General features: G+C 63.1%; 54 protein-coding genes and 1 pseudogene (2 of these 55 running past the window's edge). 22 read left to right on the top strand and 33 right to left on the bottom strand.

Annotated elements, in window-relative coordinates:
• From ACLBKS_RS07265 to ACLBKS_RS07235, 7 genes are all read right to left on the bottom strand, one after another.
• A protein-coding gene (locus ACLBKS_RS07265; RefSeq protein ID WP_410192129.1) for a phospholipid-binding protein MlaC crosses the window boundary here: on the bottom strand, positions 1 to 585 show its 5' portion. The gene continues 87 nt to the left of window position 1, outside the view; the window shows 585 of its 672 coding nt (coding positions 1–585); its start codon is at positions 583 to 585; the stop codon falls past the left edge of the window.
• Positions 586 to 680: 95 nt separating this feature from the next.
• Positions 681 to 1730, bottom strand: coding sequence for a VacJ family lipoprotein (locus tag ACLBKS_RS07260; RefSeq protein ID WP_410192128.1), 1050 nt, complete (start codon positions 1728 to 1730; stop codon positions 681 to 683).
• Complete coding sequence (gene mlaD, locus ACLBKS_RS07255) at positions 1727 to 2197, bottom strand: outer membrane lipid asymmetry maintenance protein MlaD (RefSeq protein WP_410192127.1); 471 nt, start codon at positions 2195 to 2197, stop codon at positions 1727 to 1729. Before mlaD ends, ACLBKS_RS07260 begins: the two co-directional genes overlap by 4 nt.
• An 11-nt stretch (positions 2198 to 2208) precedes the next feature.
• Positions 2209 to 2991 (bottom strand): lipid asymmetry maintenance ABC transporter permease subunit MlaE, encoded by a 783-nt coding sequence (gene mlaE / locus ACLBKS_RS07250; protein WP_410192126.1) that lies wholly within the window; start codon positions 2989 to 2991, stop codon positions 2209 to 2211.
• 61 nt (positions 2992 to 3052) lie between these two features.
• Positions 3053 to 3883 (bottom strand): ABC transporter ATP-binding protein, encoded by an 831-nt coding sequence (locus ACLBKS_RS07245; RefSeq protein WP_410192125.1) that lies wholly within the window; start codon positions 3881 to 3883, stop codon positions 3053 to 3055.
• Positions 3884 to 4060: 177 nt separating this feature from the next.
• Positions 4061 to 5539 (bottom strand): glutamate synthase subunit beta, encoded by a 1479-nt coding sequence (locus ACLBKS_RS07240; RefSeq protein ID WP_410192124.1) that lies wholly within the window; start codon positions 5537 to 5539, stop codon positions 4061 to 4063.
• A gap of 9 nt (positions 5540 to 5548) precedes the next feature.
• Complete coding sequence (locus ACLBKS_RS07235; protein ID WP_410192123.1) at positions 5549 to 10264, bottom strand: glutamate synthase-related protein; 4716 nt, start codon at positions 10262 to 10264, stop codon at positions 5549 to 5551.
• A 368-nt stretch (positions 10265 to 10632) separates the two neighbouring features.
• On the opposite strand from ACLBKS_RS07235, the gene ACLBKS_RS07230 reads away from it, so the two are divergent.
• The 5 genes from ACLBKS_RS07230 to ACLBKS_RS07210 all read left to right on the top strand — a co-directional run bounded on the left by ACLBKS_RS07230 (position 10633) and on the right by ACLBKS_RS07210 (position 13313).
• Positions 10633 to 11163 carry an NUDIX domain-containing protein gene (locus ACLBKS_RS07230; RefSeq protein ID WP_410192122.1) on the top strand — a complete coding sequence of 177 codons (531 nt, stop codon included), beginning with the start codon at positions 10633 to 10635 and terminating at the stop codon, positions 11161 to 11163.
• A 178-nt stretch (positions 11164 to 11341) separates the two neighbouring features.
• Positions 11342 to 11680 carry an NIPSNAP family protein gene (locus ACLBKS_RS07225; protein ID WP_410192121.1) on the top strand — a complete coding sequence of 113 codons (339 nt, stop codon included), beginning with the start codon at positions 11342 to 11344 and terminating at the stop codon, positions 11678 to 11680.
• Positions 11677 to 12021 carry an antibiotic biosynthesis monooxygenase family protein gene (locus ACLBKS_RS07220; protein ID WP_410192120.1) on the top strand — a complete coding sequence of 115 codons (345 nt, stop codon included), beginning with the start codon at positions 11677 to 11679 and terminating at the stop codon, positions 12019 to 12021. Before ACLBKS_RS07225 ends, ACLBKS_RS07220 begins: the two co-directional genes overlap by 4 nt.
• A gap of 26 nt (positions 12022 to 12047) precedes the next feature.
• Positions 12048 to 12752 carry an ArsR/SmtB family transcription factor gene (locus tag ACLBKS_RS07215; RefSeq protein ID WP_410192119.1) on the top strand — a complete coding sequence of 235 codons (705 nt, stop codon included), beginning with the start codon at positions 12048 to 12050 and terminating at the stop codon, positions 12750 to 12752.
• A gap of 27 nt (positions 12753 to 12779) precedes the next feature.
• Entirely contained in the window at positions 12780 to 13313 is a 534-nt protein-coding gene (locus tag ACLBKS_RS07210) for a DinB family protein (RefSeq protein WP_410192118.1), read from the top strand.
• 80 nt (positions 13314 to 13393) lie between these two features.
• On the opposite strand, the gene ACLBKS_RS07205 is transcribed toward ACLBKS_RS07210, so the two are convergent.
• Complete coding sequence (locus tag ACLBKS_RS07205) at positions 13394 to 13669, bottom strand: DUF2277 domain-containing protein (protein ID WP_410192117.1); 276 nt, start codon at positions 13667 to 13669, stop codon at positions 13394 to 13396.
• 110 nt (positions 13670 to 13779) lie between these two features.
• Between ACLBKS_RS07205 and ACLBKS_RS07200 the strand changes: the two are divergent.
• A pseudogene (locus ACLBKS_RS07200) lies at positions 13780 to 14517 on the top strand (PAS domain-containing protein); the annotation flags it as partial.
• The gene (locus tag ACLBKS_RS07195; RefSeq protein WP_410192355.1) at positions 14494 to 15063 is read left to right on the top strand and encodes a methyl-accepting chemotaxis protein; all 570 of its coding nucleotides are present in this window, start codon (positions 14494 to 14496) and stop codon (positions 15061 to 15063) included. The pseudogene ACLBKS_RS07200 and the gene ACLBKS_RS07195, both read left to right, overlap by 24 nt.
• A gap of 154 nt (positions 15064 to 15217) precedes the next feature.
• On the opposite strand, the gene ACLBKS_RS07190 is transcribed toward ACLBKS_RS07195, so the two are convergent.
• Positions 15218 to 15505 (bottom strand): DUF2277 domain-containing protein, encoded by a 288-nt coding sequence (locus ACLBKS_RS07190; RefSeq protein ID WP_410192116.1) that lies wholly within the window; start codon positions 15503 to 15505, stop codon positions 15218 to 15220.
• A 124-nt stretch (positions 15506 to 15629) separates the two neighbouring features.
• Between ACLBKS_RS07190 and ACLBKS_RS07185 the strand changes: the two genes are divergently transcribed.
• The 3 genes from ACLBKS_RS07185 to ACLBKS_RS07175 all read left to right on the top strand — a co-directional run bounded on the left by ACLBKS_RS07185 (position 15630) and on the right by ACLBKS_RS07175 (position 17351).
• Positions 15630 to 16076, top strand: a complete 447-nt coding sequence (locus ACLBKS_RS07185; protein ID WP_410192115.1) for a GNAT family acetyltransferase — start codon at positions 15630 to 15632, stop codon at positions 16074 to 16076.
• Between the two features lie 74 nt (positions 16077 to 16150).
• The gene (locus ACLBKS_RS07180) at positions 16151 to 16636 is read left to right on the top strand and encodes a pyridoxamine 5'-phosphate oxidase family protein (RefSeq protein WP_410192114.1); all 486 of its coding nucleotides are present in this window, start codon (positions 16151 to 16153) and stop codon (positions 16634 to 16636) included.
• Positions 16637 to 16853: 217 nt separating this feature from the next.
• Positions 16854 to 17351, top strand: a complete 498-nt coding sequence (locus tag ACLBKS_RS07175; RefSeq protein ID WP_410192113.1) for a hypothetical protein — start codon at positions 16854 to 16856, stop codon at positions 17349 to 17351.
• A 317-nt stretch (positions 17352 to 17668) separates the two neighbouring features.
• Here the strand turns inward: ACLBKS_RS07175 and ACLBKS_RS07170 are convergent, their stop codons facing one another.
• From ACLBKS_RS07170 to pilM, 13 genes are all read right to left on the bottom strand, one after another.
• Positions 17669 to 17890, bottom strand: coding sequence for a hypothetical protein (locus ACLBKS_RS07170; protein ID WP_410192112.1), 222 nt, complete (start codon positions 17888 to 17890; stop codon positions 17669 to 17671).
• A gap of 221 nt (positions 17891 to 18111) precedes the next feature.
• Entirely contained in the window at positions 18112 to 18810 is a 699-nt protein-coding gene (locus ACLBKS_RS07165) for an REP-associated tyrosine transposase (RefSeq protein ID WP_410192111.1), read from the bottom strand.
• A 39-nt stretch (positions 18811 to 18849) separates the two neighbouring features.
• Complete coding sequence (locus tag ACLBKS_RS07160; RefSeq protein ID WP_410192110.1) at positions 18850 to 19857, bottom strand: class I SAM-dependent methyltransferase; 1008 nt, start codon at positions 19855 to 19857, stop codon at positions 18850 to 18852.
• Between the two features lie 14 nt (positions 19858 to 19871).
• Positions 19872 to 20447: a DUF1415 domain-containing protein gene (locus ACLBKS_RS07155; RefSeq protein WP_410192109.1), complete on the bottom strand. Its 576-nt coding sequence runs from the start codon at positions 20445 to 20447 to the stop codon at positions 19872 to 19874.
• A complete protein-coding gene (locus ACLBKS_RS07150; RefSeq protein WP_410192108.1) occupies positions 20444 to 21823 on the bottom strand; it encodes a CynX/NimT family MFS transporter in 1380 nt (459 codons plus the stop codon). The genes ACLBKS_RS07155 and ACLBKS_RS07150 overlap by 4 nt, the downstream gene beginning before the upstream one ends.
• Positions 21824 to 21852: 29 nt before the next feature.
• Positions 21853 to 23019, bottom strand: coding sequence for a deoxyguanosinetriphosphate triphosphohydrolase (locus tag ACLBKS_RS07145; RefSeq protein ID WP_410192107.1), 1167 nt, complete (start codon positions 23017 to 23019; stop codon positions 21853 to 21855).
• 72 nt (positions 23020 to 23091) lie between these two features.
• Positions 23092 to 24327, bottom strand: coding sequence for a 3-dehydroquinate synthase (gene aroB / locus ACLBKS_RS07140; protein ID WP_410192106.1), 1236 nt, complete (start codon positions 24325 to 24327; stop codon positions 23092 to 23094).
• An 84-nt stretch (positions 24328 to 24411) separates the two neighbouring features.
• Positions 24412 to 24999, bottom strand: coding sequence for a shikimate kinase (locus ACLBKS_RS07135; protein ID WP_410192354.1), 588 nt, complete (start codon positions 24997 to 24999; stop codon positions 24412 to 24414).
• A gap of 37 nt (positions 25000 to 25036) precedes the next feature.
• On the bottom strand, positions 25037 to 26593 hold the full coding sequence (locus ACLBKS_RS07130; protein WP_410192105.1) for a type IV pilus secretin PilQ: 1557 nt from the start codon (positions 26591 to 26593) through the stop codon (positions 25037 to 25039).
• Between the two features lie 3 nt (positions 26594 to 26596).
• Positions 26597 to 27163 carry a pilus assembly protein PilP gene (locus ACLBKS_RS07125; protein WP_410192104.1) on the bottom strand — a complete coding sequence of 189 codons (567 nt, stop codon included), beginning with the start codon at positions 27161 to 27163 and terminating at the stop codon, positions 26597 to 26599.
• 149 nt (positions 27164 to 27312) lie between these two features.
• On the bottom strand, positions 27313 to 27984 hold the full coding sequence (pilO, locus tag ACLBKS_RS07120; protein WP_410192103.1) for a type 4a pilus biogenesis protein PilO: 672 nt from the start codon (positions 27982 to 27984) through the stop codon (positions 27313 to 27315).
• Positions 27981 to 28637, bottom strand: a complete 657-nt coding sequence (locus ACLBKS_RS07115) for a PilN domain-containing protein (protein ID WP_410192102.1) — start codon at positions 28635 to 28637, stop codon at positions 27981 to 27983. The genes pilO and ACLBKS_RS07115 overlap by 4 nt, the downstream gene beginning before the upstream one ends.
• Positions 28634 to 29800, bottom strand: coding sequence for a type IV pilus biogenesis protein PilM (pilM, locus tag ACLBKS_RS07110; protein ID WP_410192101.1), 1167 nt, complete (start codon positions 29798 to 29800; stop codon positions 28634 to 28636). The genes ACLBKS_RS07115 and pilM overlap by 4 nt, the downstream gene beginning before the upstream one ends.
• A gap of 468 nt (positions 29801 to 30268) precedes the next feature.
• Here pilM and ACLBKS_RS07105 point away from each other — a divergent pair, with 468 nt between their 5' ends.
• A complete protein-coding gene (locus ACLBKS_RS07105; protein ID WP_410192100.1) occupies positions 30269 to 32728 on the top strand; it encodes a penicillin-binding protein 1A in 2460 nt (819 codons plus the stop codon).
• Positions 32729 to 32801: 73 nt separating this feature from the next.
• Here the strand turns inward: ACLBKS_RS07105 and cyaY are convergent, their stop codons facing one another.
• The gene (gene cyaY, locus ACLBKS_RS07100; protein ID WP_410192099.1) at positions 32802 to 33131 is read right to left on the bottom strand and encodes an iron donor protein CyaY; all 330 of its coding nucleotides are present in this window, start codon (positions 33129 to 33131) and stop codon (positions 32802 to 32804) included.
• On the opposite strand from cyaY, the gene lptM reads away from it, so the two are divergent.
• Together lptM and lysA are read left to right on the top strand one after the other, a co-directional pair.
• Entirely contained in the window at positions 33105 to 33476 is a 372-nt protein-coding gene (gene lptM, locus ACLBKS_RS07095; RefSeq protein WP_410192098.1) for an LPS translocon maturation chaperone LptM, read from the top strand. The genes cyaY and lptM overlap by 27 nt on opposite strands.
• Positions 33473 to 34795 carry a diaminopimelate decarboxylase gene (lysA, locus tag ACLBKS_RS07090; RefSeq protein ID WP_410192097.1) on the top strand — a complete coding sequence of 441 codons (1323 nt, stop codon included), beginning with the start codon at positions 33473 to 33475 and terminating at the stop codon, positions 34793 to 34795. The genes lptM and lysA overlap by 4 nt, the downstream gene beginning before the upstream one ends.
• Here lysA and ACLBKS_RS07085 read toward each other — a convergent pair whose 3' ends face one another.
• From ACLBKS_RS07085 to ACLBKS_RS07065, 5 genes are all read right to left on the bottom strand, one after another.
• Positions 34796 to 35455, bottom strand: a complete 660-nt coding sequence (locus tag ACLBKS_RS07085) for a sulfite oxidase heme-binding subunit YedZ (protein WP_410192096.1) — start codon at positions 35453 to 35455, stop codon at positions 34796 to 34798.
• A 64-nt stretch (positions 35456 to 35519) separates the two neighbouring features.
• Positions 35520 to 36527 carry a protein-methionine-sulfoxide reductase catalytic subunit MsrP gene (msrP, locus tag ACLBKS_RS07080; RefSeq protein ID WP_410192095.1) on the bottom strand — a complete coding sequence of 336 codons (1008 nt, stop codon included), beginning with the start codon at positions 36525 to 36527 and terminating at the stop codon, positions 35520 to 35522.
• A 159-nt stretch (positions 36528 to 36686) separates the two neighbouring features.
• Positions 36687 to 38042 carry a c-type cytochrome biogenesis protein CcsB gene (gene ccsB, locus ACLBKS_RS07075; protein WP_410192094.1) on the bottom strand — a complete coding sequence of 452 codons (1356 nt, stop codon included), beginning with the start codon at positions 38040 to 38042 and terminating at the stop codon, positions 36687 to 36689.
• Between the two features lie 4 nt (positions 38043 to 38046).
• On the bottom strand, positions 38047 to 40173 hold the full coding sequence (locus ACLBKS_RS07070) for a cytochrome c biogenesis protein ResB (protein ID WP_410192353.1): 2127 nt from the start codon (positions 40171 to 40173) through the stop codon (positions 38047 to 38049).
• 174 nt (positions 40174 to 40347) lie between these two features.
• Positions 40348 to 40995: a c-type cytochrome gene (locus ACLBKS_RS07065; protein WP_410192093.1), complete on the bottom strand. Its 648-nt coding sequence runs from the start codon at positions 40993 to 40995 to the stop codon at positions 40348 to 40350.
• 181 nt (positions 40996 to 41176) lie between these two features.
• On the opposite strand from ACLBKS_RS07065, the gene yihA reads away from it, so the two are divergent.
• The 6 genes from yihA to ACLBKS_RS07035 all read left to right on the top strand — a co-directional run bounded on the left by yihA (position 41177) and on the right by ACLBKS_RS07035 (position 47720).
• A complete protein-coding gene (gene yihA / locus ACLBKS_RS07060) occupies positions 41177 to 41947 on the top strand; it encodes a ribosome biogenesis GTP-binding protein YihA/YsxC (protein ID WP_410192092.1) in 771 nt (256 codons plus the stop codon).
• A complete protein-coding gene (locus ACLBKS_RS07055; protein ID WP_410192091.1) occupies positions 41944 to 42780 on the top strand; it encodes a glycosyltransferase family 2 protein in 837 nt (278 codons plus the stop codon). The genes yihA and ACLBKS_RS07055 overlap by 4 nt, the downstream gene beginning before the upstream one ends.
• Before the next feature lie 64 nt (positions 42781 to 42844).
• Positions 42845 to 43435 carry a hypothetical protein gene (locus ACLBKS_RS07050; RefSeq protein WP_410192090.1) on the top strand — a complete coding sequence of 197 codons (591 nt, stop codon included), beginning with the start codon at positions 42845 to 42847 and terminating at the stop codon, positions 43433 to 43435.
• Positions 43436 to 43456: 21 nt separating this feature from the next.
• Entirely contained in the window at positions 43457 to 45271 is a 1815-nt protein-coding gene (locus ACLBKS_RS07045) for a hypothetical protein (protein WP_410192089.1), read from the top strand.
• Positions 45272 to 45280: 9 nt separating this feature from the next.
• Positions 45281 to 46012, top strand: coding sequence for a glycosyltransferase (locus ACLBKS_RS07040; RefSeq protein WP_410192088.1), 732 nt, complete (start codon positions 45281 to 45283; stop codon positions 46010 to 46012).
• A 391-nt stretch (positions 46013 to 46403) separates the two neighbouring features.
• Positions 46404 to 47720, top strand: coding sequence for an O-antigen ligase family protein (locus tag ACLBKS_RS07035; protein WP_410192087.1), 1317 nt, complete (start codon positions 46404 to 46406; stop codon positions 47718 to 47720).
• Positions 47721 to 47738: 18 nt separating this feature from the next.
• Here the strand turns inward: ACLBKS_RS07035 and ACLBKS_RS07030 are convergent, their stop codons facing one another.
• Genes ACLBKS_RS07030 through ACLBKS_RS07020 form a run of 3 tightly spaced genes read right to left on the bottom strand, consistent with a single transcriptional unit; the run spans position 47739 to position 50792 of the window.
• Complete coding sequence (locus ACLBKS_RS07030) at positions 47739 to 48908, bottom strand: hypothetical protein (RefSeq protein WP_410192086.1); 1170 nt, start codon at positions 48906 to 48908, stop codon at positions 47739 to 47741.
• A complete protein-coding gene (locus ACLBKS_RS07025) occupies positions 48895 to 49908 on the bottom strand; it encodes an NAD-dependent epimerase (protein WP_410192085.1) in 1014 nt (337 codons plus the stop codon). Before ACLBKS_RS07025 ends, ACLBKS_RS07030 begins: the two co-directional genes overlap by 14 nt.
• A 14-nt stretch (positions 49909 to 49922) precedes the next feature.
• Entirely contained in the window at positions 49923 to 50792 is an 870-nt protein-coding gene (locus ACLBKS_RS07020; protein WP_410192084.1) for a glycosyltransferase family 2 protein, read from the bottom strand.
• A 38-nt stretch (positions 50793 to 50830) separates the two neighbouring features.
• Here ACLBKS_RS07020 and ACLBKS_RS07015 point away from each other — a divergent pair, with 38 nt between their 5' ends.
• Entirely contained in the window at positions 50831 to 51997 is a 1167-nt protein-coding gene (locus tag ACLBKS_RS07015; protein ID WP_410192352.1) for a hypothetical protein, read from the top strand.
• Between the two features lie 16 nt (positions 51998 to 52013).
• Here ACLBKS_RS07015 and ACLBKS_RS07010 read toward each other — a convergent pair whose 3' ends face one another.
• Together ACLBKS_RS07010 and ACLBKS_RS07005 are read right to left on the bottom strand one after the other, a co-directional pair.
• Entirely contained in the window at positions 52014 to 52886 is an 873-nt protein-coding gene (locus tag ACLBKS_RS07010; RefSeq protein WP_410192083.1) for a lysophospholipid acyltransferase family protein, read from the bottom strand.
• On the bottom strand, positions 52886 to 53722 hold the full coding sequence (locus ACLBKS_RS07005; RefSeq protein WP_410192082.1) for a lysophospholipid acyltransferase family protein: 837 nt from the start codon (positions 53720 to 53722) through the stop codon (positions 52886 to 52888). The genes ACLBKS_RS07010 and ACLBKS_RS07005 overlap by 1 nt, the downstream gene beginning before the upstream one ends.
• Before the next feature lie 140 nt (positions 53723 to 53862).
• Here ACLBKS_RS07005 and metK point away from each other — a divergent pair, with 140 nt between their 5' ends.
• Together metK and ACLBKS_RS06995 are read left to right on the top strand one after the other, a co-directional pair.
• Complete coding sequence (gene metK / locus ACLBKS_RS07000; RefSeq protein ID WP_410192081.1) at positions 53863 to 55047, top strand: methionine adenosyltransferase; 1185 nt, start codon at positions 53863 to 53865, stop codon at positions 55045 to 55047.
• A 42-nt stretch (positions 55048 to 55089) separates the two neighbouring features.
• A protein-coding gene (locus ACLBKS_RS06995; protein WP_410192080.1) for an NAD(P)/FAD-dependent oxidoreductase crosses the window boundary here: on the top strand, positions 55090 to 55862 show its 5' portion. 532 nt of this gene lie beyond the right edge of the window; 773 of the gene's 1305 nt are visible here — the first part of the coding sequence; it begins with the start codon at positions 55090 to 55092; the stop codon falls past the right edge of the window.

The following is a 55862-nucleotide window of genomic DNA, read 5'->3' as shown; positions in this document are numbered from 1 at the left end:
TTCCTGGGCGAACTGGCTGCGATAGGTTTCGACCAACCACACACCCATCACGTTCACGTTGTAGATCCGCCAACCCACCGCAGTGCCGGGAGCCTGCTCCAGCCTGTAGTCCAGTTGCACGGGCTCAGCGGCACCTGGACCACGCAACTCCGTGCGCACGATCACGTCCTTGGGATCGGCGGAGGCTCGCATGGGCTTGGCGCTGACCTTCATGCCCTGAACTTGCGCCAGAGCTCCCGCATAGGTGCGCACCAGCAAGGTCTTGAATTCTTCCTGAAGGCGCAGACGCTGCTCAGGGGTGGCCTGCCGCCAGCCCGGGCCAACCGCCGAGGCGGTCATGCGGGGGAAATTCACCAGCGGCATGATCTTGGTGTCAACCAGCGCGATCAGGCGAGGCATGTTGCCTGCCATCAAAGCCGGATCAGACTGGATGGTGGCGAGGACTTCGTTCGACATGGTCAGCACCATGGCATCGGCCGATTTTTCGGCTTGGGCCATCGCGGGCTGCATCCAAGCCGTCAGGGCCAGGAAGCCAGCAGCCATGAGGCTGCGCAGGGAATAACGATGGAAAAAACGACCTTGCATGGAAACGGACTCCTGGCACTCACGGACCACCCTCCACTGCAATGGAGTGAATGCCCTACCGTGCGGTTTGTCTGGTTGGCTCTCTGATGTGGCGCTTATTTAATGATCTTCAAGCCTGGCAGGCCCAGATCCAGCGGCACCGTCGGCGTTCCAGGAATTCTACCGGGCACACGCGTATCGCGCTCGACCTGCGGCTCCGTGGGGTCAGCGGAATCCTCCGCGAGAGACTTTTCAGTCTCACTCGAAGCAGCGGAATCAGGCGATGCAGTGGTTTCGGGCGCCGCGGTCTCTTGGTAATCCTCGGCGCTGTAGTCCTCTTCCGCTGGCATGGGCTCATCAGGCGGATCACCGTCATACACGAGGTGTCGACGATACTGAAGATAAGCATCACGGATGAGCACATAACGATCAAACGTTGCCCCCTCCATCAACGCCTCTTGCTTGAGCAAGCCGGCACGGTTATCCACTTGCCCCAGGACGAACAGAGAGTTGCGCAGCCGCACATCGTCTTGCTGGCTCAAGGGATCGCCCGCCCAGTCAACCGGCAAGGCTGCCGTGTCACGCAGGGTGGACGGTCCCAGCAGAGGAAGCACCAGATAGGGCCCAGCGCCAACCCCCCAGTACCCCAAGGTCTGCCCGAAATCTTCTTTGTGGCGCGGAATGCGCATTTCCGTCGCGACGTCCAGCAAGCCCCCCAAACCAAAAAAGGTATTGACCCACAGACGGGTGAAGCTCTCACCGGCAGCACGCCCCTTCAACTGCAAGGTGCTGTTGATGGTGGTCCAGGCATCTTCCAAGTTGTTGAAGAAATTGCCAACGCCCTTGCGCACCAGCGGAGGCACGTAATCCTGGTAGGCCGTCGCCGTGGGCTTGAGGATGGCGCGATCCAAGGCGTCGTTGAAACCAAACACGCCTCGATTCCAAGGCTCCAAGGGATCCGGATTGGCGCGGGTGGCCGCGGCCGGAGGTTCAGCTTCTGATGGCGGGCTGTGCGCGCAGCCCGACAGTCCCGCGAGCAGCAATACACCCCCCAGACACAGAACGACCGAGCACCAGGCTCGGTCCGCTCTCAGGCCATTGTGTGCACGATGCGCAAGCGGGGGCACCGTTTCGTCCCAAGGCACTCGCTTCGACCCCGATGTCATTTCTTGGCGGGTGCCTCGCTTGCCTTGTTGTAGAGGAACTGGCCGATCAGGTTTTCAAGCACGATGGCTGATTGGGTGTTGGCGACCAAATCGCCCTCGGCCAAATTCTTGTCGTCTGCACCGGCTTCGATGCCGATGTACTGATCGCCCAGCAAGCCACTGGTCAGGATCTTGAGCGAGCTGTCCTTCGGAAACTTGTAGCGCTTTTCCAGGTCGATGCGTACGCGCGCCTGGAAGCTCTTGTCGTCAAAGCTGATGCCCGAGACGCGCCCCACCACCACGCCACCGCTCTTGACCGCCGCGCGGGGCTTGAGCCCGCCGACGTTGTCGAACAAGGCCTCGACGCGGTAACTCGACTGAAAACTCAGATGCAGCAGGTTGGCGGCTTGCAGCGCCAGAAACACCAGTGCCGCCAGCCCCAACAAAACGAACAAACCCACCCACACATCATTCTTCGAGCGTTCCATCACGCACTCTCCTAAATCGTGAACATCAGAGCGGTGAGGACGAAATCCAGTCCGAGCACCGCCAGAGAAGCCATCACCACCGTGCGCGTCGTCGCGCGCGACACGCCCTCGGGCGTGGGCTGAGCCTCATACCCTTGCAGCAGCGCGGTGAACGAGACCGTGAAACCAAACACGATGCTCTTGATGACACCGTTGCCCACGTCGCTCCACACACTGACGCTTGCCTGCATCTGCCCCCAGAAGGCCCCGGGGTCGATACCGATCATGACCACGCCAACCACCCATCCGCCCAGCACGCCAACCGCGCTGAAGACCGCCGTCAACAATGGCAGGGCGATCACGCCGGCCCAGAAGCGCGGGGCCAAGATGCGTTGCACCGGATCGACCGCCATCATGGCCATGGCATTCAGTTGCTCGCCAGCCTTCAGCAGGCCGATCTCGGCCGTGAGCGAGGTGCCTGCCCGGCCCGCGAACAGCAACGCGGCGACCACCGGGCCCAGCTCACGCACCAAGGACAGCGTGACCATCTGGCCCAGGGCCTGCTCCGAGCCGAAATCCACCAGGATGTAGTACCCCTGCAAGCCCAGCACGAAGCCCACGAACAGGCCTGAGACAACGATGATGGCCAGTGAGTGATTGCCCAGCAGGTGGATCTGTTCACTGACCAAGCCGAAACGGCGGAAGGTGGGACGGGCCAGTTGCCAAAAGCGGAAGAACAATCGCGTCGCACGGCCGATGTCGGCCAGCTTGCTGCGCACCGCGTAACCCACGTCGGAGGGACGCCACCAGCTCATTGAATAACCTCCGTGCTACGCACTGCAATGCGATTTTGCTTGGGGCGGCCCGGCGCGGCGCTCATGGGCGCACCCCGCCAAAGTCTTCTTCCACGGCCGGACCGGGATAGTGGAACCGCACGGGCCCATCGGGCAAAGCATGGACAAATTGCCTGACCAAGGGATCGGTGGATTCCTGCACCTCGTCGGGCGTGCCTTGCGCGACGATGGCGCCATTGGCCAGGATCACCACATGGTCCGCGATTTGAAATGTTTCCTCTAGGTCATGCGAGACGACGATGCTGGTGACCCCCAGGCTGTCATTGAGACGGCGGATCAGCTGGGCTGCAGTACCCAGAGAAATCGGGTCCAGCCCCGCGAAGGGCTCGTCGTACATGATCAACTCCGGGTCCAAGGCGATCGCGCGTGCCAGCGCCACGCGCCGGGCCATGCCACCCGAGACCTCGCTGGGCATCAGATCGCGCGCGCCGCGCAGGCCCACGGCATTCAGTTTCATCAGCACCACGCCGCGCAGCAAGTCTTCGCTCAGCTTGGTGTGTTCACGCAAGGGAAAGGCAACGTTCTCGAACACGCTGAGGTCAGCGAAGAGCGCACCAAACTGGAACAGCATGCCCATGCGGCGACGCGCTTCATACAGGCGGGCGTGATCCATCTCGCCGACGTTTTGCCCGTCGAACAGCACTTGGCCTTGCTGGGCACGGATTTGCCCACCAATCAGGCGCAGCACGGTGGTCTTGCCACCGCCCGAGGCACCCATGATCGCAGTGACCTTGCCACGCGGTATCACCAGGTTGACCCCATCCAGGATGGCGCGCTTGCCGTAGCCGAAGACCACGTCGCGCAATTCGACCATGGGGGAGTCCGGCCTGCCTTGTTGTGTTGGTACAGCCATGTCGTGAATTTGTTAGCCCGTGAGAACGGGACTCGTCTCCAAGCCGGGGAATCATAAAGCATGCCCGCGCCCCCTTGCTCCAAGGGGAATGGCGAGGCGGCCCCGAGACCCACACGATCGGAGAACACGACACTGGACGACATCCCTCCGCAGACACCACCGCGGAGGGCCAGGTCCTCAGCGCGGCAGGGTGCTGGTGCCCATCAAGAATTCGTCGACCGCACGGGCGGCCTGACGGCCTTCACGGATCGCCCACACCACAAGGGACTGCCCGCGGCGCATGTCACCGGCCGCGAACACCTTGTCCACGCTGGTGCGATAGCCGCCCTGAGCTTCCACACCCGCCTTGGCGTTGCCACGCGGGTCCTTCTCGACCCCAAAGGATTCGAGGATGCTGGCGACCGGGCTGACGAAGCCCATGGCCAGCAACACGAGGTCGGCCTTGTAGTCCTTTTCGGTGCCCGGGATCTCGACGAACTTGCCGTCCTTGAACTCCACGTGCACGGTCTTCAGACCGACGATGCGCCCCTTGTCCTTGCCCTCGCCCTCGATGAAGGCCTTGGTGGACACGGCGAACTCGCGCACGCAGCCTTCCTCGTGGCTGGAACTGGTGCGCAACTTCAGCGGCCAGTACGGCCAGACCAGGGGTTTGTTTTCCTGCTCGGGCGGCTGGGGCATGACTTCGAACTGGGTCACGCTCGCCGCGCCATGGCGGTTGCTGGTACCCACGCAGTCGGAGCCGGTGTCACCGCCGCCGATCACGATGACGTGCTTGCCGGTGGCCATGATCTGGTCCTTGACCTTGCCGCCCGCGTTGACGCGGTTCTGCATGGGCAGGAATTCCATGGCGAAGTGGATGCCGTCCAGGTCACGGCCCGGCACCGGCAGGTCGCGGCTCTGCTCAGCGCCACCGGCCAGCAGCACCGCATCGAACTCTTTCTTGAGCTGCTCGGGCGTGACCGTTTCCTTCGCCCAGTTGGTGACCTTGCTGCCCTTGGGCAACTCACCCACCAAGGTGTTGGTCTTGAACACCACGCCCTCGGCTTCCATCTGCTTGACGCGGCGGTCGATGTGCGACTTGTCGAACTTGAAGTCCGGGATGCCGAAGCGCAGCAGGCCCCCGGCCGTGTCGTTCTTCTCGAAGACGGTCACGGCATGGCCCGCGCGGGCCAGTTGTTGCGCGGCGGCCAGACCGGCCGGGCCGGACCCCACGATGGCGACCTTCTTGCCCGTCTTCACGGCGGCGGGCTGGGGCTTGATCCAGCCCTCGGCCCAGGCGCGGTCAATGATGGCGTGCTCGATGGACTTGATGCCCACCGCGTCGTCGTTGATGTTCAGCGTGCAGGCCGCCTCGCAGGGCGCGGGGCAGACACGGCCGGTGAAGTCGGGGAAGTTGTTGGTGCTGTGCAGCACCTCGATCGCGTTCTTCCAGTCGCCGTGATAAACGAGGTCGTTGAAGTCCGGAATGATGTTGTTGACCGGGCAGCCGCTGTTGCAGAAAGGCGTGCCGCAGTCCATGCAACGCGCACCCTGCTGCTTCGCCTGCGGCTCGCTCAGGCCGATCACGAATTCCTTGTAGTTCTTGACGCGCTTCGCGACGGGCTCGTAGCCCTCCTCGAGACGCTCGTACTCCATGAAGCCAGTGACTTTTCCCATCTTCTTTCCTTACTTGGCCGGAGCCACTTCCTTCTTCGCCGCGGACTTGGCAGGGGCCTCCGCCGCACTCGGCTTGCGCTCCGCCAGGGCGCGCTTGTATTCGTTGGGGAACACCTTGACGAACTTGCCGCGCGCGTCCTTCCAGTGGTCCAGCAGTTCGCGCGCGCGCTTGCTGCCGGTCCAGCGGTTGTGGTCCTCCAGCAGCTTCTTCAGCTGGGCCTCGTCGCTGAGCCCGCGGTGCCAGTTCACGGCCTCACCCGCCTGCTCGGCGGTCGGCACGACCTTCTCCAGCGAAACCATGGACGTATTGCAACGCTCGGCGAACTTACCGTCTTCGTCGTAGACGTAGGCCACGCCGCCGCTCATGCCCGCGGCGAAGTTGCGGCCGGTCTTGCCCAGCACCGCCACCGTGCCACCCGTCATGTACTCGCAGCCGTGGTCACCCACGCCCTCGACCACCGTCGTCGCGCCCGACAGCCGCACCGCGAAACGTTCACCCGCGACGCCGCTGAAGAAAGCTTCGCCCGTGGTCGCGCCGTACAGCACGGTGTTGCCCACGATGGTGTTGCGCGTGGCGTCGCCGCGGAAGTCAATGCTGGGCCGCACCACCACACGGCCGCCCGACAGGCCCTTGCCCGTGTAGTCGTTGGCCTCGCCAATCAGGTAGAGCGTGATGCCCTTGGCCAGGAAGGCGCCGAAGGACTGACCACCCGTGCCTTCCAGCTGGATGTGGATGGTGTTGTCGGGCAGACCCTGCGGGTGCACCTTGGTCACCGCGCCGGAGAGCATGGCGCCCACGGTGCGGTTGACGTTGCGCGCCGCCTCGATGAACTGCACCTTCTGGCCTTTGTCGATGGCCGCGCGCGATTTCTCGATCAGCACGTTGTCCAGGCTCTTTTCCAGGCCGTGCTCCTGCTCCTCCACATGGCGGCGCGGCACGTCGGCGGGCGCGGACGGCAGCGCGAACAGGCGGCTGAAGTCCAGGCCCTTGGCCTTCCAGTGCGCGATGCCCTGCTTCGTGTCCAGCAGGTCGGCGCGGCCCACCATGTCGTCGAACTTGCGGATGCCCAGCTGCGCCATGATCTGGCGCACTTCCTCGGCGACGAAGAAGAAATAGTTGACGACATGCTCGGGCTTGCCGCTGAACTTCTTGCGCAGCACCGGGTCTTGCGTGGCCACACCCACCGGGCAGGTGTTGAGGTGGCACTTGCGCATCATGATGCAGCCTTCGACCACCAGGGGCGCGGTCGCGAAGCCGAACTCATCCGCGCCCAGCAACGCTCCGATGGCCACGTCGCGGCCGGTCTTCATCTGACCGTCGGCTTGCACGCGAATGCGGCCGCGCAGTCGGTTGAGCACCAGGGTCTGCTGGGTCTCGGCCAGGCCGATTTCCCAGGGCGAACCGGCGTGCTTGATGGACGACCAGGGCGAGGCGCCCGTGCCGCCGTCATGACCGGCGATCACCACGTGGTCGCTCTTGCACTTGGCCACGCCCGCGGCAATGGTGCCCACGCCGATCTCGGACACCAGCTTGGTGCTGATGCTGGCGTGCGGCGCCACGTTCTTCAGGTCGTGGATCAGCTGCGCCAAGTCCTCGATCGAATAAATATCGTGGTGCGGCGGCGGGCTGATGAGGCCGACGCCCGGCACGCTGTGGCGCAGGAAACCGATGTACTCGGTCACCTTGCCGCCGGGCAGCTGGCCGCCTTCGCCGGGCTTGGCGCCCTGCGCCATCTTGATCTGGATCTGGTCGGCCGAGGCCAGGTACTCGGCAGTGACGCCGAAACGGCCCGACGCGACCTGCTTGATCTTGGAACGCAGGCTGTCGCCGTCTTGCAAGGGCAGGTCCACTTCCACGCGGCTTTCGCCGATCACGCTCTTGAGCGTTTCGCCCTTCTTGATCGGGATGCCCTTGAGCTCATTGCGGTAACGCGCCGGGTCTTCGCCGCCCTCGCCGGTGTTGCTCTTGCCGCCAATGCGGTTCATGGCCACGGCCAGCGTCGCGTGCGCCTCGGTGCTGATGGAGCCGAGCGACATGGCGCCGGTGGCGAAACGCTTGACGATCTCGCTCGCGGGCTCGACCTCCTCCACGGGAATCGCCTTGGCCGGGTCGATCTTGAACTCGAACAGGCCACGCAGCGTCATGTGGCGCTTGCTCTGGTCGTTGATGAGCTGGGCGTATTCCTTGTAGGTCGAGAAGTTGTTGGCGCGCGTGCTGTGCTGCAGCTTGGCGATGGCGTCCGGCGTCCACATGTGCTCCTCGCCACGCGTGCGCCAGGCGTACTCGCCGCCCGCGTCCAGCATGGTGGCCAGCACCGGGTCATTGCTGTAGGCCGCCTTGTGCATGCGGATGGCTTCTTCCGCCATCTCGAACACACCGATGCCTTCCACGCGGCTGGGCGTGCCGGTGAAGTACTTGGCCACGGTCGCGCTGTTGATGCCGATGGCTTCGAACAGCTGCGCGCCGCAGTAGCTCATGTAGGTGCTCACGCCCATCTTGGACATGATCTTGGACAGGCCCTTGCCTATCGCCTTCACGTAGTTGTAGATGGCCTTGTCAGCGCTCAGGTCGCCCGGCAATTCCTTGTGCATGGCGGCGATGGTTTCCATCGCCAGATAGGGGTGCACGGCCTCGGCGCCGTAACCGGCCAGCACGGCGAAGTGGTGCACCTCGCGCGCCGCGCCGGTCTCCACCACCAGGCCCGCGCTGGTGCGCAGACCTTCGCGCACCAAGTGCTGATGGATGGCCGACAGCGCCAGCAGCGCGGGGATGGCCACCTGACGGCTGCTGCTGGTGCGGTCGCTGATGATCAGGATGTTCTTGCCGCCCTTGATGGCGTCCACCGCCTCGGCGCATAGCGAAGCCAGCTTGGCTTCCACGCCTTCATGGCCCCAGGTCAGGGGGTAGGTGATGTCCAGCGTGGCGGTGCGGAACTTGCCCTGGGTCGCGGTCTCGATGCGGCGCAGCTTGGCCATGTCCGCGAAGTCCAGGATGGGCTGGCTCACTTCCAGCCGCATGGGCGGGTTGACCTGGTTGATGTCCAGCAGGTTGGGCTTCGGGCCGATGAAGCTGACCAGGGACATGACGATGGCCTCGCGGATCGGGTCGATCGGCGGGTTGGTCACCTGGGCAAACAACTGCTTGAAGTAGTTGAACAGCGGCTTGTTCTTGTCCGACAGCACGGCCAGCGGGCTGTCATTGCCCATGGAGCCGATGCCTTCCTCGCCGTTGGTCGCCATCGGGGCCATCAGGAACTTGATGTCTTCCTGCGTCATGCCGAAGGCCTGCTGGCGGTCCAGCAGGTCGTTCGCGGCGGCGGCGGGAATGCCATCGGAGCCACTGCTTTCCACGTCGTCCAGCTTGACGCGCAGGTTCTCGATCCACTGCTTGTAGGGCTTGCTGTGGGCGAGGTTGGCCTTGAGCTCTTCGTCCTCGATCATGCGGCCTTGTTCCAGATCGATCAGGAACATGCGACCCGGCTGCAGGCGCCACTTGCGCACGATCTGGCTTTCCGGCACCGGCAGCACGCCCGATTCGGAGGCCATGATGACCAGGTCATCCTCGGTGATGCAGTAACGCGAGGGACGCAGGCCATTGCGGTCCAGCGTGGCGCCGATCTGGCGGCCATCGGTGAACACGATGGAGGCCGGGCCGTCCCAGGGCTCCATCATGGCCGCGTGGTATTCGTAGAAGGCCTTGCGCCGCTCGTCCATGGTGGCGTGCTGTTCCCAGGGCTCGGGAATCATCATCATCACGGCCTGCGACAGCGGGTAACCCGCCATGGTCAGCAGTTCCAGGCAGTTGTCGAAGGTGGCCGTGTCGGACTGGCTGGCGAAGCTGATGGGGTAGAGCTTCTTCAGGTCGTTGCCCAGCACGGGCGAGGACATCACGCCCTCGCGCGCCTTCATCCAGTTGTAATTGCCCTTGACCGTGTTGATTTCGCCGTTGTGCGCGACGTAGCGGTAGGGGTGGGCCAGCGGCCACTCGGGGAAGGTGTTGGTCGAAAAACGCTGGTGCACCAGGCCCAGGGCCGAGACGCAGCGCGGGTCCTTCAGGTCCAGGAAGTATTCACCCACCTGGTTCGCCAGCAGCAGGCCCTTGTAGACCACCGTGCGGCTGGACATGCTGGGCACGTAATACTCTTTGCTGTGCTTGAGCTGCAGCGCCTGGATGGCGGCGCTGGCCGTCTTGCGGATCACGTACAGCTTACGCTCCAGCGCGTCTTGCACGATGACGTCGGCGCCCCGGCCAATGAAGACCTGGCGCATGATGGGTTCCTTGGTGCGCACCGTGGGCGACATGGGCATCTCGCGGTCCACCGGCACGTCGCGCCAGCCCAACAGCACCTGGCCTTCGGCGCGGATGGCGCGCTCCAGCTCTTGTTCGCAGGCCAAGCGCGAGGCGTGTTCCTTGGGCAGGAAAATCATGCCCACGCCGTATTCACCCGGCGGCGGCAGTTCCACGCCCTGCTTGGCCATTTCCTCGCGGTACAGCGCGTCCGGCAACTGGATCAGGATGCCCGCGCCGTCGCCCATCAGCTTGTCCGCGCCGACGGCGCCACGGTGATCCAGGTTTTCCAGGATCTTGAGCGCGCCGCGCACGATGTCATGGGTCTTGACGCCCTTGATGTGCGCCACGAAGCCCACGCCGCAAGCGTCGTGCTCGTTCGCACCCGAATACAAACCGGTTTCCTCGAGATGCTGAATCTCGGCAACCGCGGACATCGCGCCATCCTTCATGGCCTGCTCCTGCTAATCATGACAAGGGGGCCGAGCATAGAGCAGATTCAGTGACCTTCCAAGAAAACAATAGGGGTCAGATTCCAATTTAAAGACCGAGTTTTCTGATCGGAATTTAATTGGGGACACATATAAATCACCCTGGGACTGAGCCATAGGACAGCCCAACCACAGCCGCTCGACCGCGCCGGGGCGCTGTGCCGGAGTGCTGTGTTCAGCAACTTGCATGCCGCGCGGACCGTCTTACCCCCATGGCAAGGGCCTCCAGCGGCGTGCGAAGATGGTTTTTGGCGCCCGGTGCCTTCTGCGTCACGCCCGCTCGCCTCTTCCTTCGCCCCCGCCCTACCTGCGTCATGACCTCTGCCACCCCCGAGTTCCAGTTCTGCCCGCGCTGCGCGGCCCCGCTGCACGACCGCGTCGAAGGCGGCTTCACGCGCCGCGTCTGCCGGGCCGAGGGTTGCGGCTTTGTCTGGTGGGACAACCCCACGCCAGTGGTGGCCGCCGTGGTCGAGCATGAAGGCCGCTTGTTGCTGGCCCGCAACGTGGCCTGGCCACCGGGCTTCTTCGCCCTGGTCACCGGCTTTCTGGAAAAGCACGAACTGCCGCACGAAGCGGTGCAGCGCGAGGTCGAAGAAGAGCTGAACCTCAAGCCACTGGGCGCGAACTTCATCGGCCACTACACCTTCGAGCGCATGAACCAATTGATCATTGCCTACCACGTGCCCGCCGAGGGCACGGTGCGGCTCAACGAGGAACTGGCCGAGTACAAGCACCTGCACTTCGAGCAGGCCCGCTACTGGCCCGCCGCGACCGGGTACGCCTTGCGCGACTGGCTGCGCGGCCGAGGCCTGGACCCGCAAGAGCTCGCACCCCGCACCCCTTGAGGGCACGACGCTCCTCCGGCTTTGGCGCCGATCTCGGCAGGTCAACGCGCTCGCGCGTGCCTGCGGGCCGCTTCGCATGCTGCGGCGGATTTGGGCCTCTTCATTTCGGCCCAGGCCGAAACATCCCCCGTGCGGTGACTTCCAGAATGAGCGCTCTTACTTCAGGAGCCCTCGCACCATGTCCCTCACCTGCTTCATCCGCTACCAGATCGACCCCTTCCAGCGCGCCGCCTTCCAGCGCTACGCCGAGGCCTGGGGCCGCATCATCCCGCGCTGCGGCGGCAATCTACTGGGTTACTTTCTGCCGCACGAAGGCACGAACGACATCGCCTGGGGCCTGATCGGCTTCGACGACCTGGCGGCCTACGAACGCTACCGCGCGGTGCTGCGCCAGGACCCAGAAGGCCGGGCCAACTTCGAGCTGGCGCAGACGCAACGCTTCATCCTGCGCGAAGAACGCACCTGGCTGGACGACGTGGCCAGCACCATCAACCAGCCCCGGCAGGTGCGGCCATGATCGCCGTCCTGTTCGAACTCGAAGCGAAACCCGGCGCCGAAGCGGCCTACTTCGAAACGGCCGCGCAGCTGCGGTCGCTACTGGACGGCATCGAGGGTTTCATCTCGGTTGAGCGTTTCCAAAGCCTGTCGCACCCCGGCCGTTACCTCTCGCTCAGCTTCTGGCGCGACGAGGAGGCGGTGCGTGCCTGGCGTCAGCAGGCCGAACACCGCGCGGCACAGCAAGCGGGCCGGGCCGAGTTGTTCGCGCACTACCGGCTGCGCGTCGCGGCCGTGCTGCGTGACTACGGCCTGCACGACCGCGACAATGCACCCAACGATTCACGACAAGCCCTGCTCTGAAGGCCATGCCCCCATCACCGTCACGCGTGCCCGCATCCTCACCGCACGAACCGCGCCTGGCGCGGGTGGCGGCCATCGTGGCCGACCCGGCGCGCTCGCGCATGCTGGCCTACCTGCTCTCGGGTGACTACGCCAGCGCGGGTGAACTGGCGCGCGCCGCCTCGGTGACACCTGCCACGGCCAGCGGGCACTTGGCCAAGATGCTGGAGGCGCAGTTCATCGAATGCGAACAGCGCGGGCGGCACCGCTACTACCGGCTGGCCGACGCCGACGTGGCCCACGCACTCGAATCCCTGGCGCTGGTGGCGGAGCGCGGCACGCACGAAGCCGCCTGGTCGCGCCCCGAGCGCGAACGGCTGCGCCAAGCCCGCTGCTGCTACGGCCACCTGGCCGGCGCCCTGGGCGTGCGCCTGTTCGACAGCCTGCTGCAGCGCGAGGGCCTGCGTGCCAGCCCGGAAGGTTTTGAGGTCAGCGAACCCGGCCGGGCCTGGTTGGCCGAGCTGGGTTACACCCCCTCCGCGCCGACGCGCAAACGCCGTTACGCCTACCGCTGCCTCGATTGGTCCGAGCGCCGTGACCACCTCGCGGGGCAACTCGCCGACGAACTGCTGCAGCATTTTTTGGAACGCGGCTGGCTGAGGCGCGGCACGGGGCGCGCCGTCGAGCTGACGCCCACCGGGGTGCAGGAACTGCTGCCCCGACTGGTCGACGGAGCCCGAACAATGCCGTAGCCCCTTGGCTCACGCCCTGCCCTGACCATGACACCCTCCTCCTGCGCCCTGATGGCGGACTACAACCGCTGGATGAACGCCAAGCTCTACGAAGCCGCGGCGCGACTGAGCGATGAACAACTGCGGCAAGACCGTGGCGCCTTCTTCGGCTCCCTCTATGAAACGTTGAACCACCTCGCCGTGGCGGACACCATCTGGCTGCAGCGCTTCGCACAACACCCGGCGCTGGGCGACTTGCAAACGGCCATGCAGGACTTTCCCAAGCCCACCTCGTTGCGCCAACCCTTGGCGAGCTCGTTCGCGGAATTGCGGGACTACCGCACACGACTCGACGCCGTGATCCTCCAGTTCGCCCAGCAACTCACGCCCGCGCAACTCGCCGAGACGCTGCGTTATGCCAACACCTCCGGCCAGCCCCAGGCCCGCAAGTTCGGCGCCGTGCTGCTGCACTTCTTCAACCACCAGACCCACCATCGCGGGCAAGCGAGTACGCTGCTGTTCCAAGCGGGCGTGGACCTGGGCGTGACGGATTTGTTCACGCTGATTCCGAACGAGGTGTGAGTCAGGCGCCGATCAGCGCTTGCCGCCCATCAAGAACCCGAGGCCAAGGACTGCGACGGCCCGGGCCTTCACGAACTGGGTTACGCCTCCGCCCCAAAGCGCTTGGCCGATCGCGCCTTGGCCTTGAGCGCTTCGGCCTCCCGGTTGCGGGGCTCCGCATGGGTGACCAGGCTGGCCATCAGCCTGCGCGCCGTGGCCGCGACCTCTTCCACGGCCTGATTGAAAGCCGCCTCGTTGGCCCGCGAAGGCACCGAGAAGCCGCTGAGCTTGCGCACGAACTGCAGCGAGGCATCGCGTATCTCCAGCTCGGTCGCCGGAGGCTCAAAGTTGAAGAGCGTCTTGATGTTGCGGCACATGGTGGGGCGGGTTTTAGTCGGCTGGCCCCTTGATTCATCTAATCGATTTCATCTCTTTTTCCCAATCAAAGAGTGAGATAAGCTGGTCGCAACAAACTACCGGGGTTAGCATGCTCTTTAACTTCATCCGTCAAAGAAATCAGGCCACCGCTACAGGTCGCGCAATAGACCTCTCAACGGCGATCGTCAATTTGGAGCCCAACGGCAAGGTCCTTTCCGCCAACGTCTTGTTTGGCAATATCTTTGGGTTCAGCCCCGCCGAACTACAGGGAAAGCACCACTCGGAGCTTTGCTTTCAGGAGTACGCCGCCAGTTCGGAGTACCAGGAGTTCTGGCGCAAGTTGCGCGCTGGGGAGTCCTTCGGCGGACTCTTCAAACGGCGTCATCGTGACGGCAGCACGGTCTGGCTGCGCGCGACCTACACCCCTGTCAAGAACAGGCGCGGCGAGGTGGTCCGGGTCGTCAAGCTCGCCTACGACGTGACCCAGCAGACCAATGAGCGCATGGAAACGTCGGCTGTGATGAAGGCGATCAACCGCTCAATGGCGCTCATCGCGTTCGACACGGAGGGTTACGTGCGACGGGTCAATGAGAACTTCCTCAAGGCCCTGGGTTACCGGGAGACCGATGTCCTGGGCCAGCATCACAGCATGTTCTGCCGCCGGGACTATGTCTCCAGCCCCCAATACGCTGCTTTCTGGGATGACCTGCGCCGAGGGGTCTATCACCAGGGGCAGATTGAACGAGTCACGCGCTCCGGCGCGCCCATCTGGTTGACTGCCAGCTATAACCCCATCGAGTCAGAGGTCGGAGAGATCATAGGCGTGGTCAAGCTTGCAACAGATGTCACCGCCAGCGTACTCGAAAGCCAAGCCCGCCAGGAAGGCGTGAACAAGGCCTACACCGTCGCGCTGCAGACGCAAGAGCTTTCATCGCGCAGCTCTGACACCGTTGAGCAAGTGGTGCAGCGAATTCAGTCCACGGCGCAGTCCATCGCGGGTTCCTCCAAGGAAGTGACCGCCTTGGGTGAACAAACGCGGAGCATCGTCAACGCGGTGGACGCGATACGTCGGGTGGCCGACCAGACCAACCTATTGGCGCTCAATGCCGCCGTGGAGGCCGCAAGGGCCGGTGAACAAGGCCGAGGCTTTGCGGTGGTGGCTGGAGAGGTGCGCTCACTGGCTGCCAGCAGCAAGGAAGCCACCCAGAGCATCGTGAGTGTCATATCTGCGGTCGAGCGACAGGTTGAGGGTTTGACCTTGGCCATGAAATCCAGCATCGAGGCTGTTAACGACAGCGTCGGGCTGGCAACTGATGTGGTCCAACACATTCAGCGCATCAAGGCTGACTCGGGCGAAGTCGTTAGCGCCGTACAGGCTCTGCGTACAAAGTAGCCCCCGCGGAAGCGCGAGATGCCACTGAAACACCTCGCCGTGACGGACTTGTTCGCGCTGATTCCGAACGAGGTGTGAGCCGGGCGCCGATCAGCGCTTGCCGCCAATCAAGAACCAAGAACCCGGGGGCCAAGGACTGCGACGGCCCGGGCCTTCACGAACTGGGTTCTGTCTCCGCCCCAAAGCGCTTGGCCGAACGCGCCTTGGCCTTGAGCGCTTCGGCCTGCCGGTTGCGGGGCTCCGCATGGGTGACCAGGCTGGCCATCAGCCTGCGCGCCGTGGCCGCGACCTCTTCCACGGCTTGACTGAAAGCCGCCTCGTTGGCCCGCGAAGGCACCGAGAAGCCGCTGAGCTTGCGCACGAACTGCAGCGAGGCATCGCGTATCTCCAGCTCGGTCGCCGGAGGCTCGAAGTTGAAGAGCGTCTTGATGTTGCGGCACATGGTGAGGCGGAGGTGAGTTGGTCGCGCCAGTCTAGCTAGACTGGCGGTGAAGCACCAGTGGGACGATGAGCCTTTGTTGATTTTGAAGTCATTGCTTGCGCCTCTACCCTGCAAGAAAGAATCCATGACAAACCTTCGCGTCTATCAGGATCACACCGACCGGCTGCAAGTCGTGTCTCTGTGGCGCACCGTGTTCGGATACGAGACCGCTCACAACGAACCTTCACTCGCCATCACAAAGAAGGTGAACGCGAACGATGGTCTCTTCTTCGTGGCGGAAGAGAATCGGAGCTTGATTGGAACAGCCATGGCGGGCTATGACGGTCATCGAGGCTGGCTCTACGCGATTGCCGTTCATCCGGAGTTCCGGCGTTCTGGCTTGGGCACCCGTTTGGTTCGCCACGCCGAGCAGGCGCTTGTTTCATTGGGCTGCATGAAGGTCAATCTTCAGCTGCTTGCCAGCAATGAGGCGACGGCTGCGTTCTACAGATCACTGGGTTACACGGTCGAGCCGCGCATCAGCATGGGCAAGGTCTTGCACGAGAACGTGCCCGCGCAGCACACGATCTGACACGCACATGGTGAGGAGGCTGTGGGCCGGTCGCGCCAGCCTAGCTAGACTGGAGGTCAACCACCCGTGCTGCGATGAACCCCCTCCTAGGCTCCGATATCCGATCCATGGCGCAGCGCAGCGTGCTCTGCTGGCTGGCCACAGCCGACGCATCGGGTCAACCCAACGTCACGCCCAAGGAGATCTTCGCCATCCTGGACGACGAGCACATCGTCGTGGCAAACATCGCCTCGCCGGGTTCAGCGAAGAACATCCGCGCCAACGCCAAGGTATGCCTCAGCTTCATCGACGTGTTCGCCCAGAAGGGGTACAAGGTGCTCGGCGTGGCCACGGAAGCCAAGCCCACGGACGCCGAGTACGCCCGCTGGGTCGAGCCCCTGCGCGCGATGGCTGGCGAACGCTTTCCCATTCACAGCGTGTTCGTGGTGCGCGCCACGGCGGTGGAACCCATCCTGGCACCCAGCTATCTCTTGTACCCGGCGGAAACCAGCGAGGCGATGCAGATTGCGTCGGCGCTGCGTGTTTATGGGGTAAGGCGAGCAGGCGAGGACGGATTCTAGAGGCTACTTCCCGAGGCGCAACGCGGCCCGCTCTTTGCGTGGCACTGAGTCTCGGTGAAGAGGGTTAGCCTCAAGGTCGCGATCGATGGTGGCTGTGATGTGACGCCGCAGTTTTTCTAGGTTTAGATGTCTGTCATCCATGCGATAGAACGCTATATTCGTCTGAACTCCTCAAGCTAACCACGCACTTAGCTTGTTGCTCAGGAGACAAAAGGATATGCATCAGTCGATGCTATTCCCAACTTTTGCGGTCGACATCACCGAAGTCGCCATGCCATTCAGACCACCATTCTTCGACAATGTCGCCGAAGCACTGAATCCGGTCTTGCACGATTTGCCGGGCAAGATCGTAAGCATTGACGGGGCCGACGGCAGCGGAAAAACCACGCTAGGCCGCTTCCTCGCGTGGTACTTCAATGTGACGCTCTTGGAGTCAGACAACTTCATCCTTGAAGGCAAGGGACTCATTTACGACGTTGACACGGTACGCGCTCTCATACGACGCAGGCTGAAAAAGCCCCGACCCATACTGATCGAAGGAGTTGTCGTCCTGCGGTTACTCTCAGAGGTCGGCTACCAGTCTGACTTCCATATTCACCTCCAGAAGGATAGTGGATCGTCGAGTGAATTCTTAGCCGACGCTCTCGAACAGTACCAGAGAGAGTTTCGCCCTAGTGAACGGGCACACCTCATCATTACGACAACATACGATTAACGCCTCACATCACGAAAGAGCACCGTATGTCAGCGCCATCGCCGTACGAAATTGCAAGCGCCATCGCCGCTGTTGTAAGCGCTATTGGGGGTGCGTTCGCTGCTGTGGCCGCATTCAAATCAGCTTCGTTCGCAAAGAAGGCAGCACAGCAGGCAGAGGAATCCGAACGCCGGGCCTTAGTACGCGAGGTCTCTACGACCGCTGCCGCGATCATGGCAAACTCCCTGAGCACATCCTCCCGTGGCCAGGAACTAATCCTAGAGTGCCGTACGGCTGAAGTCTTCTCAGGCTCTGCCAATCACTCTTCCCTCAAGCTGCTAAATGAGAGCACCATCCGACTTGTTGAACAGGCTCGCTCCTTCGCTGAAGACGCCAAGCCCTTTGTCGGAGGTGCCAAGTCTCTCGCCGTCGCCCCATACGATGAGATTGACAGGGTTCGAACACGACTGGCAGAGAACCTTGGGCTGTTGCAGGTGATCAGGGAAGATCTTGACCGAAAGCACGCCGACATGGCGACACGGAACTTGCAGCATCGTCAAGCGGCAATTCAAAGTCGCCAGGGGTAACACCTAACTCCCAGTATGAGTATGTAGCCCCCCTCTACAGTAAGAGAATGTCTCTAAGGGTAGCTTCGCTAGAACGAAGAACGACTACCGTACTAGCGGTGTTGCCGAACTTAACGAATCAATGCCATTCGAAAAATTTAGGCTTACCACCGAGAAACATTCTGGGTGGAGCTGCACCGCGGCCCTGCAAACAACTACTCTCGCTCAGCCCGCCCCGCCGGCCTCCCCGCCTTCCCCTTGCTCAAGCGCCTCGCCGTCTGCTTCTGCAGCGCGGCCATGAACTCGTGGCCGCCCAGGGCCCAGCCCTTGAAGGCGGAATCGGTCAGGGCCTCTTGCTGCTGTTGGCTCAGGCCTTCGGCGACCAGGCGGGTGTAGGCCGCTTCGCGCGCGAAGGGGGTGTTGCCCAAGGCCCAGTAGAGGGCGTGGGGCGTGACGAGGCGGTCGGCGCGCTGGCCGATGTGGTGCACGTGGCTGGACCAGGGGTAGTCCGCGGCCTGGGCCACGAGGCCCGCGCGCACGGGGTTGAGGTCGATGTAGGCCATGCAGGGCAGCAGGTGGCGCTCGGCCTCGATCACGGTGGAACGGTAGCGCCCTTCCCACAGCGTGCCGCTGCGGCCGTGGCGGTCGTTGAACCAACGCACGTAACGGCGGCCCACGGCCTGCATCATCTTGGGCAGGCCCTCGGCCGTGGCGGGGGTGAGCAGCAGGTGGACGTGGTTGTCCATCAGCACGTAGGCGTGCAGGGCGACGCGGTGTTCACGCGCCTGCGTCTCCAGCAGTTGCAGCATCTGCCGCCGGTCGACCTCATCGCGGAAGATGGCCTGGCCGTCGTTGCCCCGCTGCACCACGTGGTGCGCATGACCGGCGACGCTGAGGCGGGGCAGGCGTGCCATGGTGGAAGGCCTTGCTGGCGGAGTGTTGAGCGCGCCGCTTCAGGCGGAGACCGGGCTGGGGTCTGCGCCCGAGTCTGAGCCCGGGGCGTGGTCCGCACCTTGAACTCGGCCGTGAGCCGGACCGTGAGCCGCGCCCAGGCGCGCGTAGCGCACGGGCAGCAGGGATTCGAGGCCGAACTCGCCGAGCATGGCGCGCAGGCGCTCGGCGGCGCTGCGTTTCTTCTGGCCGGTGTAGCGCGCCAGGATCAGCTCGTTCTTCATGCTGTGTTCCCAGCCCACCAGCTCGGTCACCGTCACCTGGTAGCCCATGGCCTCCAGGTAGAGACAGCGCAGCACATTGGTGATCTGGCTGCCGAACTCGCGCGTGTGCAGGGGGTGGCGCCACAGCTCGGCCAGCGGCGTGCGCGCGAGGGCCAGGGCCTTGCCACCGCGCAGCACGCCGGCCACCTCGGCCTGGCAGCAGGGCACCAGGGCCATGAAACGCGCCTGCTTGGCCAGGCCGAAGGCGATGGCGTCGTCGGTGGCGGTGTCGCAGGCGTGCAAGGCCGTGACCACGTCGATGCGCGCGGGCAACTCGGTCGCACGCTCGGACTCGGCCACGCTGAGGTTCAGGAAGCGCATGCGCTCGAAGCCCAGGCGCTCGGCCAGCTCGCGCGATTTCTGCACGAGCTCGGGACGGGTTTCGATGCCGTAGATGTGGCCGCCCCGTGCTTCATTCTCTGGCGCCCTGAAAAACAGGTCGTAGACGATGAAGCCCAGGTAGGACTTGCCCGCGCCGTGGTCGGCCAGGGTCGGCGCGGCGTCGGGTGGCAGTTCCTTCAGCAGCGCTTCGATGAACTGGAACAGGTGCAGCACTTGCTTGAGCTTGCGGCGGCTGTCCTGGTTGAGACGGCCTTCGCGGGTGAGGATGTGCAGTTCCTGCAGCAGTTCCAAAGACTGGCCGGGGCGCAGGCCCAGGTCATCGGCCACGGAGGCTTGGGCTGTCTTAGCAGCCTTGCCTGTTTTTGCGGCCTTGTCCGTCTTGGCGTGGCGGGCCGGGGGTTTCATGGCGGCGTTCATGCTCACTCCCCCACGCTGCGGCGGATGTTCAATGCGGCCCAGCCCGCCGCGCCTAGGCGCTCCAGCGCCTGGATGTTGCGCTCGTAAATCATCTCGGCCTCCGGGTAAGCGGCCACTGCGCGGTCGATGCTGCTTTCGCGCAGCAGGTGCAGCACCGGGTAAGGCGCGCGGTTGGTGTTGTTGCTCACGTCGTCGTCGACGGTGCCCGCGAACTGGTAGTGCGGGTGGAAGTTGGCGATTTGCAGCGTGCCGTCCAGTTCCAGCTCTTCGAGCACGGCGTCGGCTTCGTCCAGGAAGTCGTTGAAATCCAGAAAATCGTCCAAGCACCAGGGCGCGGCCAGCACCGTGGTGTCGCGCTGCTCGGCGTCGCTCTCGGCCAGGGCCAGCAGCTCGGCGCGCAAGTCCTCGCGCAAGGCGTCGGTGTCGCGCGCGTCGCTGACGGCCCAGTGGATCTGCCCCTTCACGTGCACGCCCTTGGCGAAGGGGCAGAGGTTGAGGCCGATCACGGCCTGTTCCAGCCAGTGCCGCAGGTCGGCCTGCACGGTGGCGTGGCGAGGGTCATCAGAGGGCAGCCTCATGCGCCTTGCTCCTGGGGCCGACGCAGGGGTCGGCGCAGTTGGCGGCCGATGCCCCAGGTGAGCACCAGCCCCGCGAGCGCACAGGCACCGGTCAAGGCCCAGGTCCAATGCCAGCCGCCCACCCGCTGAGCCAGCCAGCCAGCCAGCGGCGGCAGCAGCACCTGGCCCGCAGACGAGCCCTGCTGCATCCAACCCACCGTGGAGCCCACCGTGCGTTCGCTCGGGGCCAAGCGCACCGAGAGCGCGAACAGCGTGCCGGGGATGACGCCACCCACGGCGGAGAACAGCAGCACGGCGACGTAGCGCGCCAGGCCCACCGCCGTGGCCGACTCGATGGCCCACCAATGCGGCCAGTCGGCGAAAGCCACGCAGGCCGACAGCACCATGACACCAAAGCCGGTGCCCAGCAGGGCGGGCGCCGGCACCTGGGCTTGCAGCAGACGCCCGGCCCCTACATTGCCCACGATGTTGATCAGCGCCACGCCCGCCGTCAGCAGACCGGCCCATTGCACCGACACACCCGCCTGCGCGTAGGCCGAGGGCAGGAAGCCCACCACGGTCAGCCACTGCGCGGCGTAGACCCCGAAAGTCAGGGCCAACAGCCAGGGACCGAGGGCGCCCAAGGTCTGGGCCAGGCGCGCCGTCCAGGGGTCGGCCTGCGCTGGTTTGCGGGCCGGTGCAGGCTGGCGCCCCGGTGTCGCGTCATGGGCCTGCGCCTCGGTTGGCACCGCTGCGGGCGCAAGCCGCGCGGGGTCGGCAGGCAGAACACGCGCGACCAGCCCGGCCGCCAGCAGCGCCAGCGCCGCCAAGACCCACCAAGATGCGGCCCAGCCCATCAGGCCGATGACCCAGGGTGTGACCAGCAGGGACAGGGCCGTGCCCGCCGGCATGTACATGCTCCACAGGCTGAGCGCGGCGTTGAGCCGCCCAGGGGTCGGGCCCGCCGCCCCGGCTTCCTGGCTCACGATGCGCCGGATCAGCCCTGGGCCTGGCATGGTGGCCATCAGCACGCCGCAGCCTTCCAGCGCGCGCAGCAGCAGCAAGGCGGTTGCGTCCTGCGCCAGGCCACCGGCCGCGCTGCTGACGCCCAGCAAGAGCAGGCCGACGATCATGCCGCGCCGCAAGCCCATGCCATCGGCCAGCAAGCCCGCCACCACGCCCAGCAGCATGCCCGCGAGTTGCACCAGCGCGAGCATGAAACCGGCCTGCACAAGCGTCAGGCCCAGCGCCTCGCGCAGCACGGGTATGGCAGGTGGCAGCTTGCCCACGTGCAGGGCCGCGGCCACGCCCGCGACGATGACCACCCAGGTCACCGACGATGTGCGGGCGTTCTGTGTTGCCTGGGTTGAGAGCGTCGACTGGGCAGTCGAGGGCATCGGGCGTTTGTTCGTTGTCGGCACGGGCTTCATTCCCAGAGTGTGCGCCCGGTCAGGCGGCTGTGCTCGCGGCTGGCGTAGCGGTCGGTCATGCCGGCGATGTAGTCGGCCACCACGCGCTGGGGGCTCTCGGCCTGCGCGGCTTTGTCGGCGTAACCCTGTTGCATTTCCTGCGGCGTGGCGCGGTAGCAGGCGAACAGCTCCTGGATGACCTGGCGCGCCAGATCCATGGTCTGCGTGACCTGTGGGTGGCGGTAGAGGTTCTGGAACAGGAACTGCTTGAGCGCGATGGACTGCTCGCGCATGGCGGGGCTGAAGCCCACTTGCGGCGGCAGGCGGCGCGCCTCGTCGGCGCTGGCCGGGTGGCTGTCGGCCAAGCGGGCCTGGGTCGCGGCGATCACGTCGTAGACCTGGGCGCTGAGCATGCGGCGGATGCTTTCGTAGAGCAGGCGCCGGCCCGCACGCGGGGCGTCGAGGTCAGGATGCTCGCGCAGCACTTCGCGCCGATGGTGGTCGAACAAGGGCACGGCTTGCAGCTGCTCCAACGTGATCAAGCCGGAACGCACGCCGTCGTCGATGTCGTGCGCGTTGTAGGCGATCTCGTCGGCCAGGTTGCACAGCTGGGCCTCCAGGCTGGGCTGGGTGCGGTCCAGAAAGCGCCGCGCCACCCCATCGGGTTCAGCCGCTTCCAGCGCCTCGGCGTTGGCGCGGGAGCAATGCTTGAGGATGCCTTCGCGCGTTTCAAAGGTCAGGTTCAGGCCATCGAAGTCCGGGTAACGCTCTTCCAGTTCGTCAACCACGCGCAGGCTCTGCAGGTTGTGCTCGAAGCCGCCGTGCTCGCGCATGGCTTCGTTGAGCGCGTCCTGCCCGGTGTGGCCAAAAGGCGTGTGGCCCAGGTCGTGCGCGAGTGCGATGGCTTCCACCAGGTCTTCGTTCAGGGCCAGGGCCCGCGCGATGGAGCGTCCGAGCTGCGCCACTTCCAGCGAGTGCGTCATGCGCGTGCGGAACAGGTCACCCTCGTGGTTGAGGAAGACCTGGGTCTTGTAAACCAGGCGACGGAAGGCCGTGGAGTGGACGATGCGGTCGCGGTCGCGCTGGTGTTCGTTGCGCGTGGGCGCGGGGGCCTGCGGGTGGCGCCGACCCCGGCTGCGCGCGGGGTCGCTGGCCCAGGCGGCGAGCGTCTGTGTCGTGGTCATGCCCGGTGCCGCGTGCTTTGGGTTTGTGAGCGCTGCATCAAACACCCGTCACCCCACCCATCCAACCGCCACTCAAGCCGCTGCGCAAGCATCGATGACTTCGCGCACCAGCGCATCGGGCGCGCCGCGCACGCAGGCCTGGCCGGGCCGCTCGATGAGCACGAACTTGATTTCACCGGCCTCGGCTTTTTTGTCCAGGCGCATGAGGTCCAGGTAACGCCCGGCGTTGTCGTTCGGGTCCAGCACCGGGGCCACAACGGGCAGGCCCGCGCGTTCGATCAGGCGCTTGAGGCGCGCCACGAAAGCCTCGTCCACCAGGCCCAGGCGCTGCGACAGCGTGGCGGCCAGCACCATGCCGCAGCCCACGGCCTCGCCGTGCAGCCAGGCGCCATAGCCCAGGCCGGCCTCGATGGCGTGGCCAAAGGTGTGGCCGAAATTGAGGATGGCGCGCAGGCCGCTTTCGCGTTCGTCCTGTCCCACCACCTCGGCCTTGATCTCGCAACTGCGGCGCACGGCATGGGCCAGGGCCGCAGTGTCGAGCGCGCGCAGTGCGTCCATGTGCTGCTCCAGCCAATCGAGCAGGTCCATGTCAAAGATGGGACCGTACTTGATGACCTCGGCCAGGCCCGCGCTGAGTTCACGCGCGGGCAAGGACTTGAGCACATCCAGGTCGCACACCACGCGCTTGGGCTGGTAGAAGGCGCCGATCATGTTCTTGCCCTGCGGGTGGTTGATGGCCGTCTTGCCACCCACCGAGGAATCGACCTGCGCCAGCAAGGTCGTCGGCACCTGCACAAAGGGCACGCCGCGCATGTAGCTCGCGGCGGCGAAACCCGTCATGTCACCCACCACGCCGCCGCCCAGGGCGTAGAGCACGGTCTTGCGGTCCGCGCCCTGGCTGAGCAGGGCGTCGAAGATCAGGTTCAAGGTCGACCAGTCCTTGTGCTGCTCGCCATCGGGCAGTGCCAGCACCGTCACTTGGGCGTGGTGCGCCTGCAAGGCTTGCTTCAGTGTCTCGGCGTACAAAGGTGCCACCGTCGTGTTGCTGACGATCAGCGCCTGCGAGGCCTTGGGCAGGCCCGCGAAGCTGGCCGACCACGACAGCAAACCGCTGCCGATGAAGATGGGGTAGCTGCGGTCCTCGCCCGAGGCGCGCAACTCGATGCGCACCTGCTGGGGCGAGGTGCCATCACCCTCGGCCCCCGGCGCCGCGCCGTCCCGCAGGTTCTCGGCATCGGACACGGCGTAGGACACAGGGCGGATGGACGAAGGCGCAGGCACCGGCGCCACGGGAGAGATGGAAGACATCCCGCTAGTTTACGTGGGGTGAGTCCCCGCGCCTGACTGCATGAAGCGCGTGGCAGGACGGGGACAAATTGGTGTGAGCAGGCCCTAGAGCGCTGGGTCGGTGGCAGGTCGACGGGCCGCGTCCGCCGGGATCAGACCGGCCAGCTCCAACTGCATGACGATCATGTTGACCAGAGACGCCACCGAGGGCCGCCCCGTGTCGATGGTGAAGTGCGCGACCTCCCGGTACAGGGGATCGCGCTGAGCCAGCAGATCGCGCAGGCGTTGCATGGGGTCTTCCACCTGCAGCAAGGGGCGGTGCGTGTCGCGCCGCAAACGGCGCATCAGCTCCTCCGCGCTCGCGCGCAGGTACACCACATGGGTGCGCGTGCGCAGCTGTTGTCGATTGGCCTCGCGCAGCACCGCGCCGCCACCGGTGGAAAGCACGCCGCCCGGTCCGTCCGGCGCGCTGCCTTGGGCGCAGAGGCTGGCGATGACTTCGGCCTCGATGTCACGAAAACGCGTTTCGCCACCACCTTCGCTGCCACGCTCGAAGAACTCACGGATGGAGCAGCCGATGCGCTGTTCGATGACGGGGTCGGAGTCGTGGAAGGGCAGATTCAGACGGCGCGCCAAATGGCGCCCGACGGTGGACTTGCCCGAGCCAGGCATGCCAACGAAGCTGATGAACAAGGGAGCCGGATTCAAGACAGTCAGGAGAAAGAAAGGGTCAGCGCGTGGAAAGGAGGGAGTCCGTCAAGGTCTTGGGGGTGATGAACACCAGCATCTCCCGCTTTTCTGAGCGCGTCTCCTTGGCGCGGAACAGCGCACCCAGGCCGGGCAAGTCCCCGAGGAAGGGAATCTTGGACACGGTTTCGCGCTCTTCCTGCGTGTAAATGCCGCCGATGACGACCGTGCCGCCATTTTCCACCAGAACCTGGGTCTTGACGTGCTTGGTGTCGATGGCGAAGCCGGCCTGGGTGTCCTGGCCCACCGAATCCTTGCTGACGTCCACCTCCAGGATCACATTGCCCTCGGGCGTGATCTGCGGCGTGACTTCGAGCATCAGATTGGCCTTGCGAAAGGAAATGGAGGTCGCGCCGCTGGAGGTCGAGACCTGGTAAGGCAACTCCGTGCCCTGCTCGATGAGGGCCTTGACCTTGTCCGCCGTGACCACCCGCGGGCTGGACACCACCTTGCCCTTGCCATCCGCCTCCAGCGCGGAGATTTCAAGGTTGAGGAAGCGCGCGGCGCTCTCGCCGAAGATGGACACCGCGAAGACCCCGGCGGGCTGACCGCCCAGACCGGGGGACGGCAGGTTGACGAAGGAGCCGCCCCCAGCGCCTGCCGCCGTGGCGCTGTAGCTGCCGCCAAAGCCCGCGCCTGCCCCACCCGAAGGCGTGCGGCCACCCACGCCGCCCAGGCGTGCGCCCAGGGAGCGGCTGAACGTGTCCGAGGCCTCGACGATGCGCGCCTCGATCAGCACCTGGCGCACTGGCACGTCGATCTTGGCGATCAAGGCGCGCACGGCCTCCATGCGCGCGTGGATGTCGGTCACGAAGAGCTGGTTGGTGCGCGGCTCGGCGATCGCGCTGCCGCGCGGACTCAACAGGCGCGCGGCCGCCACGGCGCTGGCCGATCCGCCCACGGCGCCCGCCCCTCCGAGTTGCTGGGCCACGTCGGCGGCCTTGGCGTAGTTGAGCTGAAAGCTGCGCGTGCGCAAGGGCTCCAGCCCTTCTTGCGCGGCGCGGGCCTCGCTGTCTTGCCGCTCGCGGGCCGCGATCTCTTGCCGGGGCGCGACCCAGAGCACGTTGCCCTCGCGGCGCTGGTCCAGTCCCTTGGATTGCAGGAGGATGTCGAGCGCCTGATCCCACGGCACATCGCGCAAGCGCAAGGTGACGTTGCCGCTGACCTTGTCGGAAGTGACCACGTTGAATCCGCTGAAGTCGGCGATCACCTGCAGCAGGGCGCGAATGTCGATGTTCTGGAAGTTGAGCGTCAACTTCTCTCCGCTGTAGCGCGACGGTGACGCCACTTCTTCTGCTTGAGCGGCTCGGGCCGTGCGGGGCACCAGGTCGACGAGGGGTTCTGCCCGCGCCGTCGTCGGCTCATTCGATGGCGGCACCCCATCGATGGCCGTTGCGTGGGCGGGCCCGAGGCTGGTCGCGAGACCGGTGGCGACGCCGATCACGCCGATGCGGAGGGCGCCGATGAGGAGGAAACCTCCGCAGCGGTGGATCAGGCGAATGAGGTTGGCGGGCTGCGCAGGCAGCATCAAGGTCTTCATGGTTCAACGCCCCTGCAAAGGCAAGGTGATGGTGCGGACTGGCGACTGGACTGGCGTCTGGCCCTGCACCCCTCGCAGCGGCTCCTGCACGGTGATGCCCTCCTCGGTGATGCGCAGCACCTGGGCTTGGCTTTTGCCCAGGAGCGCACCCACCGGGACCTGGTAGATCTGCACATCGGCCTGCACCAGCGCGACGACCTCCTCGCCCCGGCGCAGGCTGCCCACCATCCGCAAGGAGGACAAAGGAAGGGCTTGCAGGGGCGGATCGGTGCGCCCCGGTCGCTGACCTGGGATGGGAACCCGATCAGAAAGACGACGCGCATCAAAGGGATCGGCGACCGCGCTGCGACCGGCCGCTGCAGGGTCGATGACGGACGCATCGGGCAACTCAGGCAGGGAGGGAGCCGTCGCCGTCGTCACCGACGATCGCGCGTCGAACTCCCTGTGCTGCTCGGTCATCCAGGCGCGCAGGGCGGCGGGGTCTGTGAGTTCCGTGCTTGCTTCCAGGGGTGCTTGCGTGGGTGACGTGGGCGCGCAAGCCGCCAGCACCGAGGCCCAGGCCAGCGTCATGACCAGGGCCCAGGCGCGAATCCACGGGGAAGCCCAGGCGGTGCAGCGTGCATTCGCGCATGACGCACCCGCTCCTGCAACACGCAAGGCTTCAGAACACGGCAGCGGAAAGGACGCGAACTTTGGCGTTGGCGTTGGCGTGCGCAGTTTCATCCACGAGGCTCCAAGGACGTTGAGGTGCGCGCCGCTGGCGCCGCAGACTCAGGGGACGGGGGCATGCGCACAGCGCGGGCGGCCAAATCCAAGGTCAACAGCCCGCGGGCTTCGGCGGTCGTGTCACCGCTTGGCCCCGCGCCCGATCGCGCGGCCAGGGTCAGGCGATCGACGACGACCGCCTGGTTCAAAACCGCCAGCGCGGCGGCAAAAGCCGCGAGTTCGCGGTACGTGCCCACCACACGCAGCGTGAACGGCAACTCCACGTGATGTGGCCGCGTGACCGGCGGCCCCGGTCTGAACAGCTCGAGGCGCACAGCGGGGCCTTGAGCGGTCTGGTGGATGTCGCGCAGCAAGGATTCGGTCCAGCCCGGCTCCGGCGGAGGTGCGGCATCGCCGGGCCGCCAGGACCACAGCGCACGCCCCAAGGCATCCCGGTGCTCGCGCGCCAGGTCCATGGCCTGCTTGCGCGCGAGCCCACCTCGGTAGTCGTCACGCGCCTGCTGGGCCTGCGCCTGCAATTGATGCCAAACGCGCGCGTCGTCGTTCAAACCAAGACAGGCGGGCAGCGCCAAGGGCAGCGCGGCGACCAGGGCCAACACGCCCCAACGCGCGGCGCGCGGCCATTCGGCCGGCGGGGTGGACCCAGCCCACGATCTGGCGTTCATGGTGTGGACTCCCCTTGCTGACCCGCTCCCGACTTGGAGACGGCCGAGGACCTCCCCCCGGAAAGCGGTGCCAGCCGGGCACGGACGGTGAATTGGAGGCTTTGCCCCGACAGGTCGGCATCGCCAGACCTTGCCTCGGCGCGCAGGGGCTCCGTGCCCGGCACGGCCAGGGCGATCGGCATCGGCGCGCCCAACAACTCCACCAGCTCGGCCTGCTGGAAGCCAGACGGCGGCCCGCCCAGGTGGCGCAGCAGCCCAGACAGATCATGGTCGGAGCGCGCCACGCCGCGCAGGGTCACCAGGTCGGCTTCGAGGGTCAGCCCCTTGAGGTAGACAAAATCGGGCAAGGCCGAGGGCAGCGCGCTCAGCACGCGGGCGGCGCGCAAGCGGTGGCTCTGCAACTCGGCCCAGGCATCGACTTGCGCGCGCAGCCCTGGCAGGCCTTGGAGTGGCTGTTGGAGTTGAGCGATCTCGCGCGCGAGCAGGTCGTTGAGCGCGCGCTGGGCGGCCAGGCGCTCGCGCCAGTGAAGGTGCAGCAGGCCCGAGATGACACAGCCCGTGGCGAGGGCCCAGAGCACGGCCCTTCTGAAAGCGGCCCGTGATCGCGGGTGCGCGCCGTGCAGGCGCGGCAGTAAATTGATCGTGACGGTCATGGCTGGAACTGGCGCAGGGCCAAGCCACAGGCCTGCAGATACGCCCAGTCCATGTCGGTCTCTGGCGCGGGCCCTTGCGCCGCAAGGCCCTTGCGCGAGCGGCGCGCGATGCGCCACGGCGGCTGGCGTCGATGCGGCATGCCCTCGAAGGGATTCACCACCCGGCAGGGACAAGCCAGCAGACGAGCAAGGGGATCGACCCACGCCGCGCAGGACTGGGGCTCGCCGATCAGCCAAACGGCCTCCAGGCTCGTGGTGCCGCTGCCCAGCGGGAGGTGTCCTTGTGGGAAGTGTTGGGGGTGGTGTTGGGGGTGGCCCTCGACATCGTGCGCGTGGGTCAACGCCTGCGCCACATCCCGCGCCACCGCCCAGGCAAGGGCGAGGTCGCCGTGCGGTTCAGGCGCCGCGCCTGGAGCGCCAGCACATTCGCCTTCATCGACGATCTGTCCGCCGCGCACCAACCACCAGACCATGCGGTCCGCGCGCAGCTCCAGCACCGCCCTGGCCGTGAGTGCAACGGCTGCGGACGGGGCCAGGTCGGGTGCAGGGGCCGGCTTGGAGCGCGCCAACAGATGCAGCATGGCGCGCCGCGCCGCGAAGGTGGCGACGTCCACGGCCACAGGCTCGAGACCGACGGCTTCGGCCAAGGCCTGCAAGTCGCGCACGCGCTCGCGCCGCGCGGCCACCAGCAGCACGTCGACGGGCTGCACTCGGCGCGCATCGTCATGCTTCGGTTGACCCGCAGCCTGCACAGTCGCCGTGCGCCGCGTCACCACGCCGTAGTCAAGGTAGACCTCTTGCAAGGGGAAGGGCAGGAATTGCTCGGCCTCCATCCGCACCCGGGCCTCGAGGTGGTCTCGACTCGACAGCTGGGGCAAGCGGATGCGCCGGGTGATGACCGCCGCCTCGGGCAGGGCCAAGGCCACCTGGTCGGTGCGCGGGCGTGCACGGCGCAGCAAGCGGGACACAGCCTGGGTCACCGCCGTGAAGTCGTCAATGCGGCCTTCGACCATCCAGGCGGGCGACAAGGGCTCACAAGCGCGCTGCTCCAGAGTCGGCAGCCCATCGCGGGTCTGAGCGAGCGCGACCAGCCTGACCGCGTCGGGCTGCAAGTCCAGGCCCAAGATGGGCGCCGACCGGCGACGTGATGACGGGAACAACATGGGCGGCCCTCCTCGTGATGAAACCCCAGCGGGTGCTGCCGTTGATGCCGTTGAAAGAGCGATCCGATCATCGTGGGCAGGCGTTTGGATCGTAGCAGTGGGTCTCCCCTTCGCCGGTCGGAGTCCGAGGTTTACCAAGCCTCTCTTTAAAAGCTTGCACTCACATTTTTTCCACTCCAAGCTCGCAGATTGTTGCCATCTCAACCCCTGGGCCTGGACGGCCAAGCGTTTCGGGGGCACTTGATTTTTATAATGGCGGCTCTTCGGAAAAGATATGCCGCCCGGGCCATCACGCCCGGGCACGTCGCCAACCCGGTTTGGACCCGCCCGCACAGGCTCACGGCCTGGATGGTCCTGCCCCAGAACCCCTAGCTCCGAGGCCGCCCGGCCAAGACGACAGCCCCCATGTCCGCCGACGATCCATCTTCCTCGCCCCGTGCCTCCACGATGGGCGCACAATTCGCCCGCATGAAATCGACGTTCTCCCGACGCTGGGCCACCTTGCATCCGGTCGCGCGCATCGCCGCGTGGGTTGCCGGCATCGGCGTGGCCGGTCTGCTCAGTGGCCTCATGCTGGTGGCTTTGGCCATGGCCTTCGCCTTCCCCAATCTGCCGGATGTGTCCGACCTGTCCGAGTACCGCCCCAAGCTGCCGCTGCGGATCTATTCGGTCGAAGGCGACCTGCTGGGTGAGTTCGGCGAGGAACGCCGCCGTTTTGTCCCGATCGAGAAAATTCCGCGCGCGCTCACCAATGCCGTGCTCGCGATCGAGGACGCGCGCTTCTACCAACATGGCGGCGTGGACTATGTGGGCATGGCGCGCGCCGTGCTGGCCAATCTGCGGCGGGTGAACAGCCAGGGCGCGTCCACCATCACGATGCAGGTCGCGCGCAACGTCTACCTCTCGTCCGAGAAGACTTACACGCGCAAGATTTACGAAATCCTGCTGACCTACAAGCTCGAGCACCTGCTGACGAAAGACCAGATCCTTGAGATCTACATGAACCAGATCTACCTGGGTCAGCGCGCCTACGGCTTCGCCGCCGCGTCGGAAACCTACTTCGGCAAGCCACTCAAGGACATCTCGGTCGCCGAAGCGGCGATGCTCGCCGGCCTGCCCAAGGCGCCGTCGGCCTACAACCCCATCAGCAACCCCAAGCGCGCGCGCGCCCGTCAGCTCTACATCATCTCGCGCATGCTGGACAACGGCTTCATCACGGCCGAGGAAGCCGCGGCCGCCCGCGCCGAGGAAATCCAGGTGCGCACCGTCACGGCACAAGGCGAACGCCCGGGCCAGGGACACGCCGAATACGCCGCGGAAATCGTGCGCCAGATCATCTTCGCCCAGTACGGGGAGGAGACCTACACCCGCGGCCTGCGCGTGTACACGACCATCCGCTCGGGCGAACAGGAAGTAGCCTACGCGGCCTTGCGCCGCAGCATCATGGATTACGAGCGCCGCCAGCCCTATCGCGGCCCGGAAAAAGTCATCCCGCTACCCGCGCAAACCACCGACAACGCGGACGCGATCTCCGAAGCGGTCTCCGAAGCGCTGATGGACCACCCGAACAACGGCGACTTGCTCAGTGCCGTGGTGCTGGAGGCCGATCCACGCAAGGTCACGGTGATGCGTCAGGACGGCGAGACGCTGGACATCACCGGCGCCGGTCTGCGCTACGCGGCAGATGGCTTGTCGTCACGGGCCGCGCCGACGCTCAAGATCCGTCGCGGCGCCGTCGTGCGCATCCGTCTGCACAGCACGGAAGACCCGACCAAGAACCAGGCCGCCAGCTGGGAAATCCTGCAGCAGCCCGAAGTGGAAGGCGCTTTCGTCTCGCTGGACCCGCGCGATGGCGCGGTGCATGCGATGGTGGGCGGTTTTGACTACGACAAGAACAAGTTCAACCACGTGACCCAGGCCTGGCGGCAGCCGGGCTCCAGCTTCAAGCCGTTCATCTACTCGGCCGCACTGGAAAAAGGCTTCACGCCCGCCACCGTGGTCAACGACGGCCCGCTCTTCTTCGAACCAGAAACCACGGGTGGCCAGCCCTGGGAACCGAAGAACTACGACGGCGTGTTCGAGGGCCCGATGCCGCTGCGCCGCGCGCTGGCGCGCTCAAAGAACATGGTCTCCATCCGCGTGCTGGACGCGATCGGTCCCCGCTATGCGCAGGAGTGGACGGCGCGCTTCGGCTTCGAGCCACGACGCCACCCAGCCTATCTGACGATGGCCTTGGGCGCGGGCACCGTCACGCCCCTGCAAATGGCCGTGGCCTATTCCGTGTTCGCCAACGGCGGCTACCTGGTCGACCCTTGGCTGATCCGCAAAATCACCGACCCCAACGGCAAGGTGCTGGTCGAAACGCCTCCGGTGGTGTTGGATGAAACCATGCGCACGCTGGAGCCGCGCAACGCCTTCATCATGTCCACGCTGCTGCAGGAAGTGGCCCGCGTCGGCACGGCTGCGCGCGCGCAGGCACAGCTCAAGCGCCCCGACATTTACGGCAAGACCGGCACCACCAACGACTCCATGGACGCTTGGTTCGCAGGCTACCAGCCCACGTTGACGGCGGTCACCTGGATCGGCTATGACACGCCGCGCAAGCTGGGCGACAAGGAAACGGGGGGTGGCCTGTCCCTGCCGGTGTGGATCAGCTACATGGAGCACGCCTTGCGCGGCGTGCCGGTGCAAGAAGTGATTCCGCCCGAAGGCGTGGTGCAGACCGGCATCGACTGGATGTACTCTGAGTACGCCGAAGACGGGGGCGTCAAGTCCCTGGGCCTGGACGAAGACAACGGCGGGGTGATGATGACCCTGCCGGGCGGCATCATGCCCAACCTGCCCTACAACCCGCCTGCGGATGAACCGCCGGGTGCCACGCAGGGCGAAGAACGTTCGCGCATCCTGGACCTGTTCCGCCGCAACTGAGACCTGCGTCGGGGCCGCCGGGCCAGGCGTGGGACGGGAATATCCGCGTCGTGTCCGCCGTGCGGCTTAGGTCTCAGGCCGAGAACGTCAAGGGCACGCGGGCCTGCTCGCTCGCGTGGCGCGACAGGCTGGCGAAGAATTCGCCTTGGCCTTTGGTGTCCATCCAGCGTTGACCGTCGAACTTGTAGTGAAAACCGCCGGCACGCGCCGCCAGCCAGATCTCATGCAAGGGTTTCTGGAGGTTCACGACGATCTGACTGCGATCAGGAAACACCAGGGTCACCATGCCACCGACACGCTGGTTGTCGATGTCCGCGTTGCTGGCGTCGTTGATGCGGTCGCAGTTCGCCTCGATGGCGCGCAGCACCGCCTCGGCATGGTCCATGAATTCCAGGTCAGTCATAATTTCGCGATGTTGGAAACCCGAGCAATCGCCCGTTCTATCGTCAGAGCTTGCGCGATTCTAGTCAGCCCCCTCACAGCCGCGCGACGCCGCGCCTTTGCCCCTGCCGTCCTCGCCGTCATCGGCGTGTCCGGCTCGCTGCTGCTCTCGGGCTGCGGGCAAACCGGCAAGCTTTACCTGCCCAAGGACCCGGCGGCAGCCCATCGAGCCAGCTTGCCCAGATCGCTCTGGCCCTTCATGCCGTCCAAAAATCCGGATGAAGCCCAAGACCAGGCCAGCCAGGACCCCGCCGCGCAAGACCCTGAATACGACGACCCTTACGCCCTCCCAGAAGAACAACCATGACCGCTCCCCTGCTGCCCGGCCACCCGCATCTGGCTTACCGCGCCACCTCCACCCGCCAGGAACTCCACCTGGAAGGCGTGCGTCTGGCCGATCTGGCCCGCACCCATGGCACGCCGCTTTTCGTGTATTCGCAACAAGCCATGCTGGATGCGCTGGCAGCCTACCAGCGTGGCTTGGCGAGTCGCTTTGCGCAGGGAAAGGCGCGTATTTGCTACGCGCTGAAGGCCAATTCCTCCTTGGCCATCCTGCAACTCTTCGCGCGCGCCGGATGCGGCTTCGACATCGTCTCCGGCGGCGAGCTGGAGCGCGTGCTGGCGGCGGGCGGCGATCCGTCGAAGGTGATTTTCTCGGGCGTGGGCAAGACCCGCGTCGAGATGCGTCAAGCCCTGAACGCAGGTGATGGCGCGGGCATCGGCTGCTTCAACGTCGAAAGCGAAGCCGAGCTGGACGTGCTCAACGAGGTGGCGGTGGAACTCGGCAAGGTGGCTCCCGTGAGCATCCGCGTGAACCCCGATGTCGACGCCAAGACCCATCCTTACATCTCCACCGGCCTCAAAGGCAACAAGTTTGGCATCGCGCACGAACGCGCCGTGGCGGTCTACCAGCATGCCGCGCGGCTCTCAGGCCTCAAGGTTGTGGGCATTGACTGCCACATCGGTTCGCAGATCACCGAGGAAAGGCCCTACCTGGATGCGCTGGAGCGCGTGCTGGACCTGGTGGAGGCCATCGAGGCCGCTGGCATTGCGCTGCATCACATCGACCTGGGCGGCGGCCTGGGCATCGACTACCACGGCGACACGCCTCCGGCCGCCGATGCGCTGTGGCATAAGCTGCTGGCCCGACTGGACGCGCGTGGCCACGGCAGCAAGGCCATCTTCATCGAGCCGGGCCGCTCCCTGGTGGGCAATGCGGGCGTGTGCCTGACCGAAGTGCTTTACCTCAAGCCTGGCGAGCAGAAGAACTTCTGCATCGTGGACGCGGCCATGAACGACCTGCCCCGCCCGGCGATGTACGAGGCTTACCACCAGATCGTGCCGCTGGCACCGCGTGACCCAGCCCAGGCCGGTGGCGCCGTGAACTACGAGGTGGTGGGCCCGATCTGCGAAAGCGGCGACTGGCTCGGCCATGACCGCGCATTGGCCGTGCAGACCGGCGATCATCTCGCGGTGCTCTCGGCAGGTGCCTACTGCATGAGCATGGCCAGCAACTACAACACCCGAGGACGCGCCGCCGAAGTGCTGGTTCAGGGCGAAAAGGCCACGCTCATCCGTCGACGCGAAAGCGCGGCGGACAGCTTCCGCCACGACATCCTGCTTTGATCAAGCGCCGCCAGAGGCGCCCTGTTTCCCCGCCTGGACCTGGGTACGTGCACCGCGCCAGCGGCGCACGATGCGCCAACCGAGCAACAGCGCCAGGATGGCGCCGTAGACCGCGACCTCCGCGAAGTCTTGCTTGCCCGCGCGCATCCAGTAGAAATGCAGCACGGCCAGGCAGGCCACGGCATAGACCAGCCGGTGCAGCATCCGCCAGCGCGGCGCGCCCAGGGCGCGAATGGCACGGTTGAAGGAAGTCAGAGCCAGGGGCAGTAGCAAGAGCAAGGCGGCGAAGCCCACCAGGATGAAGGGACGTTTGGGAATGTCACGCAGGATCGCCCCCCAAGCCTCTTCGTCCAGGCCCAGCCCCATGTCAAAGACCGCATAGCAGAGGAAATGCAGCAGGGCGTAGAAAAACACGTACAGCCCCAACATGCGGCGCAGACGCGCCAGCGCGGCCCAGCCGAATTGCATGCGCAAGGGCGTGACCGCCAGCGTCAGACACAGGAAGCGCAAGGCCCACTCACCCGTGGAGCGGATCAAATGCTCCGCCGGATTGGCGCCCAGCTGGTCAGTCACAGCGCCGTGGAACAGCGCGGCGAAAGGCAGCAGCGACAGCACGAAGACCAGCGGCTTGGTGACCGGATGCAGCAGCCACTGGTTCATGTGCCCCCCCTGGCACGCGGGGACCGGGCGGGTCGGGTCAGGCCCGTCACGACACGGCGGACCATCAGTAGAACTTTTTCAAGTCCATGCCCGCGTACAGCTGCCCCACCTGGGCTTCATAGCCGTTGAAGATCAGGGTCTTGCGCTTCTTGGCGAACAGGCCGTCCTCGCCGATGCGGCGCTCGGTGGCTTGGCTCCAGCGTGGGTGAGGCACGTCGGGGTTCACGTTCGAGTAGAACCCATACTCGTTGGCCGCGGCCTTGTTCCAGGCGGTGCCCGGTTCCTTTTCAGTGAAGCGGAGGGTCACCAGGCTTTTGGCACTCTTGAAACCGTACTTCCAGGGCACCACAAGGCGCACCGGCGCGCCGTTTTGGTTGGGCAGCACTTCGCCGTACATGCCGAAGCTCAGCAAGGTCAGCGGGTGCGAAGCCTCGTCCAGGCGCAGGCCTTCGGTGTAGGGCCAGTCCAGGATGCGCGAACCCACGAAGGGCATGGTCTTGGGGTCGGCCAGGGTCACGAACTCGACGTACTTGGCGCTGCCCAAGGGCTCCACCTTCTTGATCAGGGCGGAAAGCGAATAGCCCACCCAGGGAATCACCATGGACCAGCCTTCCACGCAGCGCATGCGGTAGATGCGCTCTTCCATCGGGGCCAGCTTGAGCAGGTCTTCGAGGGCGAATTTGACCGGCTTCTTCACCAGACCTTCCACGCTGACCGTCCAGGGCGTGGTCTTGAGACGGTGAGCGTTGCGCGCGGGATCGCTCTTGTCAGTGCCGAACTCGTAGTAGTTGTTGTAGGTGCTCGCGTCTTCGTAGGGAGTCGGCTTTTCCATCGTGGCGGCCCCCGCCACGGCGGACTTCGCCCCCGGCAGGGGCGCCAGCTTGCCCGGTCGCGGGGTCGTGGCGGCGCCTTGTGCCAGGGCCTCGCGGCCAGCCCACGCAGCGAGGGCCGCGCCTGCGGCGCCCGAGGCCATCCAACGCAGCCAGTCGCGCCGCCGCTGATAGGCCGACGCGGGCGTGATGTCACTGGGAATGGGATGGTCGTAACCCTGGTTCTGCGTGCGAATCAGCATGGTGGTCTTCCTTGTTCCGAAGCGCGCAAGCCTACACCCAGAGGGAAAAACATGCACGCCCGAGTGCGCTAGGGCTTGTTCACACGTACGTACATGCGTGAGTACGTGCGTCGCGGCACGCCCTCGAGAATCACGCCCCGCTGGCCACGGGACGTGGCATCACAGCGTGCCGTAGCTGTGCAGGCCCGACAAGAACATGTTCACGCCGATGAAGGCGAAGGTCGTGACGCCCAGCCCAGCCAGCGCCCACCAGGAGGCGACCGTGCCGCGCAGGCCCTTCATCAGCCGCATGTGCAACCAGGCCGCGTAGTTGAGCCAGACAATCAAGGCCCAGGTTTCCTTCGGGTCCCAGCTCCAGTAGCCGCCCCAGGCCTCGGCCGCCCAAAGCGCGCCCAGCACCGTGGCGATGGTGAAGAAGGCAAAACCGACGGCGATGGACTTGTACATCACGTCGTCCAACACTTCGGCCGAAGGCAGCCGCTCGGCAATGCGCTTGCGGCCCAACAGAATGCCAACGACGATGAGCGCCGCGACGATGAAGTACACCAGCCAATAGCTGCCCCCGCCCTCCATCTTCTGGCGAAACGCGATGGGCACGAAGCACAGCACGACGCCGAAGATCCACAGCGGCGCGAGCTTGTACCAGCGCAAGCCGTTTTGGGCTTCTTGTTCGGCCTGGCTCTTGATCAGGTAGGCATAGGCGACCATGGCCGCCAAGGCGAAGGTGCCATAACCGACGAAGTTGGCGGGCACGTGCAGCTTCATCCACCAGCTCTGCAAGGCAGGCACCAAGGGCTGGATGGCGTGCGCTTCGCGCACCACGGTGTACCAAAGCAAGAAACCGACCGCCGCACTGACCACCAGCATCACGAAAGCGCCCATGGCGCGCGTCGCGTACTGCTGCTCGAAGTAGAGGTAGAACAGCGCGGTCATCCAACAAAACAGCACGAAGACCTCGTAGAGGTTGCTGACCGGAATGTGGCCAATACCAGGGCCGATGAGGTAGCTCTCGTACCAACGCACCATGGTTCCGGTCAGCGCCATCACCACCGCGGCCCAGGTGAGGCGCGAGCCGATCAGTTCCAGGGTCGCGCCTTGGGTCCGGCTGAACATGCCCAGCCAATAAAACGCCGTGCTCATGAAGAAGAGCACGCTCATCCAGAGGATCGCCGACTGGCTGGACAGGAAGTACTTCAGCCAGAACACCTGCTCGGCGCGTGCCAAGTCGCCTGCGGACACCCCCTGGGCATCCACGCCCTGGTAGGAAGCAATCGCCAACAAGGCGAGCAAGGCGACGCCCAGGCTCAAGGCCCGCAAGGGGCGCCAGAACCATCCCAAGGCAATCAGAGCGGGCACGGAAAGCACGAGGATGGCTTGCTCGTACACATCCATTGCGGTGTGGTAACGCGCAAAGGCGTAGCCACCGCCGACCAGCAAAAACAGCGCGAAAACCCAATCGAATGTGTTGCGACGCGAGAAGTAGCCTTCGTTCAATGTCAGGGTGGTGGTGTTCATCTTGTCACTCCTTGCCAAGCAGCCTGCCGCGCAGTTGCTCGAATTCCTTGTCAGCGTCCAGGGTCTCGCGGTTGGTCGACAGGGCCAGGGTCGCCTGGCTGCCCACGCTGCCATCGGCAGCAGCCGCGCCCAGGGCCGGTGCCAGCCAGACCCAGAGGCGACGTTCGCGCACATAAAGCATCGCAAAAATCCCGATGATCAACAAGGCGCAGCCCAGATAAACCACATTCTTGCCGGGTGCACGCGCGACCTGGAACACACTGGCCTGAACCTGGGTGAATTCGTTGAGCTGCAGGACAAATGGCGCGGAATAGAACCAGGCATCACCCAATGCGATGACGGCTTGAGCCATCCAGGTCTGGGTTCTGGCATCGGTGGACAAGGGCGCCAGACGGGCGCGTTCACGCGCGGTCTGCAGCAACTCGAAGAGCGCGCCGTTGAGGATGCGCATCAGCATCTCGCCCGCGCGCTCACGATCCGCCGCGGGCACCTGGTTCTCCATGAAATCGGCAATGGCCTGAAGGCCGCCCATCGGTGCACGCCCTTGCGTTGGTGTCTCGGCCCCGGCGAACAGCGTCAAAGCACGCAAGGCCGACGCAGCGAGTTGCGCCTGAAGATCGGGACGGTTGGCGTCTACCATGCGCGCGGCGTAGCGACGCACGGCGCGCTCGCGCAGGGAAGGGTCGGCCAGCGCGGCGCGCAAGCGGAAGAAGTCCGTGCTGCCGCCCTCGGCATCCGCAGGCACCCGCAGGTAGCGGAACGGCTCGGCCGGCGTGTCACGCAGGCCCCACAGAAACACCGGTACGCCATCGCCCAGATCGACCGGCACCATGTAGTTGTTGAACTCGCGCGCCTGGCCCGCCGCGTCGCGCAGCTTGTAGCTGATGCTGGGCCCCACGTTGCGCAAGGTCTGGGGGGCATCGTGCTTGTTGGCGGCGCCCAGTCGCTGATGCAGGCCACTCAAGGGGTTGCCCAGATCCACTTTGCGCACGTCCACGCCCGTCTCCGCGTCGCCGGACCTGCCCCCGCCGGCTTGGGCTTCGGCCATGTTCTCGACGTTGATCACGCGCAGCCCGGTGTACTCCAGAGTCAGCTGATCGGGGCTGCTGCCCGGCAGGCCCGCGGCGCGGGTCAGGCGGGTGCTTTCGCCCACGCGGCCCTCCAGATCGAACGCGGCGCTCACGCCGTCCATCGGCAAGGCACGCAGCTTCAAGGAAGAGCCCCCGTCGTCGAAGCTGGATTGATAAATCTCGACGCCTTTGTAACTGGCCGGGTGATTGACCTCGACGCGCGCAGGCCGAGCCTCGCCCGTGGCCTTGTCGTGGATCACGATCTCGCTGGCGAACAAGCGCGGCATGCCCGTGGGGTAGTACTCCACGATGAACTTCTTGAGCTCCACCGCGAAAGGCAATTCCTGCAACACGATGCCATTGGGCTGGGTGAGGATGGCCGTGTCCGCCGCCGTGCCCTCGGCCACCAGCAGGTTGCCGCGGAAGGTGGGGTTGCGGTCGGACAGGCGGTGCTGAGCCGCCACCTCGGACACCAGGCCACCGCCGCTGTACACGGTCTTGTCACCCAACCACATCTGGGCGCGCACGATCAAGTCCCCGTCGAGCAAGCCCCCGAGGCAGATCATCACGATGGCGCCATGAGCCGCGAGATAACCTAACTTGTTGGCGGCGCCCGCTTTGGCAGCGATCATCCAGCCTGCGTCATCGCGCTGCTGCAACTTGACTTTCCAACCCCGAGCAGCCAAGGCCGCGCCCATGCGTCGCGCGGCGGCCTCGGGGGCCTCGTCCAACGTCGCCTGGGCCCGATGCCGGAAGGCCTGCAAAGCCTGAGCACGGATGTTTTCCTTGTAGGTGCGCAAATCGGTCAGGATCTTGGGCGTGTTGCGCACGATGCACAGCGTGGTGCTGACGACCAGGAAGGCCAGGATCAGCAGGAACCACCAGGCGCTGTAGACCGTGTAGAGGTTCAACTTGCCAAACACCTCGGCCCAAAACGGACCGAACTGGTTGACGTAGTTGGCATAGGGCTCCGATTGCTTCAGCACCGTGCCAATGACCGAGGCAATGCAGATTACCGTTAGCAGCGAGATGGCGAAGCGCATGGATGCCAGCAGCTCCATGGCGCCCTTGAGCCCGCGCGATGCGCGCACGCGCCAACCTGACAAGGCAAGGTCTGATGGGGTTTCAGCAGTCACGTAAGGCTCGGGAAAAAGGCATGAAAAAAGCGGGCCTGCTTTGTGAGCAGCCCGCCTTGTTATGGATTTGATTTGGGGCGGTGGGTCTCGGCGCCGGTATCAGCGCAAGCCAGCGATGTAGTCAGATACCGCCTTGATTTCGCGGTCGTTCAACTTCGCGGCCACCTGGGTCATGGGCAAGGAGTTCAGGCGAGCACCGCTGGCCTTGGCATTGGCTGCACCAGCGCGGAAGGCCGTCAATTGGGCCTCGGTGTAAGCGGCATGCTGGCCCGAAAGGCGGGGGTATTGCGCCGGGATGCCCACGCCATTGGGGCTGTGGCAGCCCGCGCAGGCCGCGATCTGGCGATCAGGGATGCCGCCACGGTAGATGCGCTCACCCAGTTGCACCAGCTCCTTGTCGGTGGCGAAGCCGTTCTTGGGCTTCTGAGCCGCGAGCCAGGCGCTGATGTTGACCATGTCCTCGTCGCTCAGCATCGAGGCAAAGCCCTTCATGACCGCGTTCTCACGCTTGCCACTCTTGAATTCCTGCAGCTGCTTGAGCAAATACTGCGGATGCTGCCCCGCCAACTTGGGGTTGGCGGCGATGGTGGAATTGCCGTCCGCCGCGTGGCAGGCCACGCAGACCGCTGCGAACTTGGCCTCACCCTTGGCCAGATCAGGGGCTGCGGCCTTCTGGGCTTCCTCGGCGGTGGCAAAGGCGGGCGCTGCCAGCGCGGCAGCCAACATCAGGGGGGCAAACAACTTCATGGTCTGGTTCTAGGGTTGTTGGGCAAAACGGCGGTCGGCCCGGAGCCGGAAAGACCGCCCCGATGACCCGGATCAAACGCGGCGATTCTACAATGCGCCGCCCGCCGCGCCATTTTTGCCCGGCCTCAGCGCCTCGCGGCTTACCGCCGCCTTGGCACCCCACCTTTGCCAGCCCGACGCCATGCCCCCCCCAATCGCCCCCAAAGCCCCCGCGCGTCGTGCCAACGCCCGCGCACCGACACCGCCCCGGAAAACGGCCCCGGCCCACGCGGCCCAGCACCCCGCATTGGGCTGGCTGCACACGGCCCGTTTTCTGACCACCTCGCCGGACCTTCAGCATCTGCCGCCCTTGGAAGTGCCGGAAATCGCCTTCGTGGGCCGCTCCAACGCGGGTAAATCCACCTGCATCAACACGCTGACCCAACAAAAGCAGCTGGCGTTTGCGTCCAAGAAACCGGGGCGCACCCAGCACATCAACTTGTTCTCCCTGGGCAAGCAAGGGGTGACTGACGCGGTGCTGGCCGATCTGCCCGGCTACGGCTACGCCGCCGTGCCGATGCAAGACAAGCTGCGCTGGCAGCAGGTGATGGCCAATTACTTGGTCACCCGCGAAAACCTGGCCGCCATCGTGCTGCTGTGTGACCCGCGACACGGCCTGACCGAACTGGACGAGGTGCTGCTGGAAGTCATCCGCCCCCGGGTGGAGCAGGGTTTGAAGTTCCTGATCGTGCTGACCAAGGCAGACAAGCTCACGCGCAGCGAGGCGGCCAAGGCCCTGTCCATCGCCAAGCTCAACGCAGGTGGGGGTGAAGTGCGCCTGTTCTCGGCCACCAAACGCGTGGGGGTGGAGGAAGTTTCCCGACTGCTGTGGGATTGGACGCGAGGGCCCGCACCGGATGCGGCCAACGCAACCACCGAGCTTTCGATTGATGCCAACAAAAATCCAACATGAAAAAAATCGCAGCCATCACAATGGCACGCAACGATGAGTTCTTCCTGAACCGATGGGTGGCCTACTACGGCCCACTGCTGGGGGAGGAAAATCTGTACATCTACATGGATGGGCTGGATCAAAAAGCGCCCGCCCACGCAGGCCGAGCCAACGTCACGCTGGTTGAAAAGCAAGGTATCAAGGTGGTGGACGCGGAAAACCGCCGCTTGAGTTTTCTGTCTGACCGCGCAGCGGAACTGCTCAAACGTTACGACTTGGTGATCGGCACGGACTCGGACGAATGCCTGATCGTGGACCCCAACACCGGCATGAATCTGCCGCAGTATCTATCCAGCCTGGATATCCGCACGAGCGTCAGCGGCCTGGGATTGGATGTAGGCCAGCATTTGACGCATGAACAGCCGCTGGACAAATCCCGCGCCATCCTCCCCCAGAGAGGGTATGCGCTGCTCAACACCCGCTTCACCAAAGCCAGCGTGATTGCCAAACCCGTGAGATGGGGGCGGGGCTTCCACCGCATCCGGGGCCACAACTTCCACATCGACAAGAATCTGTACCTGCTGCACCTGGGCAACACAGATTACGACGCGCTGCTGGCGAAATACCAACACCCCGACATCATTGCGAGAGGCGAGCAAAAGCATTTCAAGCGCGCCCGGATGCGGGTGGTGCATGACATCACGGAAAAGCAAGCGGTTATGAATGAGCGGATATTCAAGATCGCCCGATTCATACAGACATGGTTCCGCCCGATTTATGCCTGGAACAAGCCAGGCATGCTGGGCCTGCGCATCGTCGTCAAACTTCCGGAGCGGTTCAGGCAGCTCGCCTGACCCCTTCTTTCAAGCAAGAAGCGCAGACAGACCCAATCCAAAGCTCAAGGCGAAGGATGTTCTCATGCAATATCTTTTAGTTGGGAACGCCCCCATCGACGGCACTGAGGAGCGCATCCGTGAGGCGGATGTGATCATTCAGATGAACAAGTGCTTGCATGTGGATCGCATCCCGCAAGAAAAAACCCGTTACGTCATCATCACCAATACGGGAACACCGTCCAAAAAAGTCGTTCGCCATGTTCGCAAATTGGTTGCCAGGAAGAAGCTCGGTGACTTCACACTGGTTTTCGCGAGGAACGAGGCCTATTCAGAAGAAAAGATACGCCGCTTGAAAGCGGCGGCAAAGGGGTTCTTCCGTTTTTTCCGCAGCTATCGGAGCTTTCGCTGCCCCTTGGACAAGAAAGCGATCGCCGCGGAGTTCAAACTGATCGAAATCGACGCGGATTTTTCAGCGCAACTCGACCAACGCTTGATGGCGCTGGGCATGAAGGAAGCTCAACTCCCTAGCACGGGTTTGATCGCCTTCGAATGGATCAAGACACTGATGCGCCCGGGAGATCACTTGGAGCCCATCGGGTTCACGCACCAAGGCTGGGACGGTCACCCATGGTCGATCGAAGCGCAGCTGGTGCGCCCCTACACCAAAGACTAATCAGGATCTGGATCACCGCCCATGTCTGATCGGCCCGTGATTGTCGTTCGCGATGTCGCGGACGCGAACACCCTCAAACGCCAGCCCCTGGCCCAAAATGCCCGACTGCTGACGCTGACACCAGCAGCGGCAGCCGTGTTTGCCGACGACTCGAACTACGAGGTGATTCGGACCACGAGCGTCTACAGCGATGAGCTGCATGCGCGAACCGTCCAACATTTGAAGGACGGGCTCGAAGAGTTCGACCGGCTTGCTCGATTGCAAGGACTGACGGACACGCAAATCGAAGCCACGCGCATCACCTACTTCTACAAGCTGGCGACCGCGTCATTCTTCTGGCACGCATTGCGCGGCTTCAAGGAAACCTTCTGGTTGGACACCCGTGGAAGACTGACGGGCAGCCGGAATTTCGACGAGGTGTTTGAGGGCGTGTTTGGTGGCTTCATCCACCGGCGGATGCTGAAGCCCGAAGTCGACATCGCGAACCTTGAACGGGATGGACCGTACTCCCGCCTGCACTTCTGGCTGCTGAAAATTTACAAGGCCCACTTGGAGGAGCTGATGGAAGGCAGAAAAAAACTGCTGATCATCGACAAAGCCCGGCCCTCTTCACAAAGTTTTGCGCATGCGGCGTATAGGCAAGATCCGCGTCTGGTGATCCTGCTGTCCCGTCCTCTTCCCAAAAGTCTGCTGAAAACCGTGATTTACATGGTGGGCTCTTTGATGCTGATGCGCAGCGATAAGGAGTTCAAGGGCACAGGTTTGCCTCGTTACTTCTTCTGGCCGCAAGAAGTCAGATCCCACGGACCTCAGATCGAAGGGATCATTGCCGCGGTCCACGATGATTTCCGCAAGGCCACCCTGACGGTGTCCAAGAAGTACTTGGAGAAAGTCATGCGGCATGCGCTAGGCCATGAACTCCAAGTGCCCCAAGACATTGCGCAGCTGGCGCCGGACATCATCAGCACCGACTCGCCTTTCACCGGCTTCGCCATCTCAGCCTCTCGCGCGGCCAAGGACATGGGCAAGCAAGTGGTGCTGTTCAACCACGCATCCCACACGCCACAAACCGACGAGCTATCGAAGACGATGGGCGACATGTGGGCTTCACTCGGGCGTCTCTACAACGACCACTCGACCATCTTTGCAGCGCGATCTCCGTCGATCGCAGAGTTGATCCGACAGCTTTCACCGCACGGCGACAAGATCGTCGCGGTGCGTCAAGGTCAAAGACTACCTCCAGCCCAAAATGAACGTCCATTTCAAATCCTGTTCGCGGGAAACTACATGGGCGTGCACAACCACATCCCCTGGATGCTGGAAACCCCGGATGAATTTCTTGACGGTATCGCTGAATTGGCGGAAGCGGTGAGCCGGATTCCGCAAGCGCGGCTGCTGATTCGGGTCAAGGTCAACGCCAAGCCGGAGTGCAACCCTGAAACGCTGCGCAAACTCCTACCGCGTTATCCGAACGTAGCAATCAGCAACGAAGGCACGTTCAAACAAGCTCTAGCTCAGTCGGATCTGCTGGTGGCGTGCATTTCAACGACGATCGACGAAGCTCTGAGCGCCGGACGTCCCGTGCTGCTGCATTCAGCCCGCGGCCGATATCACCATCTGCCCGGCATGTCCACGCCGCCTAAGGCGGACCTTCGCAGCGCGGTCTACGTGAGCGGCAAGACGCCGTTGGTCGAGCTTTTGAAAAGCATCATTGATGCACATCAAAATCGACCGCTGAGTGCTGCCGAATTGAGCACCTATACTTGGCCGAATGGCACTCCTGACATGGAAGAGTTTGCCAAAATTGTCCTCAACATGACACGGGCTCACGCCTGAACATACATCATGACCGAACCGATCAGAATTTTCATTGGCTATGACCGCCGCATTCCGGTAGCGTTTCAGACCCTGGTGCACAGCATCACTGCACGAGCGACGGCTCCGGTCACTTTTTGCCCGATCAGCCTGACCAACTTGGGCAGCCTCTACAAGCGCGACGTGAATCCGTTGCAATCCACGGAGTTTTCATTCTCCCGGTTCTTCACCCCTTACCTGTCGAACTACGAGGGCTGGTCCATCTTCATGGACAACGACATCATTGCTGTCGATGACATTGCCAAGCTGTGGGCACTGCGCGATGACAAGTATGCGGCCATGGTGTGCAAACACGAGCATGACCCGGGCGAGGCCGAGAAGTTCATGCACGCCACCCAGACTCGGTATGAGAAGAAAAACTGGTCCAGTGTGATCCTCTTCAACAATGCCAAATGCAAGGCGCTGACGCCGGACTACGTGAACACCGCGACCGGTCTTCAGCTTCACCAGTTCAAATGGCTGGGCAACGATGACTTGATCGGCTCCGTGCCGCTCGAATGGAACACCTTGGTGGACTACAACCATTTCAAGAACCCATCGATGCTCCACTACACCGAAGGCGGCCCGTTCTATCCCGACTACAAGGATTGCGGCTATTCCGAGGAATGGTTCCGCGAGTATGCAGCGGCGAATAATTGCAAAGAGGCTGATGTTTTCCAGTTGACGGCAACTGCGAAAAGCAAGTTGCAACGAGAGGGCTGATGGCAGCGTTTTCTAGTAGTCATCTGACAATCGATTGACATTCAGATATCGATGAGCTGAGACCCTTTGTCGTTCTGGCGGCGGTGCCTCACCATTATTTCCCGGCACGGTGTTTGGCGAACTAATGGACGTTGATGTTTTTCCGCAATCTACGACTTTGTGATCCGGGGCATACTACTGGGTTTCTTCGCAAAAAAACCGATCCAGTTTGCTGGACTTAACGCCAGCGGCATTCCGACGGCACTATTGCTGGTATTACCACATAGCTGCTTTTCGGCTATTTTCGAACTGAAGCCTGAAGGCTACTGCAGCCTGGGCAAGCATAATTTTGACTCCATGGAAAGCGACATAGCCGCCGAAGCCCCCAAGAAAGTGCGCTAACTTCCCCACCATGAGTCGAAAATACACCTTACCCCCTCAAGAACTCTGGCGCCGTGGCTTGCTCAATGGCCTGATGTTTTCCATCTTTGGCATTCTGTTCCTGCAGAGGCGGTACTTGGATATTACCGACTTGCTTGTGATCATTGCGTTGATCACCGTCCTGATGCGGACAGATACACGACAGACAATGTGGCGATTGTTTGCAGGTAGTTCAAGCATCGATTTGCGCTGGATCGCTTGGCCATTTCTAACTTGGTGCCTGGTGATTTCTTTGACTTGGCTGACAGGGCTTCATCCCTCCAACTACCCGCACCAAACGCTGCGCTATACGCTTGCGTTGTCATTGCTGGCTTTGACCCTTGGGAACCGCCCAGCCTCGCGTTATTTGCTCTGGGGCTTATGTGTGGCGGCTGTCGTTGCGGCGGGCCAAAGCGCATGGGATTGGCTGATTGCCGACAAGTCTCGAGCAGCAGGTTTGATGCTCAAACCTATAGACTTCGGCAATTGGTCAGCGTTCACTGGCATGTTATTGATTCTGTTTGCTGCATTAGCTAGCCAATGGCAAATGCGCTGGCGGATCGGGGCTTTGTTGCTGGCGATATTGTCTTTGCTGGCCTGCGCACTCTCTGCAACTCGCGGCTCATTCCTTGCAATACCGGTGCTTGCCGTTTTTTTGCTTTTTTTGCGTAAAGATCGTTTTCACCGTTGGCTACTGGGCTTAGGTCTGATCGCGACCATCATTGGCAGCTTGTTGATATTGAGGCTACCCTCCCTACAAGAAGATTTGCGCTTGGTAGAAGCCAAACAGGATATGACACAGGCTACAGGAGGAAAGAATTACGCCACGTCTATTGGGGCACGCTTTGTGATGTGGCAATCAGCATGGGAGATGTTCAAGCAACATCCCATCACAGGTGTCGGACCTGGGTCAGGTGGATACTCGGACGAATTGGATCAGATGCTGAAAAAGGGCGAGCTGCCCCCCATTCAGCAAGTTTTTAATCATGCTCACTCGGACATCATGCACACCTTGGCTACAAGTGGCCTGTTGGGGCTGATAGCTTATCTTGTGCTGATTGCGGGGCCGCTCATCTTTTTTGGTCGCGCCTTGCATCGTGCGGATGCTGATGCGCATCAGCGGATGTATGCCGCTGCCGGACTTCTGGTAGTTAGCTCCGGACTGTGTTTCGGTTTGACGGATTCGAATGTTGTGAAGCACATCTACAACAGTACATATCCGCTCCTGATTTGCGCCTTGGCTGCGCAGCTACTACCCACAAATCAGAAGTCTTCTATGCGCGGCCCAAAATCGGCTTCACTGGAATAATTGAACAGGTCACAAATATTAGTGTTCATAGCTCTCCGTCGCCCTGATTCTTGGCTGAGCTAGCGCTAGCAGCCGTTCTCGCACTCGCAGGCAGTGCGCCTCGTTTGCAGAGCGCCTATCACCTTCTATGAGATACGTGTTTTTCAGGTACGCAAGAAAATTGCGCCTAAGCTGCTCATCTGGCGCGAACTGTTGCAGGCGAGAGATGGCGTTTTTGAGTTCCTCGGCGTTATCAGCGGCAAGCGTCAGGTCGGGAATTGCATAAAACGCCCGCCCCAGGACGATGACCCTCTTGCTAAACAGCAGCGCCTCAATGCCAACTGTGGAGTTGATCGTAATGACAGCTTCTGCCTTTTCTATCAATTCCTGTGTTGCATATTCGTTGGCAAAAAACCCTCGCTCAGGTGGGAGCAAATCATGCAAATAACGATAGTCTCGTTTGCTCGATGGATGCTCCTTGAAGACAAACTGGTATTGCGGAAACTGACCTGATAACTCAAGCAACGTATCAAACAATGCACGCATATCCGCAAGCCACGGAGAAAACAACACAATCTGCGTGTCCGAATCCACTTGAAAGGGGATAAAGATATAGCGTTGCGGTAGGCCATTTCTGCCGGACGCCCGGCGGGAAATGCTACTGGGGCGCGCAATCAATTGCGTCGGCTCCGGCACAGGCATGGGTGGCAACTGCCTGTAGAAGGCCGATGACCTTGGCATGGAGTTCAAAGCATTTACACCATCACCATCACACACCGTAGTGCTTGGCAACAGACCGTTCTCCATGAAGGCGCAAGGAATGCCCAAACTCCTAGCTGCTTCGGCCAACGTTACGCTTCTGCCTTTAAGACCATTCCAAACAACCACCAATGCCGGTTTGCAGCGCCGCAATACCCGACGGTCGTTCGCGTATTGCCAACGCGTGGAAAAGCTTGTGAATACCCTCCAAAGGGCACTTGGCGGATGACCCCAGCGATTTTTGTACTCCCTGATCCCATTTTTGAGGCAGTTATCAATGAAAGAAGCCGATGCTGCAGTCCAGTCAGTCCAGGAAGGGAAGTGGCGGCGAACGTAGAGCATTGTGGTGGCATCCGCCCCCATGCCGGAAGCCAAAGCACGCAGATAGTCGTCTGCGGCTCCTCGGCGATTGACAAAAAAAACAATCATGGTGCTGCTATATTTCTGCAAGATAAGCCGCATACCACTCGACGAATTTCCGGACGCCTGTCGAAACCGGAATATCCGGGTGAAACCCCGTCAACGCCATAAGCAGATCCGGAGCGGCATAGGTTCGTGGCACGTCACCTTGCTGCATGGGGAGCATGTTGCGCAGCGCTGGGCGGCCCACTGCTCGCTCGACCGTCTCCACGAACTGCATCAGCTCGACGGGCTGACCACCACCGATATTGACGATACGGAATGGCGCATGCGGCGACAGCGTATCGATGTCAGTGACCCGGTTATTTTCATCCGGCACCACGCTCATCAACCTGACGACACCCTCGATCAAGTCATCGATATAGGTGAAGTCACGGCTCATCTTCCCTTCGCCGTAAATATCGATCGGTTTGCCATGCAGGATGCCGTCCACGAACTTGAACAATGCCATATCGGGACGGCCCCAGGGGCCATAGACGGTAAAGAAGCGAAATGCGGTTGTTGGAATCTTGTGCAGATGCGCATAGCTGTGCGCCATCAACTCACCCGATTTCTTCGTCGCCGCATAGAGTGTCATTGGTTCGTCAGAGCGATCCGTTTCGGCAAACGGGATTTTTTCGTTGGCGGCGTAAATGGATGAAGTGGAGGCAAAGAGCAAATGCTCGGGACGATGCTCTTTCGCCAATTCCAGAATGTTCCATGTGCCAATCAGATTGGAGTCCACATAAGCTTTGGGATTCTCAAGGCTGTACCTTACCCCTGCCTGCGCTGCGAGATGAACGATGGCGTCAGGTTTGCCTAAAGCGACCGCGCCGTCTAGCAGGGCCTTGTCCTCAAGCATGCCTATCACTGGTGTGAATGCACTGAATTCGCTCAGGATGGCGTGCCTCCGCTCCTTCAGGTGCGGGTCGTAGTATTTCGTCATGCCATCAAAACCCACGACGGAATGCCCCTCTTGCAGCAAACGTCGCGCGAGATGGAATCCGATGAATCCAGCCGTGCCAGTGATCAGGTAGTGTTTTTTTTGCATACTGGAGAATTGGTTTATGCGTGACGAGCAGCATGCCATCGCGCCAAGGCTGTTGGCTCAACGCGCTCAATGACGCCAAAACGCTGCAGTACATCCCGCTCTTTCTCGTTGACCAACATCTGTCGGTACTCCTGCCTCAACTCACCAGCATCCAGGCTGGCCAGCCATCGCCGGTAATGCACATTGAGTCGCCTCTCAGGGTGCAGGGTTCGAATGACTTGGCGACTTTGAATTTTTTTCTCAAAATTTTTATAACTCAGAATGGGATAGTGGTCCACCACAATATCGTCAGAGCGACGGTTACGCCAAAACATCATGTGCTTTGCGCGATGGTTTCCACCGTTGATGTGAAGCAACCCCAAAGGGTTAACAATGACCTTGGGAGCAATTCGCTGCAACGGCATGGACAACTTCTTTTGCACCTCATACTCCTGGGAGGTGTAGAGGATCGGGTTGATCACGCGATTGGCGCAATGCACATAACCGTCTCGCTCCTCGCCTTGCACTTCATCAAGGATGAAATTAAAGCGGCGAACCGTCACCACCGAGTCTCGCAGACTCAGCTTGGTTTTCAAAGAGCTGCCATCACGCGCGCTCCAGAACTCATCAGCGTCGTTGCTGATGACCAGGTCAGCACCCAGCTCTCTCCGGGCTTGCCGAGCCATACCGGTCATCCACTGGCTTTGCTTGTAGGCCGTAGAAGCGTTGTGGACCACAGTCAGCTCGTATTCCTTTTGCAAGGTCCGCAGTATGTCCGGCGTCGCATCGGTTGAGCCATTGTCCATGACGATGAATGCATCTACACCTTGATCCGCATGGAAACGGATGTTAGTTTCTACCGTGTCCTCCTCGTTCTTGACCAGCAGTGTCATGACCAGCTTCATGGACGTCCTTATAATTTGTCAACGATTTTTTGTTGCCCGTGATCACGGGTTTGAAATCGACACCGGAGAATGAACTCGTGATTGTTTTTTGCGCAAAAGCTCTCGCTCAGCGAACCTATTTTAACGAGCTGGGTAAGTTCATGGACGAGGCTTTCGTGGTGATGCGTCCGTCACCTTTGAAGTGGCCTTCCATCTCGGATCTGCTGTCCCCCCCCGAAACGCTGCTTGCTGATTGCATGTCCTATGCGATCAAAGACTATCGCGCGGAACGCGATGGAAAATCACCGGGCCCGATCTGGATGGCGATGCAACGGCTGATCTTTCGCTGGCATTACGCCTGTGACCGCAGAACCATGCGGCGACTCTCCCCCAGTTTGGCCGTGATCTGGAACGGCTTGAAGCCACGCCGCTACATTTTTGCGGAGGCCGCTCGACGGGACAACATTCCCTGCGCTTTCATGGAGCATGGATTTTTACCCAACACAACGGTCTGCGATGGCCGTGGAATCCACGAAAGAAATTCCGTCCCGCGTGACCCCGCATTCTTCCGCAACTTGCCCCCGGCACCTGCACCCGAAGCAGCCCAATTGGTGGCACGCCGGGTCAAGTCCGCTAGGCAATCTTCTGGACGCGACTTGCCCAAGCGTTACATCTTCATTCCGTTTCAAATCGACACGGATTCGAAAATCATTCTGTTCTCTCCCTGGATCCAGAACATGCGCCATTTGTTTGATGAGCTTCGCGCTGTGTCAGACAAATTCCCGCAGTACCAGTTCGTGTTCAAGGAACACCCCTCCAGCCACAAAACATACGGTGATCTGCATTCACTGCTGCCAGCGGACCGGGGGTTTTTTGCCAATGAGTACTCGACTCAAACATTGATCGAAAATGCTGAGGCAGTGATCACCATCAGCTCCACGGTCGGCATTGAAGCGATGCTCTACAGTAAGAAAGTGATTGTCATCGGACAGGCGTTTTACGACCTCCCCGGTCTGACGCTCTCGGCTCGCAGCGGCCCTCAACTGGAAAAAGCGTTGGCCCAACTGGAACAGTTCACGCCCGACGAGCAATTGCGCCGGAATTTCCTGACTTACCTGAAAGACGATTACCTCATTGCTGGCAATCGTCAGGTGAAGGCAGACGAAACACATTACGCGCGCATCAAAGCACGCCTGCAATCGCTGCGCCCCACTCCACGGCGCTGACCCACTTCGATTAGGGTCAGTACAGCTTCTTTTTATCCCCCTTGGGCCGAGTCTTGAAGCGTTTGTGGACCCAGTAGTACTGCGCAGGCATTGTGGCGATGATGCCTTCCAGCCAACGATTCATATAGGCCGTGTCCGCGACTTCGTCTTCGGTCGGGTAATTGGTCCAAGCTGGATGCACTTCGATGTCATAGCCTGTCTTGGTCAAACAGGCGGTCACGGGGACCACCTGGGCTTTGCCCAGACGGGCAAAGCGTGGCAATGAGGGCACGGTCGCGGCGTTCACGCCAAAGAACGGCACAAAAACGGAATCCTTGCGCCCGTAGTTCATGTCTGGCAACAGGTACAGCAAGCCGCCAGCCCGCAGCGTGGCCACAATCGACTTGAGGCTACCGTCCTTGCGCTCAAAAAGTCGCACGTCACCGAAACGCATACGCCCCTTGCGCAGCCACTCATCCGCCACCTTGTTGCGCTGCGGCATGTAGATGCTGGCAATGGGCCGATTGATCTGCTGACTCACTGCCGCACCAGCGGCGTCAAGACCAAAAAAATGCGGCGCGAAAATCACCGTGGGCGCGCCCCCTTGCAGATCATGCACTGCCCCAGTCAATCGCAGTCGTCGACGCACCACGTCTGGCTTGGAATGCCAAAGCCAGGCCCGGTCCAACAAGGTTTGAGCGAAATAGACGCAGCAAGCCCGAGCCCAACGCCGTCTTTGAGCCAGCGTTTCATCTGGAAAGCACAAAGCGAGGTTAGTCATGACGATGCGTCGGCGTGACCCCACGAACACATAGAGCAACAGCCCCAAGACAGAGCCCAAGCCACGCACGCAACTCAGTGGCAACAGTGCAAGAAGACGCAGGCACCAAATCCCAATCCTTGCCAACATCACACAGACTCCTTGCGCGGTTGCTTATAACGTGAGTACCCCCACAAGTACTGACCAGGACTGCTCAATATCAACTCCTCCATGGCTCGATTGATGGCCGCTGCCGCCGAGACGAGGTCGTCCGGTAATGGCTCTTGCAAGGCCTGGGCATGGAAGCGGTACCCTCGTGCCCAACTCAGGCGTTCGCCTCGCACAAGTACGACCTGGGCGCCGGTTTGCTGCGCCAATCGGGCTGAAAGCGTCATGGTGTACGCCTCGCGCCCAAAGAACGGCGCCCAGACGCCCAAACCTTCGGGTGGCACCTGATCCGGCAGCAATCCGACACATTGCCCGGCACGCAAGGCCTTGAGCAGTTGTTTGACGCCGGCCATCGTGGTTGGAGCAGTCAACAGATTCTTACGCTGCCGGGCCGTTGCAACGACCTCACGCAGATACGGCTGACGGGACGGGCGGTACAAGACGGTGATGGGCTGAACCGCTCCGAATCTCCTGGCGTATTCCTGGGGAATCATCTCAAAGCAACCCAGATGAGGCGTGAGTATCAGAACGCCCTTGCCTGCATCCAATGCCCGCTGCACCAACAGCTCAGCTCCCTGTGCCCACCGCACTGGCACCGGCCGCCCAAACCACAAACGAGGCGTTTCCATCACCATGCAACCGGTCTGGCCCACGGCTGCGAGGCCTTGCCACCAGTTCAAACCGGCCTGCCGGATGTTGGCGATGAACCGACGCCGATAGGTTGGCGACGCACAGAACACCAACCAGCCCAGAAGCCAGCCTAAACCATGCAGAACCACCAATGGCCATCTGGACAAGAAGCGAAACAGCAGAATCATGAGGAAGAAGAATTTTCCAGGCTAGAATGGCCGCGTCGCTGAGTTAAATGAGCAACTTGCAGGGCGACATAAAACAATACTGCTAAAGCGTTCGCCCTGAACTCCAGGCCGACGCAGCGGCAAATACCGGAGTTTATTCAATGGCGAACGATTACCTCTTCACTTCCGAATCAGTTTCCGAAGGCCATCCCGACAAGGTGGCCGACCAGATCTCGGACGCGATTCTGGACGCGATCTTCGCGCAAGACCCCAAGAGCCGGGTTGCCGCCGAGACGCTGACCAATACCGGCCTCGTGGTACTGGCGGGCGAGATCACCACCAACGCCAACGTCGACTACATCCAGACCGCGCGCGACACCATCAAGCGCATCGGTTACGACAACACCGAGTACGGCATTGACTACAAGGGTTGCGCCGTGCTGGTGGCTTACGACAAGCAGTCGAACGACATCGCCCAAGGCGTGGACCACGCCAGCGACGACCACCTGAACACCGGCGCTGGCGACCAGGGCCTGATGTTCGGCTATGCCTGCGACGAGACGCCCGAGCTGATGCCGGCGCCCATTTATTACGCTCACCGTCTGGTCGAGCGTCAGGCACAGCTGCGCAAGAGCGGCAAGCTGCCCTTCCTGCGCCCTGACGCCAAGAGCCAGGTGACGATGCGCTATGTCGACGGCAAGCCACACAGCATCGACACCGTGGTGCTGTCCACCCAGCACAGCCCGGATCAGAGCGAAACCGCGACCAAGCTCAAAGCCAGCTTCTATGAAGCCGTGATCGAGGAAATCATCAAGCCCGTGTTGCCCAAGGAATGGCTGAAGGACACGCGCTACTTGGTCAACCCGACTGGCCGTTTCGTCATCGGCGGCCCGCAAGGTGATTGCGGTTTGACGGGTCGCAAAATCATCGTCGACACCTATGGCGGCGCTTGCCCGCACGGCGGCGGCGCGTTCTCGGGCAAGGACCCGTCCAAGGTGGACCGCTCGGCCGCCTACGCTGCACGCTACGTCGCCAAGAACGTGGTGGCTGCGGGCCTGGCCAAGCAGTGCCAGGTGCAGGTGGCCTACGCGATTGGCGTGGCCAAGCCCATGAACGTGACGGTCTACACCGAAGGCACGGGCGTCATCGCCGACGACAAGATCGCCGCGCTGGTGAACGAACACTTCGACCTGCGTCCCAAGGGCATCATCCAGATGTTGGACCTGCTGCGCCCCATCTACCAGAAGACGGCCGCCTACGGCCACTTCGGCCGTGAAGAGCCCGAGTTCACCTGGGAAAAAACCGACAAAGCCGCTGCTCTGCGCGCGGCTGCCGGCCTGAAGTAAGTAACCGCCTGGGCCCGGGGTCCTGCCTTCTCGCCCTCGCCGATGCTGCTGCAACATACGCACAGCTACTACGCCGCGTCACGCCATCCCAAGGTGGCGTACCCGGCGCTGGTCGGGGCGGTGGACACCGATGTGTGCGTGATCGGCGCGGGTTACACGGGCCTCTCCACCGCGCTGCATTTGCTGGAACACGGGTTCAAGGTCACGGTGCTCGAAGCCGCCCAGGTGGGTTTCGGCGCCTCCGGCCGCAACGGCGGTCAGATCGTCAACAGCTACAGCCGTGACATCGATGCCATCGAGCGCCAGGTAGGCGCGGAGCCCGCCCGCTTGTTGGCCGCCATGGCCTTCGAAGGCGGACGCATCATCCGCCAGCGGGTGGCGAAGTACGGCATCCAGTGCGATCTGAAGGAAGGCGGCGTGTTCGCGGCCTTCACTGGCAAGCAGATGCGCCACTTGGAGACCCAGCAAAAGCTCTGGGCGCGCCACGGGTATACCCAATTGGAACTCCTCGACGCCGGGGCCATACGCAGCGTGGTCGCCACCGAACGCTACATCGGCGGCGCGCTCGACCACGGCGGCGGGCATATCCACCCCCTCAATCTCGCCCTGGGCGAGGCAGCGGCCCTGGTGTCACTGGGTGGCGTGATCCACGAACACAGCCCGGCCGTGCGTATTGACCGGGGTTCGGCTCAGACGCCCCCCGTCGTACATACGCCGCAAGGCCAGGTGCGCGCCCGCTTCGTGGTGGTGGCCGGCAATGCCTACCTGGACGGTCTACTGCCCGAACTGGCCACCAAGTCCATGCCCTGCGGCAC

Source organism: Hylemonella sp. W303a, assembly GCF_046452315.1.
In the GTDB taxonomy this organism is placed as follows: domain Bacteria; phylum Pseudomonadota; class Gammaproteobacteria; order Burkholderiales; family Burkholderiaceae_C; genus Hylemonella.
The sequence above is the reverse complement of the archived record's forward strand: the minus strand, read 5'-3'. Positions and strand labels throughout refer to the sequence as shown.

Bases quoted from the DNA above. Each gene is read 5' to 3' on its own strand.
- ACLBKS_RS07130 (WP_410192105.1), bottom strand. From the start codon at position 26,593: ATGAAGACCTTGATGCTGCCTGCGCAGCCCGCCAACCTCATTCGCCTG.
- ACLBKS_RS07145 (WP_410192107.1), bottom strand. From the start codon at position 23,019: ATGACCACGACACAGACGCTCGCCGCCTGGGCCAGCGACCCCGCGCGC.
- ACLBKS_RS07105 (WP_410192100.1), top strand. From the start codon at position 30,269: ATGAAATCGACGTTCTCCCGACGCTGGGCCACCTTGCATCCGGTCGCG.
- ACLBKS_RS07210 (WP_410192118.1), top strand. From the start codon at position 12,780: ATGACACCCTCCTCCTGCGCCCTGATGGCGGACTACAACCGCTGGATG.
- lysA (WP_410192097.1), top strand. From the start codon at position 33,473: ATGACCGCTCCCCTGCTGCCCGGCCACCCGCATCTGGCTTACCGCGCC.
- ACLBKS_RS07150 (WP_410192108.1), bottom strand. From the start codon at position 21,823: ATGCCCTCGACTGCCCAGTCGACGCTCTCAACCCAGGCAACACAGAAC.
- ACLBKS_RS07155 (WP_410192109.1), bottom strand. From the start codon at position 20,447: ATGAGGCTGCCCTCTGATGACCCTCGCCACGCCACCGTGCAGGCCGAC.
- yihA (WP_410192092.1), top strand. From the start codon at position 41,177: ATGCCCCCCCCAATCGCCCCCAAAGCCCCCGCGCGTCGTGCCAACGCC.
- lptM (WP_410192098.1), top strand. From the start codon at position 33,105: ATGGTCCATGAATTCCAGGTCAGTCATAATTTCGCGATGTTGGAAACC.
- ACLBKS_RS07220 (WP_410192120.1), top strand. From the start codon at position 11,677: ATGATCGCCGTCCTGTTCGAACTCGAAGCGAAACCCGGCGCCGAAGCG.
- ccsB (WP_410192094.1), bottom strand. From the start codon at position 38,042: ATGAACACCACCACCCTGACATTGAACGAAGGCTACTTCTCGCGTCGC.
- aroB (WP_410192106.1), bottom strand. From the start codon at position 24,327: ATGTCTTCCATCTCTCCCGTGGCGCCGGTGCCTGCGCCTTCGTCCATC.
- metK (WP_410192081.1), top strand. From the start codon at position 53,863: ATGGCGAACGATTACCTCTTCACTTCCGAATCAGTTTCCGAAGGCCAT.
- ACLBKS_RS07240 (WP_410192124.1), bottom strand. From the start codon at position 5,539: ATGGGAAAAGTCACTGGCTTCATGGAGTACGAGCGTCTCGAGGAGGGC.
- ACLBKS_RS07020 (WP_410192084.1), bottom strand. From the start codon at position 50,792: ATGAAGCTGGTCATGACACTGCTGGTCAAGAACGAGGAGGACACGGTA.
- ACLBKS_RS07125 (WP_410192104.1), bottom strand. From the start codon at position 27,163: ATGACGCTGGCCTGGGCCTCGGTGCTGGCGGCTTGCGCGCCCACGTCA.
- ACLBKS_RS07010 (WP_410192083.1), bottom strand. From the start codon at position 52,886: ATGTTGGCAAGGATTGGGATTTGGTGCCTGCGTCTTCTTGCACTGTTG.
- ACLBKS_RS07230 (WP_410192122.1), top strand. From the start codon at position 10,633: ATGACCTCTGCCACCCCCGAGTTCCAGTTCTGCCCGCGCTGCGCGGCC.
- pilM (WP_410192101.1), bottom strand. From the start codon at position 29,800: ATGTTGTTCCCGTCATCACGTCGCCGGTCGGCGCCCATCTTGGGCCTG.
- ACLBKS_RS07085 (WP_410192096.1), bottom strand. From the start codon at position 35,455: ATGAACCAGTGGCTGCTGCATCCGGTCACCAAGCCGCTGGTCTTCGTG.
- ACLBKS_RS07065 (WP_410192093.1), bottom strand. From the start codon at position 40,995: ATGAAGTTGTTTGCCCCCCTGATGTTGGCTGCCGCGCTGGCAGCGCCC.
- ACLBKS_RS07115 (WP_410192102.1), bottom strand. From the start codon at position 28,637: ATGACCGTCACGATCAATTTACTGCCGCGCCTGCACGGCGCGCACCCG.
- ACLBKS_RS07005 (WP_410192082.1), bottom strand. From the start codon at position 53,722: ATGATTCTGCTGTTTCGCTTCTTGTCCAGATGGCCATTGGTGGTTCTG.
- msrP (WP_410192095.1), bottom strand. From the start codon at position 36,527: ATGCTGATTCGCACGCAGAACCAGGGTTACGACCATCCCATTCCCAGT.
- mlaE (WP_410192126.1), bottom strand. From the start codon at position 2,991: ATGAGCTGGTGGCGTCCCTCCGACGTGGGTTACGCGGTGCGCAGCAAG.
- ACLBKS_RS07185 (WP_410192115.1), top strand. From the start codon at position 15,630: ATGACAAACCTTCGCGTCTATCAGGATCACACCGACCGGCTGCAAGTC.
- ACLBKS_RS07050 (WP_410192090.1), top strand. From the start codon at position 42,845: ATGCAATATCTTTTAGTTGGGAACGCCCCCATCGACGGCACTGAGGAG.
- ACLBKS_RS07180 (WP_410192114.1), top strand. From the start codon at position 16,151: ATGAACCCCCTCCTAGGCTCCGATATCCGATCCATGGCGCAGCGCAGC.
- ACLBKS_RS07025 (WP_410192085.1), bottom strand. From the start codon at position 49,908: ATGCAAAAAAAACACTACCTGATCACTGGCACGGCTGGATTCATCGGA.
- pilO (WP_410192103.1), bottom strand. From the start codon at position 27,984: ATGAACGCCAGATCGTGGGCTGGGTCCACCCCGCCGGCCGAATGGCCG.
- ACLBKS_RS07165 (WP_410192111.1), bottom strand. From the start codon at position 18,810: ATGGCACGCCTGCCCCGCCTCAGCGTCGCCGGTCATGCGCACCACGTG.
- ACLBKS_RS07175 (WP_410192113.1), top strand. From the start codon at position 16,854: ATGCATCAGTCGATGCTATTCCCAACTTTTGCGGTCGACATCACCGAA.
- ACLBKS_RS07160 (WP_410192110.1), bottom strand. From the start codon at position 19,857: ATGAAACCCCCGGCCCGCCACGCCAAGACGGACAAGGCCGCAAAAACA.
- cyaY (WP_410192099.1), bottom strand. From the start codon at position 33,131: ATGACTGACCTGGAATTCATGGACCATGCCGAGGCGGTGCTGCGCGCC.
- ACLBKS_RS07035 (WP_410192087.1), top strand. From the start codon at position 46,404: ATGAGTCGAAAATACACCTTACCCCCTCAAGAACTCTGGCGCCGTGGC.
- ACLBKS_RS07235 (WP_410192123.1), bottom strand. From the start codon at position 10,264: ATGTCCGCGGTTGCCGAGATTCAGCATCTCGAGGAAACCGGTTTGTAT.
- mlaD (WP_410192127.1), bottom strand. From the start codon at position 2,197: ATGGAACGCTCGAAGAATGATGTGTGGGTGGGTTTGTTCGTTTTGTTG.
- ACLBKS_RS07045 (WP_410192089.1), top strand. From the start codon at position 43,457: ATGTCTGATCGGCCCGTGATTGTCGTTCGCGATGTCGCGGACGCGAAC.
- ACLBKS_RS07055 (WP_410192091.1), top strand. From the start codon at position 41,944: ATGAAAAAAATCGCAGCCATCACAATGGCACGCAACGATGAGTTCTTC.
- ACLBKS_RS07260 (WP_410192128.1), bottom strand. From the start codon at position 1,730: ATGACATCGGGGTCGAAGCGAGTGCCTTGGGACGAAACGGTGCCCCCG.
- ACLBKS_RS07245 (WP_410192125.1), bottom strand. From the start codon at position 3,883: ATGGCTGTACCAACACAACAAGGCAGGCCGGACTCCCCCATGGTCGAA.
- ACLBKS_RS07205 (WP_410192117.1), bottom strand. From the start codon at position 13,669: ATGTGCCGCAACATCAAGACGCTCTTCAACTTTGAGCCTCCGGCGACC.
- ACLBKS_RS07190 (WP_410192116.1), bottom strand. From the start codon at position 15,505: ATGTGCCGCAACATCAAGACGCTCTTCAACTTCGAGCCTCCGGCGACC.
- ACLBKS_RS07040 (WP_410192088.1), top strand. From the start codon at position 45,281: ATGACCGAACCGATCAGAATTTTCATTGGCTATGACCGCCGCATTCCG.
- ACLBKS_RS07225 (WP_410192121.1), top strand. From the start codon at position 11,342: ATGTCCCTCACCTGCTTCATCCGCTACCAGATCGACCCCTTCCAGCGC.
- ACLBKS_RS07070 (WP_410192353.1), bottom strand. From the start codon at position 40,173: ATGGAGCTGCTGGCATCCATGCGCTTCGCCATCTCGCTGCTAACGGTA.